Here is a 55,365-nt window from a genome sequence, read left to right as displayed (position 1 = left end):
CCCAACTGGTCGAGCAGCGTTTGCTCACCCAGCGAATAGCCGGCGAAGACGAAGCCGCCGTTGCGACCGGAGGCGCCGAAGCCGACCTGCTCGCGCTCCAGCAGTACCACCTCGCGCACGCCCCGCTCGACCAGCCCCAACGCGGTGTTCAGGCCGGCGAAGCCGCCACCAATCACCGCCACGCGCGCCTGCGTGCTGCCCTGAAGCGGTTGCCAGGCCGGATACGGCGTGGCGGTGGCGCGGTAGTAGGACGTGGCCGAGGGCGACTTCATGCTGCAGCGCTGAGCGACGTCGGTGTCCGTGACGGGGCAAGCATGACCTTCATGTCCGCGCGTTGTGGCCGCCGTAGTTCAAAGCTGGCCAAGGAACTCTCGCACGGTTGGCGCAAGCTTCGGATCCTGCATCGCCATGTGCATGGTGGCGCGCACCAGCCCGGCCTTGTTGCCGCAGTCGAAGCGGATGCCTTCGAAGCGATAGGCCAGCACCTTGCCCTGCTCCTTCAGCAGCGCGTCGATCGCGTCGGTGAGCTGGATCTCGCCACCGGCGCCGGGTGTGGTCTGCTCCAGCAGCTGGAAGATGCGGCCCGGCAGCACGTAGCGACCGACCACGGCGAGGTTCGACGGCGCGTCGGCCGGTTTGGGCTTCTCCACCATGCTGCGGATCTGCGCGCTGCGCCCGTCGACCGGCACGGCATCGACGATGCCGTACTTGTCGGTCTGGTCGCGCGGCACTTCCTCCACCGCGATCACGCCGGCGGCCTGCGCATCGGCGAGCTCCGCCATCTGCCGCAGCGCGCTCTTGCCGGCACCGTTCCAGATCAGGTCGTCCGGCAGGATCACGCCGAACGGCTCGTCGCCAACCACGGGCTTGGCGCACAGCACGGCATGGCCCAGGCCGAGCGCCTCGGGCTGGGTCACGAAGATCGCCCGCACGTGCTGCGGCAAGGTGCCCTGCACCAGCGCCAGCAGCTCGGCCTTGCCCTTCTCGTGCAGTTTCGACTCCAGCTCGTAGGCCTTGTCGAAGTAGTCGGCGATCGCATGCTTGTAGCGGTTGGTGACGAAGATCAGCGTATCGGCGCCTGCATCCACCGCCTCGTCGACGGCGTACTGGATCAGCGGCTTGTCGAGCACCGGCAGCATTTCCTTGGCAACCACCTTGGTCGCCGGCAGAAAACGCGTGCCGAGTCCGGCCACGGGAAACACCACTTTGCGCAGGGGCTTGCTCACTCATTGATCTCCGGGTTGGCGCGGCGGATCGACACCACGTTGTCCGGCTGCACCGTTTCGCTCCAGCGGAACGAAGGCAGCAGGCTGGACACGCAGCGGCGAAGTTCTTCCTCATTGAAAACGTCGGCCGCCTCGGCGGCCTTGCACAGCATGGCCTGCAGCAACTCCCACGACACTTCGCGATGCTGCGCCAGGAAGATCTTGGCGTGCGCGGTGGCGCTGTAGTTCTCCAGCGGATGGAACAATTCCTCGAACAGCTTCTCGCCCGCACGCAGGCCGGTGTACACGATCGGGATCTCGCTGCCGGGCTTCTTGCCGGCGAGGCGGATCATCTGCTCGGCCAGGTCGCGGATCTTCACCGGCTCACCCATGTCGAGCGCGAAGATCTCCCCACCCTTGCCGATGCTCGCGGTCTGCAGGATCAGCTGGCAGGCCTCGGGAATGGTCATGAAGTAGCGCGAGATCTCCGGGTGCGTCACTGTAACCGGGCCGCCCTCGCGGATCTGCCGCCGGAACAGCGGCACCACCGAGCCGGCCGAATCCAGCACATTGCCGAAACGCACCGTCATGAAGCGCGTGGCGGTGTGCGCATCGAGATTCTGGCAATAGATCTCCGCGACGCGCTTGCACGCGCCCATCACGCTGGTCGGGTTGACCGCCTTGTCGGTGGAGATCAGCACGAAGCATTCCACGCCGACCGCGCAGGCCGCATCGGCCACGGTGCGCGTGCCCAGTGCATTGTTGCGGAACGCGGTGCGCAACTGGTCCTGCAGCAGCGGCACGTGCTTGTAGGCGGCGGCGTGGAACACCACCTGCGGTCGGACGTCCGTGAAGGCCTTGCGCATGGCGGCCTCGTCGCCGCAGTTGGCCAGGATGCCGTCGAAGATCAGCTCGGGGAAATCCGCGCGCAGCTCCTGGCTGATCCGGTACAGGTTGTATTCGCTCTGTTCGACCACGGTGAGCGACTGCGCGCCCAGCCTGGCCACCTGGCGGCACAGCTCCGAGCCGATCGAGCCGCCGCCGCCGGTGACCAGCACGCGGCGCCCGCTCAGGGTTTCGCGAATTGCGGTCCAGTCCAGTTCCACCGTGTCGCGGCCGAGCAGGTCCTCGATCGCCACTTCCTTGATCTGGTTGAACTGGGCGCGGCCGGCCACCACGTCCTCCAGCCGCGGCACCGTCCGGTACGGCAGGTCGGTGGCGTCGCACAGCGAGACCACCCGCCGCATCTCGGCGGTCGAGGCGCCGGGCAGCGCGATCAGCAGCATGTCGACCGCCACTTCGCGGGCGACCTCGGGCAACTGGTCGAACCGTCCAAGCACCGGATGGCCGTTGATGCTGGCGCCGCGCAGGCTGGGGTTGTCGTCGACGAAACCGACCACGCCGTAGCGGTTGTCGCGCTGCAGGTCGCGCGAGAGCACTTCGCCGGCCCGATCGGCACCGACGATCAGCACCCGCTTGGCGACCTGGTTCTGCAGCAGATCGTTGCGGCTGTCCTTCCAGTAGCGATAGGCCAGGCGCGGTATCCCCAGCAGCGCGGCAAGCAGCAATGGGTAGAGCACCAGCACCGAGCGCGGCACGCCTTCCAGCCGGTTGTAGAGGAACAGCGACACGCCGATGAACAGCGAGCCGACGACCACGGCACGCGCGATGTTCCACAGATCCGGCAGGCTGGCGAAACGCCAGACGCTGCGGTACAGCCCGGTCCAGCGGAAGATCAGCCCCTGCACCAGCAGCACGATCGGAAACTCGAGCAGCCGGAAACCGAAGATCTCGTCGGGTCTCAGCGCATAGCGCAGCAGCTTGGCGATCCACCAGGCGAGCGCGGCCATGGCCAGGTCGTGCAGCACGACGGCGATACGTGGATGGATGAAGCCGACGAGCCTACGCAGCGACATGGGATGCCCTGGGCAGATGGCGTCGCAGGCAGCGACGTTTCAGCGCCAGCCAGGCGACTGCCGCTGCAAGATAGACGGCCATGGTAATCGGCAGCGCCATGCGCAGATGACTCCAGGCCAACCAGGCCGAAGGTGCCGCGACCAGCAGGTTCCACCCCATATAGACCACGTCCGAGCGTGAGTGAGTTCCCCCGCGGCGCACCAGCCACTGGTAGAGGTGTTCGCGGTGGGCAGTGTACCAGCGCCGCCCGCGCCACATGCGGGTCAGCAGGGTCAGGCTGGCATCCGCCACGAAGGCGGACGACAGGATCAACGCCGGCCACAACCACGCGGGATCGACGCGCCACAGCATGGCACTGAAGGCGAAGATCAGCAGGCCCACGCTGCCGCTGCCCACGTCGCCCATGAAGATCTGCGCCGGCGGCCGGTTGAAGCACCAGAAGCCCAGCGCCGAGGCCGCAAAGACCGCCGCCGCAGCGGCCAGCGCAGATTGCCCTGCCGCGGCGGCCAGCCAGGCCAGGCCCACGCCCACGAACATCGCCTGCTGCGCCAGCAGGCCGTCGATGCCATCCATGAAGTTGTGCAGGTTGATGCTCCAGGCGCCGGCGATCAGCAGCAGCGGCATCCACCACCCCGACAGGCCGGTAGTCAGCAGGCCCAACGAAAACAGGCCCACCGCCAGCAGTTGGGCGCCCAGTCGCGGCAGGATCGGCAGCGAGCGGTGGTCGTCCCACCAGCCGGCCAGCGCCACCAGCACCAGCGCGGCGAGCAGGCTTGCGATCACGCTGGCCGGCCACGCTGCCGGCGGATGCCACAGCACACCGGGCAAGCACACCAGCATGGCCACAACGATGCCGATACCGCCGCCGCGCGGGGTGGGCAGGTGATGCGAGCGGCGCTGCCCGGGTTGATCCAGCATGCCGCGCCGCTGCGCATAGCCGATCGCACCGCGCACCAGCAGCAGGGTGATCGACAAGCTGGCCAGCAACCATCCGATGGCCGTGTACATGCTCACCTCACTCGGCTCACTTCACTCACTGGCAACGCCGTGGATCGGCCGGATCGTGCTCCAGCTCTTGCAACTGGGGCATTGCCAATGATGCGCCTTGGCGCCGAAACCGCAGCGGCTGCAGCGGTACATCGCCTGGCCTTCCAGCAGCTTGCGCGTCAGGTCGCGCAGGATCAGAAAATTCTCGCGCGCCTCGCCTTCGATCTTGTCCATGGTGGCGTCGATCAGGGCCATCAGCCCGCGCACCGATGGTCGCTTGCGCAATTGTGCGGTCAGGAAGTCGATGGCCGCCCGCTCGCCATCACGCTGGCGGTACAGGTGGGTCAGCGCCAGCACCGGCGACACGCCGTGGTAGCGCCCGAGCATGTCGTGCAGGAAATGTTCGGCGCGGTCCATCTGCTGCGAACGGGCGTAGCTGTTGAGCAGCGGCGGCAGGATATCCGGGGTGAAGGCGATATCGGCCTTGATCGCCGCCTCGTAGGCTGCGACCGCCTCGGCATGCTGGCCGTCCTCGGACAGCAGGCGGCCGGTCAGCATGAAGGCGCGCACGCAGCCGGGCTGGCACTCGAACGCCTGGCGCAGGTAGTCGCGCGCCTCGGCGCGGGCGCCGTGCTGACGCGAGCGGTCAGCCAGCTCGCAGTAGAACTGGGCGATCATCGGCGCCTCGTCCTCGCCGGTCATCACCTCCAGCCTGCGCGCGTGCTCGATCGCCTTGTGCCAGTCACGCTCGTGCTGGTAGATCGCGATCAGGTGGCGCAGTGCCGACGGCGCGTGCGCATCCATCGCCACCAGGTCGGAGAACAGCGCCTCGGCACGATCCAGCAGCCCGGCACGCATGTAATCCTCGCCCAGCTCCAGCAGGGCCACCGTCTTCATCGCATCGGTCAGGCCCGGCCGCGAGACCAGGTGCTGGTGCAGCCGGATCGCGCGGTCCACTTCGCCGCGGCGGCGGAACAGGTTGCCCAGCGCCAGGTGGGTCTCGACCGTATCGCGGTTGTATTCGGCCAGCTTGAGGAAGACCTCGATCGCCTTGTCCTGCTCCTCGTTGAGCAGGTAGTTCAGGCCGCGGAAGTAGTCCGAGGACAGCTCGCTGACTTCGGCGCCGGAGCGGCGCGCACCGGCCTGGCGGGAGGCCCACCAGCCCAGCACGAATGCAGCCGGCACCAGCGGAACCAGCACATACAGGAGATTCATGGTTTGGCCGGCGACTGCTTGTCCGCGTGCGGTTGCCGGCGGCGCTGGCGCATGCTCGCACCGAGCCAGGCGGTGAGCCCGCCCAGCAGCCAGCCGATCACCAGCGCCCCCAACAGGGCGGCGCCCTTGGGCAACTGCATCCGGACAAACGCGAAGTCGTAACCGACCAGGTCGGCATTGAGCGCACCCAGCACGACGCCGGCGGCGATGAAGATCACGAGAACGATGATGGCGAGCAGTCGCATGGCCAAGACTTTACCCGATTGGTCGTGACAGGCACAGGCGGCACTGGCCGCTTCATGCGGCAGCGATCCATCGCGGGCCAGCGGTCGCCTGGCGGCAGGCAACAAAAAGGCAGGACCGACTCGCGTCGCCTGCCTTCGATCGGTTTTCCGGTGTGGCGGCCAGGATATCAGGCGGTTTTCTGCTCCAGATCCTGGTTGACGCGCTCGCGCAATTCCTTGCCCGGCTTGAAGTGCGGAACGTGCTTGCCGGGCAGCGCCACGGCCTCGCCCGTCTTGGGGTTACGCCCCATGCGCGGTGGCCGGTAATGCAGCGCGAAGCTGCCGAAGCCGCGCACCTCGATGCGTTCGCCATGAGCGAGGGCATGGCTCATCTGCTCGATGACGCTCTTGACGGCCATCTCGACGTCCGCGAACGCAAGATGGGTCTGGCGCCTGGCGAGCGCCTCGATCAATTCGGATTTAGTCATGGGGCCCCAATGTCCGTGACATGAAACAACGGGGCGACGGCGATGAGCCGCCGCCCCGTATCAGGCTGTTGCAGGCGCTCAGTCGACCTTGTTGAACTGCTCCTTGAGCAGCGCACCAAGCTTGGTCGTACCGCTGGCCGCGGACGAATAATCCGCCGACGTGTCGGGTGCATCTTCCTCGTCCTTGGCGCGGATCGAGAGCGCCAGCTGGCGACCCTTGCGATCCATGCCGGTGAACTTGGCCTCGACCTTGTCGCCCACCTTCAGGTGCTGGGTGGCATCGTCGATGCGCTCCTTGGCGATGTCGTTGGCGCGCAGGTAACCCTCCACGCCCTCGCCCAGGTCGATCACGGCGCCCTTCGCATCGACTTCCTTGACGGTGCCGGTGACGATGCTGCCGCGCGGATTCGCCGCCATGAACTGGCCGAACGGATCCTGCTCCATCTGCTTGATGCCGAGGCTGATGCGCTCGCGCTCCGGATCCACCGCCAGCACCACGGCCTCGATCTCGTCGCCCTTCTTGAAGTTGCGCACGAGGTCTTCGCCGGACATCTGCCAGGAGATGTCGGACAGGTGCACCAGGCCATCGATGCCGCCGTCCAGGCCGATGAATACGCCGAAGTCGGTGATCGACTTGATCTGGCCGGAGACCTTGTCGCCCTTCTTGTGCATGGCCGCGAACGCTTCCCACGGGTTGGAGCGCGTCTGCTTGATGCCCAGCGAGATGCGGCGACGCTCTTCATCCACGTCCAGCACCATCACTTCGGTCTCGTCGCCGACCTGCACCACCTTGGCCGGGTTGACGTTCTTGTTGGTCCAGTCCATCTCGGACACGTGCACCAGGCCTTCCACACCCGGCTCGATCTCGACGAAGCAGCCGTAATCGGTGACGTTGGAGACCTTGCCGAACAGGCGGCTGCCGACCGGGTAGCGGCGGGCAATGGCGACCCACGGGTCGTCGCCCAGCTGCTTCAGGCCCAGCGAAACGCGGTTGCGCTCCTTGTCGTACTTCAGCACGCGCACGTCCAGCTCGTCGCCGACGTTGACCACTTCGGACGGATGACGCACGCGCTTCCACGCCATGTCGGTGATGTGCAGCAGGCCGTCGATGCCGCCCAGGTCCACGAACGCGCCGTAGTCGGTGAGGTTCTTGACCGTGCCCTTGACCACGGCGCCCTCGGTCAGGCGTTCCAGCAGCTTCTCGCGCTCCTCGGAGAACTCGGTCTCGACGACGGCGCGGCGGCTGACCACCACGTTGTTGCGCTTGCGGTCCAGCTTGATGATCTTGAACTCGAGTTCCTTGCCCTCGAGGTAGACCGGGTCGCGCACCGGGCGCACGTCGACCAGCGAGCCCGGCAGGAACGCGCGGACATCCTTGATGTCGACGGTGAAACCGCCCTTGACCTTGCCGGAGATCATGCCGACGATGGTCTCTTCCTTGTCGAACGCCTGCTCCAGGTCGTCCCACACCATCGAGCGCTTGGCTTTCTCGCGCGACAGCTTGGTCTCGCCGAAACCGTCTTCCAGGGCTTCGAGGGCTACCTTCACCTCGTCGCCCACCTGCACTTCCAGTACGCCGCTCTCGCTCTTGAACTGCTCGATCGGGACGATGCCTTCGCTCTTCAGGCCGGCATTGATCACGACGACGTCGTTGCGGATTTCCACCACGATGCCAGTGACGATGGCACCGGGCTTCAGCTTGGAAATGGCCTGCTGGCTCTGTTCAAACAGTTCGGCAAAACTTTCAGTCATGTTGATTCCATAGTGGGAAAAGACCGTCGCCCGTTGCGCCTGGTTGAGTGTTGCGCACGGACTTTCCGGTCCACCGGTTGAGGGTGTTTTCGGGTGGTTCCGCAGAACCGGCCGTCGACACCATGGGCCAAAACCCCCTGCCACGGCAGGGGCACAGAAAGCGCCACGCAATCCGCTCAGGACTGCGCGACGGCAAGTACTTTCGCGACCACCTCGTCGATACCCATGCCGGTGGTATCCACCAGCACGGCATCTTCGGCAGGCTTGAGCGGCGCAACCGCACGTGATGCATCGCGGCTGTCACGCGCCTCAATTTCTCGCTGAAGGCCGCCAAGTGTAACGTTGAGTCCCTTTTCCTTCAACTGCTTATAGCGCCTTTTCGCCCGTTCGGCGGCGCTCGCGGTGAGGAAAACCTTGTGCGCGGCATCCGGGAAGATCACCGTGCCCATGTCGCGCCCGTCGGCGACCAGCCCGGGCGCCCTGCGGAAACCCAGTTGCAGCGCCACCAGGGCCTCGCGCACCGACGGCATCGAGGCGATCGCCGAGGCCGCCGCCCCGGCGGTTTCGGTGCGCAGTTCGTCAGTGGCGTCGTGGCCGTTGACGATCACCCGGGTCTCGCCGCCGCTGGCGGCGCGGAACTGGATCTTCGTGCCCTGCGCGCAGCGGGTCACCGCCTCCACGTCCGACAGGTCCAGCCCTTCCGCGCCGGCGGCGTAGCCCACCGCGCGGTACAGCGCCCCGGAGTCCAGCAGTCGCCAGCCCAGCCGCTCGGCCACCAGCGCGCTGACGGTGCCCTTGCCCGATCCCGACGGCCCGTCAATGGTGAGTACGGGAACGGCGGGAGCATGGCTCATGGCGGAGTCCTGGGCTGGCTGGAGAAGCGGCAGTTTAACGCGTTGACCCTACTGGAAACGCGTGCTATCTAGCCGGTCTCCCCTGTCCGCCAGCCCTGCCCGCACCGCCTTATGACCGACCTTCGCCGCGAGTTCGAGCAGGCTGCCAGAGACATTCGGCGATTGGCCAGGCGCCCCGACAACGACACCTTGCTGAAGCTCTACGCGCTCTACAAGCAGGGCTCGGAGGGCGATCTCAAGCGGGCGCAGCCCGGTTTCTTCGATTTCGTCGGCACCGCCAAGCATGAAGCCTGGGCGCAGCTGAACGGGGTTCCCGAGGAAGAGGCCATGCGGCGCTACATCGCGCTGGTCTACCAACTGCTGGCCTGAGGCCTGCGGCGGCTTGCACACGCGGTGCTTGCTTTCAAACGCCGAATCCCGGCACATTCATACGGTCGTTTGAATTTCAGGGGGTCGCATGAATTACCCGAAGCTGTTCGCTCCGCTCGACCTGGGTCACATCACCCTGCCCAACCGCATCCTGATGGGCTCGATGCACACCGGGTTGGAGGACAAAGCCCGCGACTACGACAAGCTGGCCGCGTATTTCGCCGAACGTGCCCGCGGCGGCGTCGGGCTGATGGTCACCGGTGGCATCTCACCGAGCATCGAGGGCTGGCTGAAGCCATTCGGCGGCCGCCTCACCCTGCCCTGGCACAAGCCGCGGCATCGCAAGCTGGCCCGTGCCGTGCACGCCGAGGGCGGGCGTATCTGCCTGCAGATCCTGCATGCCGGCCGCTATGGCTATCACCCGCTATCGGTGGCGCCATCGAGAATCAAGTCGCCGATCACCCCGTTCACGCCGCGGGCGCTAAGCGCACGCGGGGTGGGCCGCACCATCGGCGATTTCGTGCGCTGCGCGAGGCTGGCGCAGGAGGCCGGCTACGACGGCGTCGAAGTGATGGGTTCGGAAGGCTACCTGATCAACGAATTCATCGCCGCGCGCACCAACCGGCGCAACGATGCCTGGGGCGGCGACGCCGCGCGGCGCATGCGTTTTCCGGTCGAGATCGTGCGCCGTACGCGCGAGGCGGTGGGCCGCGATTTCATCATCATCTACCGCCTGTCGATGCTCGACCTGGTCGAAGGCGGCCAGGACTGGAGTGAGATCGCCACCCTGGCCAGGGCGATCGAGGCGGCCGGCGCCAGCATCATCAACACCGGCATCGGCTGGCACGAGGCGCGGGTACCCACCATCGTCACCAGCGTGCCGCGCGCCGGTTTCGCCTGGGTGACGCAGAAGCTCAAGGGCGAGGTGACGATCCCGCTGGTCGCCACCAACCGCATCAACATGCCGGACGTGGCCGAACGCATCCTGGCCGAGGGTGAGGCCGACATGGTCTCGATGGCGCGCCCGCTGCTGGCCGACCCGGCCTGGGCGAACAAGGCGAAGGCCGGGCGCAGCGAACGTATCAACACCTGCATCGCCTGCAACCAGGCCTGCCTCGACCACGTGTTCCAGAACAAGCGCGCCAGCTGCCTGGTCAACCCGCGCGCCTGCCATGAGACCGAGCTGAAGATCGGAGTCGCTGCTGCGCGCAAGCGCATCGCCGTGGTCGGCGCGGGCCCTGCCGGCATGGCCTGCGCTGCTACCCTGGGCGAACGTGGCCATGCGGTGACCCTGATCGATCAGGCCGGCGAGATCGGCGGCCAGTTCAACTATGCCAAGCAGATCCCGGGCAAGGAAGAATTCCACGAGACGCTGCGCTATTTCCGCCACCAGCTGGACGACACGGGCGTCGAGATCCGCCTTGGCCAGGTTGCGGATGCCGCTTCGCTGCGCGCCGGCGGCTATGACGAGGTGGTGATCGCCACCGGCATCACGCCGCGCCAGGTAAGCTTTCCCGGCAGCGACGACCCGCGCGTGCTGGGCTATCTCGACGTGCTGGCCCGGCACCAGCCGGTAGGCGCCAGGGTGGCGATCATCGGCGCCGGCGGCATCGGTTTCGACGCGGCCGAGTTCCTGGTCGAGCACGCGCCCTCGTCCACCACCGACGTCGCCCGCTGGACCCGCGAATGGGGCGTGGACATGCAGTTGCAGCAGCGCAGCGGCCTGCAACCGTCGCAACCGGAAGCACCGGCGCGGCAGGTCTGGCTGCTCCAGCGCAGCGAGGGGCGCCTCGGTGCACGGCTCAACAAGACGACCGGCTGGGTACACCGGGCTACGCTCAAGGCGAAGCGGGTGACCATGTTGGGCAAGGTCGGTTATGAGCGTTTCGACGACCAAGGTCTGCACATTACCGTCGACGGCAAGCCACAGATCCTGCCGGTCGGGCACGTGGTGATCTGCGCCGGCCAAGAGCCGAACCGCCGGCTGGCCGACGAACTGATCGCCGCAGGCGGCATGAAGGTGCACGTGATCGGCGGCGCCGACGTGGCCGCCGAGCTGGACGCCAAGCGCGCCATCGCCCAGGGTACCCGCGTAGCCAGCGCCATCTAGGTCCAGGCACGCTGGTACACCGACAGCGCCGCCTGTTGGCGGCGCTGTCGGTCATGGAAAGAAAAGCGCCCCGCAGGGAAGACGCATCGACATGGGCTCAGGGGGGGAGTTGAACCAGATGTCGTATTTAGCGTCGCTGCGGGGCGAGGGCCGCCGCCACTAGGGGGGAGGGGAAGTGGCGGGACGGAAGTGATTTTATGATCGACGCAATAAAGTATCTAATATATATTTAGACCGTTATTTATTTCATATCACTATATGTTTGATCTTCGCCAATTGCGCTACTTCGTCGCTGTCGCGGAAGAACTGAGCTTCACCCGCGCCGCGCTGAGACTGCATCTTTCCCAGCCTCCGCTATCGCAACAGATCCAGTCGCTGGAGCAGGATCTGGGCGTGTGCCTGCTGGAACGCACCAAACGCAGCGTGGCGTTGACCGAACCTGGCCGGGTGTTCCTTGAACAGGCCCGGCAGATCCTGGCCAAGGTGGATGAGGCGCGCAACCAGACGGTGGCCGCTGCCGCGGGTTACACCGGCCAGTTGCGGCTGGCCTACACCGTTTCGGTCTCGTTCCACCCAGCCATGCCACGAACCTTGCTGCGTTTTGGCCAGATCGCTCCCGATGTGCGCCTGCAACTGAGCGAGATGTACACCGAACCGCAGTTCGCCGCCCTGCTCGCCGGCAGGATCGACGTCGGCTTTGTCCGCGACGAGCCAGAGCAGCCGCAATACGTCCGCGACCTGCGCTTCAGCGTGATCGACCGCGAACCGCTGCTGCTTGCGCTGCCCGCAGGCCATCCGCTGGCCGGCCGCAGCAGCCTGCGCCTGGCCGAAGTGGCCGGCGACGCGTTCGTGTCGCAACCGCGCGAGCTCGCCGCCACGCTTTACGACCGGCTGGTGAAACTAGCGACGCGGGCCGGCTTCCAGCCGTCAATCACCCAGCACGCCCAGCAGATCAACGGCCTGCTGGCCCTGGTGGCCGCCGGCTTGGGGCTGGCCCTGGTGCCGGCCAGCATGCGTGCCGTGCGCCTGGTCGGGGTTTGCTACGTGCCGCTGGAAGATTCCGATGCCCATCTATTGCTGGCCGTGGCCTCCAGGGCCGACGACCATTCCCCCGCCCTGCAGCAATTCCTGGCCACGGTGGCGCAAACCGCCCTCGCGCCGGACTTGTGACCAGCCGTATCGCTCGCTATACTTGCGTGCTTACATTTTTAGTCTAGTGTCAGGAGCTGGCCGTGAAGGTGCTTAACTCTTTGAAGTCCGCCAAGGCGCGGCATCGCGACTGCAAGGTTGTGCGTCGTCGCGGCAAGGTGTTCGTGATCTGCAAGAGCAACCCCCGTTTCAAGGCTCGCCAGCGCTGACTTCAGCCTGACGACGTCACGAAAAAGGCCGCGCAAGCGGCCTTTTTTGCGGGCGTTCTCCGGCCAGCGGCTGCGCTGGCCGGAGATCATTCGTAGCGGACGTCGATGATCTCGTAGTGCTTGACGCCGTTCGGGGCAGTGAACTCGAAGCTGTCGCCGGCGCTCTTGCCGATCAGCGCGCGGGCGATCGGCGAGGACACCGCGATCAGCCGCTGCTTGATGTCCGCCTCCAGGTCGCCGACGATCTGGTAGGTTACCGTGGCGCCGGAGTCCTCGTCCTCCAGGTCCACCGTGGCGCCGAACACCACCTTGCTGCCTGCGCTGAGTCGCGCCACGTCAATGACCTCGGCAGTCGACAGCAGCGCTTCCAACTGCGCGATGCGCCCTTCGGTGAAGCTTTGCAGCTCACGCGCGGCGTGGTACTCCGCATTCTCCTTGAGGTCGCCGTGGGCCCGGGCTTCGGCGATCGCCGCGATGATGCGCGGGCGTTCGACCGACTTCAGCCGCTCCAGCTCGGCGCGCAGGCGCTCGGAACCGGTCTTGGTAATCGGGGCGCGACTCATGCGCTTAGCTCCTTGTGCAGATCCTGCAGGCTGTGTACTTCACCGTCGCCGTGGAAATCCAGCGAATGCACCAGCGCGCGGGCGCCGGCTACCGTGGTGGAATAGGTGACGCGATGCTGCAGCGCCTCGCGCCGGATCGAGAACGAATCGGCGATCGCCTGCTTGCCCTCGGTAGTGTTGACGATATAGACGATCTCGCCGTTCTTGATCAGGTCGACGATGTGCGGACGGCCTTCGAGCACTTTGTTGACCCGCTCGCAGGCCACGCCGTGCCCGGTCAGGTAGCTGGCGGTACCGGCGGTGGCTACCACGTTGAAGCCGCGCGCAATGATCTCGCGCGCCACCGGCAACAGGCGCTCCTTGTCGGCGTCGCGTACCGAGAGGAATGCCTTGCCAACCGTGGGCGCCTTGATTCCGGCCGCCTCGTGGCCACGCGCGAAGGCCGCGCCGAAGCTGCGTCCCACGCCCATCACCTCGCCGGTCGAGCGCATCTCGGGGCCGAGGATCGGGTCGACATTCTGGAACTTCAGGAACGGGAAGATCGCCTCCTTCACCGAGTAGTACGAGGGAATCACCTCGCGCGTCGCGCCCTGGGCGACCAGCGAGCGGCCAGCCATCACGCGGGCGGCGATCTTGGCCAGCGGCACGCCGGTGGCCTTGGACACGAACGGCACCGTGCGCGAGGCGCGCGGGTTCACTTCCAGGATGTAGACGGTGTCGCCCTGGATCGCGAACTGCGTGTTCATCAGGCCGATGACCTTCAGCTCCTTCGCCATCGCGCTGACCTGGCGGCGCATTTCGTCCTGGATTTCCGCGCTCAGCGAATATGGCGGCAGCGAGCACGAAGAATCGCCCGAGTGCACGCCAGCCTCCTCGATGTGCTCCATGATGCCACCGATCAGCACGGTGCCTTCGGCATCGGCGATCACGTCCACGTCGACCTCGACCGCATGGTCGAGGAAGCGGTCCAGCAGCACCGGCGAATCGTTCGACACCTTCACCGCATCACGAATGTAGCGCGACAGGTCGGCGTCGTCGTGCACCACTTCCATCGCGCGGCCGCCGAGCACGTAGCTCGGGCGCACCACCAGCGGATAGCCGATCTCGCGGGCCAGCGCCAGCGCCTCGTCGGCGTTGCGCGCGGTGCGGTTCGGCGGCTGCTTCAGGCCGATCTTCTCGATCATGTGCTGGAAGCGCTCGCGGTCCTCGGCCAGGTCGATCGAATCGGGGCTGGTGCCGATGATCGGCACGCCGGCTGCCTCCAGCGCGCGCGCCAGCTTCAGCGGGGTCTGCCCGCCGTACTGCACGATCACGCCCTTGGGCTTTTCCACGTGGACGATTTCCAGTACGTCCTCCAGCGTCACCGGTTCGAAGTAAAGCCGGTCGGAGGTGTCGTAGTCGGTCGACACGGTTTCCGGGTTGCAGTTGACCATGATGGTTTCGTAACCATCCTCGCGCAGCGCCAGCGAGGCGTGCACGCAGCAGTAGTCGAACTCGATGCCCTGGCCGATCCGGTTCGGGCCGCCGCCGAGCACGATGATCTTGTCGCGGGTGCTCGGGTTGGCCTCGCATTCTTCCTCGTAGGTCGAATACATGTAGGCGGTACCGGTGGCGAACTCGGCCGCGCAGGAGTCCACCCGCTTGTACACCGGGCGCACGCCCAGGGTCTGGCGCAGGTGGCGCACGGCGGCTTCGTCGCTGCCGATCAGCTCGGCAATGCGCGCGTCGGCGAAACCGAGCCGCTTGAGTTCGCGCAGCCGCGGCGCATCGAGCGCGGTGATGCCCTGCCTGGTGATTTCCGCCTCGGTCTGCACGATGTCCTCGAACGCGGCGAGGAACCACGGATCGATCCGGCTGAGCTCGAACACTTCTTCCAGCGAGAACCCGGCACGGAACGCGTCAGCCAGGTGGAACACGCGATCGGGCCGCGGCTCGCGCAACTCCCGCTTGAGCACGGCCAGCCCGTCGTCGGTGCCCAGGTCCAGGCCGGTCGGGTTGAGGCCGGTCTTGCCGATCTCCAGCCCGCGCAAGGCCTTCTGCAGCGATTCGTGGAAGCTGCGACCGATCGCCATCACTTCGCCGACCGACTTCATCTGCGTGGTCAGGCGTGCATCGGCCGCCGGGAACTTCTCGAAGGCAAAACGCGGAATCTTGGTCACCACGTAGTCGATCGACGGCTCGAACGAGGCCGGCGTGCGACCGCCGGTGATGTCGTTCTTCAGCTCGTCCAGCGTGTAGCCCACCGCCAGCTTGGCGGCGACCTTGGCGATCGGGAAGCCGGTCGCCTTCGACGCCAGCGCGGACGAACGCGACACGCGCGGGTTCATCTCGATGACCACCACGCGGCCGTCGACGGGATTGACGCCGAACTGCACGTTTGAGCCGCCGGTGTCCACGCCGATCTTGCGCAGCACCGCGATGGAGGCATCGCGCAGGCGCTGGTATTCCTTATCGGTGAGGGTCTGCGCCGGCGCCACGGTGATCGAGTCGCCGGTGTGCACGCCCATCGGGTCGAGGTTCTCGATGGCGCAGATGATGATGCAGTTGTCCGCGGTATCGCGGACCACTTCCATTTCGTACTCCTTCCAGCCCAGTACCGATTCGTCGATCAGCACTTCATGGGTGGGCGACATTTCCAGGCCGCGCTTGACGATGGCCTCGAACTCTTCCTTGTTGTAGGCGATGCCACCGCCGGTGCCGCCCAGCGTGAAGCTGGGCCGGATGATCACCGGGAAGCCGAGCCTGGCCTGGATCTCCACCGCGTGCTCGAAATTCCTGGCCACGTCCGACTTCGGGCTCTCCAGCCCGATCTCGGTCATCGCCCGCTTGAACAGCTCGCGGTCCTCGGCCATGCGGATGGCTTCGCGCCGCGCACCGATCAGTTCGACGTTGTACTTCTCCAGCACGCCGTGATCGGCCAGGTCCAGCGCGCAGTTCAGCCCGGTCTGGCCGCCCATGGTCGGCAGTACGGCGTCAGGGCGCTCCTTGGCGATGATGCGCTCCACCGTCTGCCAGTTGATCGGCTCGATGTACACCGCGTCGGCGGTGTCCGGGTCGGTCATGATGGTGGCGGGGTTGGAGTTGACCAGGATGACGCGGAAGCCTTCTTCCTTCAGCGCCTTGCACGCCTGCGCGCCGGAGTAGTCGAACTCGCAGGCCTGGCCGATCACGATCGGGCCGGCGCCGATGATGAGGACACTCTTGATGTCGGTACGCTTAGGCATGCGTGCGGGCCTCCTGCATCAGTGCGGCGAAACGTTGGAACAGATAGCCTATGTCGAGCGGACCGGGGCTTGCCTCGGGGTGACCCTGGAAGCAGAACGCGGGCCGGTCGGTCAGCGCGAAGCCCTGCAGCGAGCCGTCGAACAGCGAGACGTGGGTGACCCGCACGTTCGCCGGCAGCGTGGCCGGATCCACCGCGAAGCCATGGTTCTGGCTGGTGATCAGCACGTGGCCGTCGTCCAGGTCCTTCACCGGGTGGTTGGCGCCGTGGTGGCCGAACTTCATCTTCAGCGTCTTGCCGCCCAGCGCCAGGCCCATCAACTGGTGGCCGAGACAGATGCCGAACAGCGGGATCTTCGCCTCGAGGAACTGGCCGGTTGCCGCGATGGCGTAGTCGCAGGCCGCCGGATCGCCGGGGCCGTTGGACAGGAACACGCCATCGGGTTGCATGGCGAGCACCTCGGCGGCGGGCGTCTGCGCCGGCACCACGGTGACCTCGCAGCCCTGCTCGGCGAGCAGGCGCAGGATGTTGAGCTTGGTGCCGAAGTCGTAGGCGACCACCTTGAAACGCATCGCGGGCTGGTTGAACGCGGTGCGGTCGAGGTCGTACGCGCCCTCCTTCCACACGTACGGCGCGGCAGTGCTGACCACCTTGGCCAGGTCCATGCCGTTCAGGCCGGGAAACGCGCGGGCCTTGGCCAGCGCAGCATCCGCGTCGACCTGCTCACCGGCCACGATGCAGCCGGCGAGTGCACCCTTGTCGCGCAGGATGCGGGTCAGCCGGCGGGTATCGATGCCGGCGATCGCGACCGTGCCGTGGCGCTTCAGGTAGTCGGACAGGCTTTCAGTGCTGCGCCAGCTGCTGGCGCGGCGCGGCAGGTCACGCACGATCAGCCCGGCCGCGTGCACGGTGGTGGATTCGGCATCTTCGGCATTGACGCCGGTGTTGCCGATGTGCGGATAGGTCAGCGTGACGATCTGGCGTGCATAGGAAGGATCGGTGAGGATCTCCTGGTAACCGGTCATGGCCGTGTTGAAAACCACCTCGCCGACGGTTTCGCCGGGGGCACCAACGGCATGGCCGCGAAAGACGCTGCCGTCTTCGAGGGCCAGCAGGGCAGGAATAGGCATCGGGGTAACCGCCTTTTGGATACAGCAAAGTCCGCAAGCCGCACCATCGCTGGCTTGTGGAGTTTGGTGGGGAAAGAAATTCGGGCGGGTAGAAATGATAAGCGGCGGAGCCGTTTCTGTCCACCTCAGGGAACGTGAATCCGTGAATTCTCTGGCTCTTTCGCACCGCGCTGGCGGCGTACACTAAGCCACTTGTCTTGCTTGAGGCCGATGCCCCATGAGTGCCGCCGTACTGCTCGATCCCGCTCGTCTCGATCGCCCGGATACCACGGTGCAGCACCAGCCTTTCCCGTTCATGATGGCGCACGGTCAACTGCCGGACGAGGTGCGCGAGGACCTGGATCGCGACTTTCCCCGCTATGCCAGCGCCGGCTTTTTCCCCTACGACCCGGCCGACTGCGGCCCGAGCGTCAACGTACTGATCGACAACATGACCGCGCCGACGTTTGCCCGCGCCATCGGCGAGCGCCTGGGCGTCGATCACCTCGAGCAGTACCCCACCCTGGTGACGCTGTGCCGCCTGCTCAACAAGCGCCACGGCACCATTCATACCGACAGCAAATCCAAAGTGGTCACCGCGCTGATCTACCTGAACCCGCGATGGCCGGACACCAGCGATGGCTGCCTGCGCTTCCTGCGCAGCATCGACGACATCGACAGCGTCGTGGTGCCGGAGCTGGCTCCGCTCTACGGCGAGTTCGCGGTGTTCAAGCGTTGCGAGAACTCCTTCCATGGCCATCTGCCCTATGAAGGCGAGCGGCGGGTGATCCAGGTAGCCTGGTTGACCAGCGAGGAGGAGAAGCGGCGCAAGACGAAACGCGGCAAATTCTCTCGCGTGTTCAAGAAACTGTTCGGCCGTTTCGACACCCGACTGGGCGCAGGCCGCGATCGCAGCGCTTCGCATCGCGACTGAGCCCAGGTCTGCTTCGCGGGGGCCGCGCTGGCGCGACTGGATCAGCGCGGCGTGGCGATCACGTCTTCCAGCTGCCACGACCCGGCGGCACGACCCGCCAGCCAGTGCGCCGCGTGCAGGGCTCCACGCGCGAAGATCATGCGGTCGGTGGCCCGATGGGCCAGCTCCAGTCGTTCACCCTGCCCGATCAGCATGGCGGTGTGTTCGCCCACGATGTCGCCGCCGCGTACCACGGCAAACCCGATGCTGCCTTCGTTCCGCCTGCCGGTACGACCTTCGCGGCTGTAGACCGCCGCGGCCTCCAGCGTGGTGCCGCGCGTTGCCGCCGCCGCCCGGCCGAGCGCCAAGGCGGTGCCGGATGGTGCGTCCTGCTTGCGGCCGTGATGCGCCTCGACGATTTCCAGGTCCCAGCCCGGCAGGGCCGCCGCCGCTTCGCGCAGCAGGCGCGTCAGCACCGCCACGCCGAGGCTGAAGTTGGCGGCACGCAGGATCGCGATGCGCCGCGCGGCATCGTCCAACCGTGCCTCGAGTACGGCGTCGAGGCCGGTGGTGCCGCTGACCAGCGCCGTGCCTTGCGCCAGGCAATGGTCCAGCACCGGCCCCAGCGCAGCCGGGCTGCTGAAGTCGACGACCACGTCGATGGGCGGCGCCTGCGTCCAGTCATGCGCGTAGCGCAGGGAACCCGCCGCGGCACCGGGTACCGGCTCGCCGTCGTGGACCGAACCCGGCGACACCACGGCGTGCACCAGTTCGACGCCGGCGTCCTCGCCGAGCAGGTCGAGCAGCGCGCGGCCCATGCGACCGGAGGCGCCGCTCAAGGCTAGGCGAAGGGGACGAGTCATCGACGGCACGCTCCAGGGAACAGGGCGTACATGCTAACCGCGCAGCGGGGTCTAGGCGGTAACCCTGGACCAGAATTTCTTCACTCCGTCGACCCAGCCCTTGGCGCGTGGCGTGTGCTTGCCGGCGTCGCTGCCGGCAAAGGTGGCCTCCAGCGATTCCAGCAACTCGCGCTGCTGCCGGGTCAGCCGCACCGGGGTTTCCACCACCACGCGGCAGATCAGGTCGCCGTGGCGGTTGCTGCGCACCGACTTGACGCCGCGGCCACGCAGGCGGAACTGGGTGCCGGTCTGGGTTTCCGGCGGGATGCTGACCGGCACTTCGCCCTCCAGCGTCGGCACCGGCAGTTCGGCCCCCAGCGCTGCCTGCGAAAAGCGGATCGGCAATTCGCAATACAGGTCGTTGCCGTCGCGCTGGAAGATCTCGTGCTCGCGCACGCGCACTTCCACGTACAGGTCACCGGCCGGCGCACCGGCGGGACCGGCCTCGCCCTGCCCGGACAGGCGGATGCGGTCGCCGTTGTCGACGCCCTCGGGGATCTGCACCGACAGCGTGCGGGCTTCTTCCAGACGCCCTTCGCCATGGCACTCCCGGCATGGCTTCTCGATCGCCTGGCCGCTGCCGCCACAATGCGGGCAGGCCTGCTGGATGGAGAAGATGCCGTTCTGCATGCGCACCTGGCCGTGGCCGTTGCAGGTCTTGCATTTGCTGACTTTGCCATCTTCCGAGCCGCTGCCGTTGCAGTGGTGGCAGTTGACCTGGGTCGGCACCTCGATCTGCCGGCTCACACCGAACACGGCCTCCTCCAGGCCCAGCTCGATGATGTAGCGCAAGTCGGCGCCGCGCCGCGGACGGCCACGCCCACCGCCGCCGCGACCGAAGATGTCGCCGAAAATGTCGCCGAAAATGTCGCCCATGTCGCCGAAGCCGGCACCGCCGCGACCGCCCATGCCGTTCTCGAAGGCGGCGTGACCATGCTGGTCGTACATCGCGCGCTTCGAAGTGTCGGACAGGACTTCATAGGCCTCCTTGGCCTCCTTGAACTTGTCCTGCGCGGTGGGATCGTCCGGGCAGCGGTCCGGGTGGTACTTCATCGCCAGCCGGCGGAAGGACTTCTTCAGCTCAGCTTCGCTGACGCTGCGCTCGACGCCCAGCACCTCATAGTAGTCACGCTTGCTCATTCATGCATCCACACTGCTTGTCACACCCTGTCCCAATCAGCAAAACAGCCCGCGCCGGGAGGATGCCTGGCGCGGGCTGGTCAATCGGCCGTGCCGAAGACGGTGCCGATTATTGCTTGTTGTCCTTCACTTCGGTGAACTCGGCGTCGACCACGTCGTCCGGCTGGGCCGAACCGCCCGGTGCGGACTGCGCGCCGGCATCGGCCGGGCCGCCCTGTGCCGCGGCGTGCAGCGCTTGCGCCACCTGCTCCAGCTTGCCGACCTTCGCCTCGATCGCCGCCTTGTCGTCGCCATCCTTGACCTTCTCCAGATCGGACAAGGCGCCCTCGATGCTGCTGAGCTGATCGGGCGGCACCTTGCCGCCGTGCTCCTTCAGCGCGCTGCGGGTGGCGTGCACCAGCTGGTCGGCCTTGTTGCGGGTGGCGACCAGCTCGTGGAACTTCTTGTCCTCTTCCTTGTTCGCCTCGGCGTCGGCGACCATCCGCGCGATCTCTTCCTCGGACAGGCCCGAGCCGGCCTTGATCTCGATCTTCTGCTCCTTGCCGGTCTTCTTGTCCTTGGCCGACACGTGCAGGATGCCGTTCGCGTCGATGTCGAAGGTGACCTCGATCTGCGGCATGCCGCGCGGCGCCGGCTCGATGCCCTGCAGGTCGAACTTGCCCAGCGACTTGTTCGCGCTGGCGCGCTCGCGCTCGCCCTGCAACACGTGCACGGTCACCGCGGTCTGGTTGTCGTCAGCGGTGGAGAAGGTCTGCGACGCCTTGGTCGGCACCGTGGTGTTCTTCTCGATCAGCTTGGTCATCACGCCGCCCATCGTCTCGATGCCCAGCGACAGCGGGGTGACGTCGAGCAGCAGCACGTCCTTGACCGAACCGCCCAGCACGCCGCCCTGGATCGCCGCGCCCACGGCAACGGCTTCGTCCGGGTTGACGTCCTTGCGTGGTTCCTTGCCGAAGAAGTCCTTCACCGCCTCCTGCACCTTCGGCATGCGGGTCTGGCCGCCGACCAGGATCACGTCGTCGATGTCGGCCACGCGCAGGCCGGCGTCGTTCAACGCGGTGCGGCACGGCTCGATGGTGCGCTTGACCAGGTCTTCCACCAGCGCTTCCAGCTTGGCGCGGGTCAGCTTGATGTTGAGGTGCTTCGGGCCGGACGCGTCGGCCGTCACGTACGGCAGGTTAACGTCGGTCTGGTGGTTGGAGGACAGCTCGATCTTGGCGCGCTCGGCGGCGTCCTTCAGGCGCTGCAGCGCGAGCGGGTCCTTGCGCAGGTCGATGCCCTGCTCCTTCTGGAACTCCTCGACCAGGTAGTCGATGACGCGCATGTCGAAGTCCTCGCCACCGAGGAAGGTGTCGCCGTTGGTGGCCAGCACCTCGAACTGCTTCTCGCCGTCGACTTCGGCGATCTCGATGATCGACACGTCGAAGGTGCCGCCGCCCAGGTCGTACACCGCGATCTTGCGGTCGCCGCCTTTCTTGTCCAGGCCATAGGCCAGCGCGGCCGCGGTCGGCTCGTTGATGATGCGCTTCACTTCCAGGCCGGCGATCTTGCCGGCGTCCTTGGTCGCCTGGCGCTGGCTGTCGTTGAAGTAGGCCGGCACCGTGATCACCGCCTCGGTGATCGTCTCGCCGAGATAGTCCTCGGCGGTCTTCTTCATCTTCATCAGCACCTTGGCGGAGATTTCCTGCGGCGCCATCTTCTTGCCGTCGGAGGTCTGCACCCAGGCGTCGCCGTTGTCGTGCGCGATCACGCCATAGGGCACGATGTGCAGGTCCTTTTGCACTTCCTTGTCGGTGAACTTGCGGCCGATCAGGCGCTTCACCGCGTAGAAGGTGTTCTTCGGGTTGGTCACGCTCTGGCGCTTGGCCGAGGCGCCCACCAGCACCTCGCCGTCCTTGGTGAAGGCGACGATGGACGGCGTGGTGCGATCGCCTTCCGAGTTCTCGATGACCTTGGTCGTGCTGCCGTCCATCACGGCCACGCAGGAGTTGGTCGTACCCAGGTCGATGCCGATGATCTTGCCCATGTGATTGCTCTCCGAATTTTGCGTGCGGCCCCCGCGGCCGCGATGGTTTCCAGATGGGGTTCTGCCTGGGTGATTCAATGCCGGCAAGGCCCCGGATGTGATTTGACGATGCCTGCCGCCGCGCCATTCAGGCGGGCGCCGGCAATGGCGCCATTCAGTCCTTCGCCACTGCGACCAGCGCGGGACGCAGCAGGCGATCGTTCAGCACGTAACCCTTCTGCAGCACGCTGACCACGGTGCCCGGCACCTGGCCCGGCGCCTCGACCATGCTCACTGCATGGTGGCGTTCAGGATCGAGCGGCTGGCCCAGTGGATCGATCTGCGACATGCCGTGGTTCTCGGCCACCTTGAGCAGGGCCTTCAGGGTCAGGCCAAGGCCTTCGCGTATCGAGGCGACGTCGCCGCCCTCGATGGCCAGGCCGCTCTCCAGGCCGTCGTAGACCGGCAGCAGTTCGCTCAGCAATTTCTCGTTGGCGAAGCGGCGGGCCTGTTCCAGGTCGCGGTGCAGCCGGCGGCGCTGGTTCTCGAGTTCGGCCTTTTCGCGCAGCACGGTCTCGTGCAACCTGGCATTGCTGGCTTCCAGTTCGGCCACGCGCGCCTGCAGGCTTTCCAGTTCCGTGGCCGACGATTCACCCGGCTGGCCCTGGGCTGGCGCGTCGCCAGGCGACTGCGGATCGTTGTTCTGCATGCTCACTCCAAAAACAATTGTCATGGCCGGCATGCATGCCGGCTGCCCTGGAAAAATTTGCGAGAAACCCGCTCCCGCTGGGGTTATAGGGTCGTGGCGGCGCGATTCAAGGCGTCGCTGAGCAATCCGGCGGTAGCCTGCACCACCGGGATCACCCGTTCGTAGGCCATCCGGGTCGGGCCGATCACGCCGACCGCGCCCAGCACGCGCCCCTGCGCGCCGTAACTGGCGGTCACCACGCTGCAGCCATCGAGCGCAGTGAAGCCGGATTCCTCGCCGATGAACAGGCGCACACCTGGCGCCCGGGCGCAGACTTCCATCAGTTGCAGCAATTCGTTCTTCTGCTGGAAGGCCTCGAACAACTCGCGCAGGCGCTGCAGGTCGGCCAGCTCGGAATAGCCCATCAGGTTGGTCTGGCCGCTAACCAGCACGTCGGGGCCGCCCGGTCCGGTCGCCGGCGGTGCGAATGAAGCGGTGGCCAGCTCGACCGTGCTGGCGAGCAGCTGGTTGAGTTCGCTGCCGGTCTTGCGCACCTCGGCCAGCAGGTGGGCACGGATGTCGTCCACACGCAGGCCGGTGAAATGGCTGTTCAAGTAGTTGGCGGCGTGTTCCAGCTCGCTGCCACCGACTGGCCGGGCCAGTTGCACGATGCGGTTCTGCACCTGATTGTCGCTGAACACCAGGATCACCAGCACCCGCGCATCCGGCAGCGCCACGAAGTCGATGTGCCGCAGCGGGAAATCGGCCTGGCGCGGCACCGTGACCACACCGGCGAAGTGGGTCATCGCCGACAGCAGGGTGGAGACATTGCCGAGCAGGTCGCGGGTGGTGGTCGGCCCCGGCGGCAGCTCGCGCTGCAGCCGTGCCATCTCGGCGCGCGGCAGCGGCTGTAGTTCGATCAGGCTGTCGACGAACAGGCGCAGGCCGCGCGGCGTGGGTACCCGTCCCGCCGAGGTATGCGGCGAGGCGACCAGGCCCGCATCCTCGAGATCGGCCATGATGTTGCGGATCGTGGCCGGGCTCACGTCCAGGCCGGACGAACGCGACAGCGTGCGCGAACCGACCGGCTCGCCGTCGACCAGGTACTGGGCAATCAGCGTGCGCAACAGGCGGCGGGCGCGGGCGTCGAGGTCATGGCCGGGTGGCTTGATCATGCTGTCGTAGCAATCCTTGAGACCCCAAAGAAATAAGGTTTGCACGCGCAGCTTGCAAGTGGAGCGGTGTCTTGCGCCGCCGGGCTGCCGCTACAATCCCGCCACGCCACCAGTAGCCTGCCCATGCTCACTTCGCTCTACGTCCGCCATTTCGCCGTCGTCGAAGCTGCCGAGGTGGCCTTCGGCCCGGGCCTGACCGTGGTCAGCGGCGAGACCGGCGCCGGCAAGTCGCTGCTGGTCGACGCACTGATGCTGCTGGCCGGCGCCCGCGCCGACAGCGGCATGGTACGCGCCGGCAGCGACCGCGCCGAACTGGCCGCCGAGTTCGACCTGGCCGAACTGCCTGCCGCGCGCGACTGGCTGCAGCGCGAGGAACTGGACGAGGACGGCGGCTGCCAGCTGCGCCGGGTGATCCGCACCGAGGGCAGCTCCAAGGCATGGATCAACGGCCGCCCCGCCAACGCCCGTCAGCTCGGCGAACTGGCTGCGCTGCTGGTCGAGATCCACGGCCAGCACGAACATCAGGCACTGCTGTCGCGCCCGCACCAGCTTGCCCTGCTCGACGCCTACGCCGGCCACGACGAGCTGCTGGCACAAGTGCGCGGCAACGCCGTGCGGTGGCGCGAACTCGGCGCGCGCATGCGCAAGCTCAGCGGCGGCGACGATCGCGACCAGCGCATCGAACTGCTGCGCCATGAAATCGGCGAGCTGGAGAAATGGGCGCTGCCTGCCGCCGAACTGGCCGAACTCGAGATGCAGCACAAACGCCTCGCCAACGCAGGCCGGCTGGCCGAGGGCACCGCCGGCGTGGTCGAGTTGCTCGACGGCGACAGCGAATTCGCCTTGCGTCGCGCCCTCGGTCGGGCGCATGCCGAACTGGGCAAGCTGGCCGCGCTCGACGACCGGCTGAACCCGCTGCTGGAACTGCTCGACAATGCCGGTATCCAGCTCGGCGAATCCGCCGACGGCCTGGCGCGCTATGCGCAGGACGTCGACCTCGACCCCGAGCGATTCACCGAGGTCGACAACCACCTGGCCCGCCTGCACGAGCTATCGCGCCGGCACCGCTTGCCCGTGGCCGAGCTGCACGACCGGCTCGCCGTCTTGCAGGCCGAACTGGCCGAGCTCGAGGGCGCCGGTGACGTGCTGGAACAACTGATGGCGCAACGCGAGCGCCTGCTGGGCGACTACACCCACACGGCGGCCAGGCTCGGTGAGGCTCGCGCCGCGGCGGCGGCTCGGCTCGGCGAGGAGGTCAGCGTGCTGATGGGCGAGCTGGGCATGGCGGGCGGCCTGTTGCGCGTCGAGCTGGAACCCTCCAGCGGCGACGAACCGGATCCGCAAGGCGGGGAACGCTGCGAGCTGCTGGTGAGTGCCAACCCCGGCCAGCCGCCGCGACCGCTGCGCAAGGTCGCCTCCGGCGGCGAGCTGGCGCGCATCAGCCTGGCAATCGAAGTGGTCACCCTGGGCAAGGACACTATCGGCAGCATGATCTTCGACGAGGTCGACAGCGGCATCGGCGGCGCCGTCGCCGAGGTAGTTGGGCAGAAGTTGCGCGCGCTGGGCAGCCAGCGTCAGGTGCTGTGCGTCACCCACCTGCCGCAGGTGGCCGCCCAGGGCCACGCGCACCTCAGGGTCAGCAAGCACAGCGACGGCGACTCCACCCACACGCAGATCGAGGTGCTCGACGCCGCCGGCCGGCGCGACGAGCTGGCGCGCATGCTGGGCGGTCTCGAGATCACCCGCGAGACGCGGGCCCATGCCAGGCAGATGCTGGAGCGGGCGCAGAGCGCCTGATTCCCGCCAGCCGCTCAGCTCGCCAGCGGCAACATGCCGCGCTCGGAGGCCATCCGGTACAGGTCCAGTTCCGAGCCGGCACCCAGCTTGCCCATCAGGCTGGCCCGATGGATGTAGACCGTCTTCTGGCCGATCCCCAGTTCCGCCGCCACCTGCTTCGGCGCGCGGCCACCGGCCAGCAGCAGGAATACCTCGCGCTCGCGCGCGGTCAGCCGGCTGATCGGGTCCAGCGCTGCATCCGGCCGATCGGCCCGGCGCTGGCGCAGGTCGGAGCTGAGGAAACATTCCCCCTGCATCACCGCGCGCAAGCCCGCCACCAGTTCCTCCGGCGCCACCCCCTTGGTGACGTAGCCGCTGGCGCCGCGGCGCAGCGCCTCGGACACGTAAGGTTCGCCGTCGTGCATGCTCAGCACCACGATATGCGTCTGCGCATGCACGCTGAGCAGGTGTTCGATCAAGGGCAGCCCGCTGCCGTCCGGCAGCGAAAGATCGAGCGCGACCAGGTCGGGGTGCCAGTGGCCCACCGCCTCGACCGCGTCGTCGGCGCTGCGGCACTCGGCCACCACGTCGAGATCGGGCTCCATCTCGATCAGCCGCTTGAAGCCCTCACGAACGATGGCATGGTCATCGACCAGAACGATGCTGTACATCCCGCTACTTTACACAGGGACTCCCCGCTCATGCACATCCGGCCCGTTGCGGGGCTGGCCACCGCGCCGCGGCGCACATGTAACATCCGCGCATGCGCCTGAAGCCCCTACGCCTGCCCGACTCCGGCCCGCTGCTTGGCGCCGGCTACCTGCTGCTGTGGCTGCTGCTGTGGCTGACCGTGCAGCCGTACTGGATGCTGCCGTATGGCCTGCGTTTCGGTGCGCTGCTGCTGGTGCCAGTGCGTTACTGGGGCTGGCTGCTGGGTGGCGAGCTGGTCGCCACCGCCGGCATCGGCCTGGTCCATGGCTTGACCCGGGGCTGGCTTGGCTTCGCCGTCGACGAACTGCCCGAACCACTGGTGATGGCCTCCAGCCTGTGGCTGCTGCGACGGTTCAATCTGCACGCCAGCCTGCACAGTCCACAGGAAGTGACCCGCCTGCTGCTCTCGGTGGTGCTGGTGGTGACCGCCACCACCGCGGTAGACGCTGCCCTGCTGGCGCTGGTCAGTACGCCGGGCTCGCCGGAACTGATCATCGGCGTACTCGGCGAGGAACTGCTCAGCCTCTACCTGGGCATCCTGCTGATCGTGCCGTTGATGATCATGCTGCTGCGAACCCGGATCGAGCGGCGTGCCCTGGCCAGCCTGTTCATGGACGGCCTGCTGGTGATGCTGCCGTCCATGACGATCCTGCTGGTGCTGTCCGAACAGGCCGCTCCCCAGCCGCAATTTGCCCGCGTGCTGTCGCTGGCGCCGGTGCTGTTCTTCGCCTTCCGCCACGGCTGGCGCGGCGCCAGCCTGGCGATGCTGGTCACCAGCCTCGGCATGACCCTGGTCGACCAGCACCTGGGGCACGCCCCCTCGACCGCCGCGGCCTACCTGTTTCTGGCCGTGGCTGGAACCGGCGCGCTGATGCTGGGCTCGGCCACCGACGCCCTGCGCCGGAGCAGCGAGCGGGTGGCCGAGCAGAACGTCTACCTGGGCGCGGTCAACCGCCGACTGGATCAGCTGGCCCATCAATTGCGTGACGCCGCACGCGGCAACCTGCAGACGGACGAGAACCAGCGCCGGCATCTGGCCGCCGAGCTGCACGATGAGCTGGGGCAGAACATCACCGCGATCCAGACCCACGTGAAGCTCGCGCAGGCGCGGCTGCTGCAGGCCGGCATGGAGGACATCAGCACCTCGATCAACACCATCCTGGCGCATATGCGGCGCGCCCTGCACCGCCTGCTGGACGACCTGCGCCCCGCCGTACTGGATGAATTCGGCTTGCTGCGCGCACTCGACGAGGGCCCGATCCGTGACCTGCTGAGCGCCGCCGGGATGGTTTACCGCACCGAGCTGCACGGCGATCCGCGGCTGCTCGACGACGACACCCGCACCGCGATCTACCGGCTGGTGCAGGAAAGCGCGACCAACGCCGTCAAGCACGCCAAGGCCAGCGAGTTCCGGCTGCGCCTGCGCATCGGAGAGCGCCAGGGCATCGCAGTGGCCGTGCTTGACCTGCGCGACGACGGCACCGGCCTGCCCAGCCGCCTGCCCCGCGGCGGGCGCGGCCTGCAAGGGATGCGCGACCGGGTCACTTCGCTCGGCGGACAGTTCCGCCTGCGCCCCGCCCCGGCCGGTGTCCATCTGCGGATCCTGCTGCGGGGCAGCAATCATCTCCCCGAGAGCAGTCAGGGAACCTAGGAATTTTTCCGATACCGGAAACGTGAAGTCCTCGTTAGCATCCTTCCCATCGATGTGGGGGAGCCGCCGTCGCAAGATGGCGGATCAAGGTCACCGTGGGGACGGGGGCCTTGAAACAACGGCAGGATGCCGTTTCGCCGCTACCTGGCGAGAGTCAAAGGCGACAGCGAGCCATTCGCGCCGCCGACCGACAGGTAGGGGAGCAGCCGCGGGTGGACAGGAGTCCTCCCCGCGGCTTTTTTATGTCCGCCTGCGCCCCGCTGTTCGCCCGGGGCTGACGGCTGGCGCTCGGGACACTCAGCCTTTGTGTGCACGCTGCTTCGGCCTCACATACAGCACCAGACTGTGATCCTCGATCACGTAGCCGTGCTTCGCGGCAATCTCGTGCTGCAGCCGTTCGATCTCTTCGCTGATGAACTCGATCACTTTGCCGCTGTCCACATCGATCATGTGGTCGTGGTGCTTGCCGCGATCAAGTTCGTAGACTGCCTGACCGCCTTCGAAGTTGTGCTTGACGATGATGCCCGCTGCCTCGAACTGGGTCAGCACGCGATATACCGTCGCCAGGCCGATGTCTTCCTGGTGGGCCAGCAGTTTCTTGTAGACATCCTCGGCAGTGAGATGCTGCGTGCCCTCTTCGTCGAAGACCTGCAGGATACGCATGCGTGGATGGGTCACCTTGAGGCCGACCCGTCGCAGCTCTTTGGTTTCCTGTTCCATGACTCACCCCGCACACGGCGTTTTCGAGCCGGTAGTGTATCATCCGACACCTTCATGATCCGGACGCGACACGCATGCAAAAGCTGATCTCCCTGCTGGTTTTCGCCATGCTGGCGCTCTCCGTCGCCGGCTGCCATATCGTCTACAAGCCGGACGTGCAGCAAGGCAACCTGCTGGACAAGAAAACCGTGGATCAGCTCAAGCCCGGCATGACCAAGCACCAGGTGCTGGTGCTGATGGGCACGCCCTCGGTGAATACGCCGTTCGACCAGGGTCGCTGGGATTACGTATCGACCCTGTCGCACCGCGGCGGCGCAATGAAGGTGCGCACGCTCACGCTGACCTTCAACAACGATACGCTGGTGCGTACGGAAGGCGATTTCTTCGCGCAGGATGCCCAGCAGCTGATCAAGGACAGCAAGAAATACAACGCCGGCTACCCGGTCAACGAGACCCAGGGCGACAAGAGCACGTCTCCGAACGACAAGAAGAATGACGGCGGCTTCGGCCAGGGTGGCAACCCGGACGGCAACAACGGGCACTGACCCGGCCGCCTGGTCCCTCAGCGGGCGCGCCGGCGGCGCGCTTCCATCGGGTCGAGCAGCAACGGCCGGTAGATCTCGATACGGTCTCCTTCACGCAGTTGCCGCTCCGGCGCCACCTTTCGCGCGAAGAGGCCGAGGCGAGCCGGATCGACCGCATCTGCCGGAAGCGCGGCGGCGATCCCCGAGGCGCCGATCGCCTGCATCACCGTGCTGCCTTCCGCCAGCTCGACCCGACGCCGGATCGGCCCTGCCGTCCCTGCGTAAACCACCTCGACGCGGATCATGCGCTCAGCCATGGATCCGCTCCGCCTCGCGGCAAAAGTCATCCACCATGCGTCCGGCCAGCCCCTGGAAGCCCAGTTTCAGGGCGCCGCCACCGAGCCGGCCGGCGTAATCGAAATCCAGCGCGAACGCGACCTTGCATCCCGCATCGCCCAGCGCAATGAAATCCCAGACGCCCTCCAGGCTGCGGAACGGGCCATCGACCAGATCCATCTGCAGGCGCCGCGGCGGGTCAACCGTGTTGCGCGTGGTGAAGCTTTGATGAAACCCGGCAAACTTGAGCTCCAGCCGCGCCACCAGCACGTTGCCGTTGCGCTCGAGGATCTCGGCCCCGGCACACCAGGAGAAGCGCTTTGGGTATGCTTCAACCTCGTTGACCAGGTCGAACATCTGCGCCGGCGAGTACTTCACCAGCGCACTACGACGAATTTCGATCACGGCAACCTCATGGGCTTGTGCATTCATCCATGAATGCGAAGATCAGGCAAGCGTCCTTCCATGGACGCACTCTGTGGTTTTGCATTCGTCCATGAATGCGAAGATCAAACGGGCATCCATCCATGGATGCACTCTCAAAAGAAGCGCTGCCCCTGAAAGGCGCGCAGGCAGTGCGGCCGCCAGAGGCCCGAAGTTTAGCGGACATGGCCAAGAGCAAGGACAAGGACGACAAGGGCAGCGGCACCATTGCGCTCAACAAGCGCGCACGTTTCGAGTATCACATCGACCAGCGCTTCGAAGCCGGCATCGCTCTGCAAGGCTGGGAACTGAAGGCCCTGCGCGCGGGCCGGATCAATTTTGGCGACGCCTACGCGGTCGTGCTGAAGAACGAGATTTTCCTGGTTGGTGCCTCGATCCCGCCGTTGATCAGTGCGTCCACCCACGTCATCGCCGAGGACCGGCGCACCCGCAAGCTGCTGCTGCATCGCAAGGAGATCGACCAGCTGGTCGGCGCAGTCGAGCGCAAGGGCTACACCCTGGTGCCCACGGCGCTGTACTGGAAAGGCAACAAGGTGAAGGTCGAGATCGGGCTTGCCCGCGGCAAGCAGGAGCACGACAAGCGCGATACGGAAAAGCAGCGCGACTGGCAGATCGAGAAACAGCGCACCATGCGCTCGCACAACCGCGCGGCCTGAAGGTCACTGCAGGAAATACAAAAGAAAACCCCCGGCAAGCCGGGGGTTTTGTGTTGGTGGAGGTGGCGGGAGTCGAACCCGCGTCCGAAGGCGTTCAACGCCTGGATCTACATGCGTAGCCCACCGTTCGATCTCGTTCCGCGACAAGCACGATGGGCAAGGCGCACCGCGGAACCAGCCTGATTGATTTAGCCTAGAACCGCCAGGCGGCAGCGTTCGGCGATCTCATGATAATGACCCTACACCGACGAGCATGAGCACAAGTGGGTTCGGGGCTAGGCCTTAAGCGGCCAGAGCGTAGTTGTCGTCGTTGGCAACTATGAGTTTGCTGCTGGATTAACGAGGAAAGCTGCCCCCTCGGCATGCACCAAGTCATCTCACTGCCCCCGTCGAAGCCAGGACACCCCCGGGGAAAACGATCCGACCGCAACAGTATATGGGGGCGCCACTCGCGACAGCAATGCCCCGTGATCAAGCCAGCCCTATCGGATGTGTGCTGCGCAAACATTGACCAACGTCAAGCCGAGTGTTGTTAGGTCGTTAACGCAACGTCTATACTCGGTGGCTTGCGTACTTCCTTATCCGTCGTACTCGTGGAAATGATCTCGATGACTCGATTGCCCTTGTTTGGCCTGGCCCTGGCCACAGCCCTCTTCGCCGCCACCAGTGTTCACGCCGAGGGCGACAAGGCCGCCGGACGCGCACTGGTCTATACCTGTGCCGGTTGCCATGGCGTACCCGGTTACACCAATGCCTACCCGCAGTACCCGGTGCCGAAGATCGCCGGCCAGAACGAGCAATACATCATCAATGCCCTACAGGGTTACCAGAGTGGCGGGCGCAAGCATCCGACCATGGATGCGCAGGCGCAGAGCCTGTCGGCCACGGACATCCAGAACATTGCCGCCTATCTTTCCAGCCTCGCCAAGTAAGTTGCCAAGGATTCCCGCATGAAACGTGCAATCACCCTGCTTTCATTCGGCGCCATCCTGGCGTTCGCTTCCTCCCAGTTGCTTGCCGCAGGCAACGCCGAAAACGGCAAGCAGAAAGCCGCCACCTGCTTCGCCTGTCACGGCACCGACGGCAACGCCGTGGATCCGCAGTACCCGCGCCTGGCTGGCCAGTACAATCTCTACCTGCAGCGCGTATTGCACGAGTACAAGGAAGGCCAGCGCGACAACCCGATCATGAAGGGCATGGTGGCCACGTTGTCCGACCAGGACATCGAAGACGTTTCGACGTACTTCTCCAGCCTGCCAAGCAAGCTCGATACCCTCAAGAACCACATCAGCGGCAGCAAGTAGGCGCCGCCTCTTCACGCGAAGAGCAAAGGGCCCGCACTCGGCGGGCCCTTTGCTTTTGCACCGACCGACCGCGACGCCATTCAGGCGAGCGCCGATTTGCCCCCCGCCTTGCTGTAGTAAGGCTTTTCGCCGGAGGTGTGATCAGTGGCGTCGCGCACCGCGGTAACTTCAGGCACCCGCTCGCGCAGGGTCTTTTCCACGCCCTGTTTCAGCGTCACGTCGACCATGCCGCAACCATGGCAGCCCCCGCCGAACTGCAGCAGCACCGCGCCGTCGGCTTCGATCTCCAGCAGGGTGACCCGGCCGCCATGCGAAGCCAGCTTCGGATTGATTTCCGCCTCCAGCACGTAACGCACGCGCTCGATCAGGCCCGCTTCCACGCCCGGCACGTGGCCCTTGATCTTCGGCGCGCGGATATTGAGCTGGCCACCGGTGGCGTTCGGCTCGAAGTCGATGCTGGCCTGGTCCAGCCAGCTGGCGCTGTCGCCGTCGATGTGGAAGTCGAAGCCGGCGCATTCGATAGTCCACTCTCCGCCGACAAGGTCCACCGGCTCGCAGAACTCCAGCTCACAGTTCGCCGCCGGCGTACCCGGCGAGGTCACCCGCAAACGGATGCCCAGCCCATCGATGCCCTGCTGCGAAAGAAGGCGCAGAAAATGCTGCTGCGCGCGTTCCGAGATCTCGATCATGCCTGCTCCGGGGTCTTCAAATCGGTGCCGGCAGCGGCGCCGGCGAAACAGCACCATTTTAGTCCAGTTTCGGACGCCACGCCTGCTTTGACTTTTGTGCACGCAACTTCGACGCTTCGCATCCCAAGAATCTCGACTCCGATGGAGACCATCATGAATGCCAACGACCTGGCCAGCCGGCATTGCCAACCGCGCAAGGGCACGGAACACGCGCTGGATACCGCCCAAGTGGCCGAACTGTTGCAGCAAGTACCCGGCTGGCAGCTGCGCCACGACGGCAAGGCCATCGTCAAGGATTTCCGCTTCGCCGATTTCCACCACACCCTGGGTTTCATCAACGCGGTGGGTTTCATGGCCAATCAGGAAGACCATCACCCGGACCTCGAAGCCGGCTACGGCCACTGTCAGCTGCTGTGGTCGACCCACGACGTGGGCGGCCTGTCACTGAACGACTTCATCTGCGCAGCGCGGGTCGACGCCCTGCTGGCGCGCTGATCAGAAATCGGTGCGCGACTTTTCCTGCATCCACACCAGCCGCTTGCCCTTCACCGCCAGCACGTCGAGGAAATCCTTGAGGTCGTCCGGCAGCGGCGCAGAAAAACTGTAGGCACGCCCGTCCAGGTCGAAGCTCATGTGCGAGGCGTGCAGGAACATCCGGTTCAGGCCCATCTCGCGGTAGCGCTTGTTCATCTCCCGATCGCCGTACTTCGGGTCGCCGGCCAGCGGATGGCCGATGTGCGCCGCATGCACCCGGATCTGGTGGGTGCGGCCGGTACCCAGCGTGGCCTGCATCAGCCGGGCGCTGGGGTACTGTTCCATTTCGCGGAAGAAGGTCAGCGACGGCTTGCCGTTGTCGGCGACCCGCACCATCCGTTCGCCGCCCTGCAGCACGGACTTCAACAGCGGCGCATTCACGTCGAACTTCGCCTTGGCCGGATGACCAAGCATCAGGCACAGGTACTGCTTGGTGACCTCGCCGGCACGGATCGCCGCCTGCAGGCCGGTCAGCCCCGCCCGGGTCCGGGCAAACACCAGCACGCCGCTGGTGTCGCGGTCCAGCCGGTGTGCCAGCTCCAGGTGTTCCTGCGGACGGGCGGCGCGCAGGAGTTCGATCGCCCCGTGACTGACCCCGCTGCCGCCATGGCTGGCCACGCCGGCCGGCTTGTCGATCACCAGGAAGTGCTTGTCCTCGAAAATGATCGCATCGGCTACCGACGCCACCAGGCCGCTGGCCGGTGCCCGCTCCTCCAGCCGCTCCGCCACCCGCACAGGCGGGATACGCAGCGTATCGCCATCAACGAGACGCGTATCCGGTTTGGCCCGCTTGCCGTTCACCCGCACCTGACCGGTACGCAAAAGCCGGTAAATCATACTCTTGGGGACGCCCTTGAGCAGGGTCACCAGCGCGTTGTCGATGCGTTGCCCGTCGCGCTCGGGGCCAATCTCGACTTGACGTACCCTGTGAGGTGCGTCATGGGAAGTTGCCGTCTGCATTGAAAAAAACCTGCGTAAATAGGATACTCGGCGGGCGCTACATTCAGCCCACCGAAGTCCGGTCCGGGCCGGGTGCCTGCCCGTAACGTCGGCGAGGATTGCTCCAGTTGCTTTCGGGCGGCCGGTCGCGACTCCCTTTCATCGTAACGGTTTGGGCCGTCGTTTGTCCGATGCCATTGCGGTATCGGGACGGCAGGCGCAGCTGACCGAATCATCCCGACGCCGGAAACGGTGCCGTTTTTTTGCCGCTTAACCGCAGCGGCGCGATCCCCGGGCAGGCCGCCATTGTGGCGCCACCGTGGCACGCGACGCGCGGCCAAGCCGAGGATTACCACCATGAAACGCATGTTGATCAACGCGACTCAGCGTGAAGAGTTGCGCGTGGCCATTGTCGATGGCCAGAACCTCTACGACCTGGACATCGAAATCCCTTCGCGGGAGCAGAAAAAGTCCAATATTTACAAGGGTCGAATCACCAGGGTTGAGGCTTCACTTGAAGCCTGCTTCATCGAGTACGGTGCCGAGCGCCACGGTTTCCTGCCGCTGAAGGAAATTTCCCGCGAGTACTTCACCCCGGGCCTGGACCCGCACAAGGCGAACATCCGCGAGCTGATCAAGGAAGGTCAGGAAGTTGTCGTGCAGGTGGAGAAAGAGGAACGCGGCAACAAGGGCGCCGCCCTGACCACGTTCATCAGCCTGGCCGGCCGCTACATGGTGCTGATGCCGAACAACCCGAAGGCCGGCGGTGTCTCGCGCCGCATCGAGGGCGAGGACCGGCAGGCGCTGAAGGAGGCGCTGGATCACGTCACGGTGCCCGACGATGTCGGCCTGATCGTGCGCACCGCCGGCCTCGGCCGCGACGCCGAAGAGCTGCAGTGGGATCTGGACTACCTGCTGACCTTGTGGAAGTCGATCTCCGAAGCGGCCAGCAAGCAGAAGGCGCCGTTCCTGATCTACCAGGAATCGAAGCTGTTCATCCGCGCCCTGCGCGACTACCTACGCAGCGACATCGGCGAGATCCTGATCGACGACGAGCCGCTGTACAACGACGCCCGCGACTTCATGCAGCAGGTGATGCCCAACGCCCTGCGCAAGCTCAAGCTGTACCGCGACGACACCCCGCTGTTCACCCGCTACCAGATCGAGACGCAGATCGAGAGCGCGTTCGACCGCCAGGTACGCCTGCCGTCGGGCGGTTCGATCGTGATCGACCAGACCGAGGCGCTGACCGCGATCGACGTCAACTCGTCCAAGGCGACCAAGGGCAGCGACATCGAGGAAACGGCGTTCAACACCAATTGCGAGGCCGCGGTGGAAATCGCCCGCCAGGCGCGCATCCGCGACGCCGGCGGCCTGCTGGTGATCGACTTCATCGACATGGACAGTCCTAAGCACCAGCGTGAGGTGGAGGATCGCCTGAAAGATGCGCTGAAACTGGACCGCGCCCGCGTGCAGATCGGTCGCATCTCGCGCTTCGGCCTGCTCGAGATGTCGCGTCAGCGGTTGCGTCCGAGCCTGGGCGAAGCCACCCAGATCACCTGCCCGCGCTGCGAAGGCCACGGTCATATCCGCGGCGTGGAGTCGCTGTCGCTGTCCACCCTGCGGCTGATCGAAGAACACGCGATGAAAGACAACACCGGCCAAGTGCTGGTGCAGGCGCCCACCAGCGTCGCCAACTTCCTGCTCAACGAAAAGCGCGCCAGCGTGGTCGAGATCGAGCTGCGCCACAAGGCGCACGTGGTGATCGTCGCCGACGAAAAGCTGGAGACGCCGCACATCGAGATCCAGCGCATCCGCGAGGCGGACATGGGCGAGCACAGCAAGCCCAGCTACGAGCGCCTCACCGCGGTGGACGCCGTCGAACTGCCGAAGATGGGCCAGACCCTGGGCAGCGGCGAGCAGCCCGCCGTGAGCGGTATCGTGCCCGCCAGCCCGGCGCCGGTGCGCGAGGAAGTCGCTGCGCCAGTCGCCACGGCAGCGCCGGTTGTCCGCCGCCAGCCGGCGGCAGCTCCCGCCCCTGCCCCTGCCGCTGCACCGAGCGGCGGCATCATCTCGCGTCTGTTCGGCTGGTTCCGCAGCACGGAGGTGGCGGCACCCGCACCGGCACCGAAACGCACCGACAACGCCAGCGATGGCAGCAGCCGCAACCGTCGTGACGAGCGCGGCAACCGCCCCGGCACCAGTTCGAGTGCGTCGTCGCCGCGCCAGCCGCGACGCGAAGCCGCCCAGCCGGGCTCGACGAAGCCCGCTTCCGCGCAACAGGCTCGCAGCAACCGCCAGCGCAGCAACGAGGTCCAGCCGCGCCCTGCGCCGCAACCCCCGAGCCAGACCGCCAAGGCAGACCGCCAGCCCAGGCCGACCACAGCAGCCGAGAGCAACCCGGCGCGCGCGGAGCGCAAGCCGAATCCGGCGCAGCCGTCCAAGGTCGAGCGCCAGCCGCGCGTCGCCACGGACGAGCGTCCCGCCGTCGCACCACCAGCTGACGCAGCGAACGAAGCCGAACTGCTGCTGACGCCGCCGACGGCGTCATCCATACCCGAAGCCACCGACAACACCGCGGATGGCGAGGGCAACCAGTCGCGTCGCCGCCGCGGTCGCCGTGGCGGCCGCCGGCGCCGGCGTCACGACGAGGCCGCCGCGGACGGCACGGGTGCCGACAGCACGCAGGCCGAGGCGCTCGACGACGAGGATCGCGACGAAACCACTGCGACCGCGGACGTCCCGGCCGCGCGCAGCGAACCGTCGTCGCATGAATCGTCGCCGGTGGCCGCCGCTGGCGAGGCAGTACCGGCCATTCCGCCGGTTCGCCAACCGACACCTGCCCAGCCGAACGAAACGCACGCCGTAACGCCTGTCGCGACGGCAGCCAGTACCGCGACGCCCGTCACCACGGCATTCAACCTGCCGCCGCTGCCGCCGATTCCGGAGTCGGTGAAGTCCGCCGCGGCAACGGCCGCCGCTGACGAACACGAGCTTGTCATGGTCGCCCCGGCTAGCACTCCTGCGCCAACGCCGACAACCACCACCGTCGCGGTGAGCAGCGTGGATACCCAGGCCGCCAAGGCCGATCCCGCTTCGGCGGCTGTCGTCACCGCCGTGGCAACACCGACGACGCTCAGTCGAGCGGCCTCCGACACCGCGTCATCGGCGGTCGTCGCAGTGTCGGGTGCAGAACCCGTTCCGACAGCGGTGACCCCGGCAAGCTCGACGGTCGCCGCGCCGTCCGCAGCGGCGACGGCTCCGGCACCGATCGCTTCACTTGCCCATGAGGCTAGCCCGTCGACGAGCGTGGCGTTCCCCGCTGCCGCTGCCGGCATGCCCGAAACACCGGTTGCAGTCCAGCCCGCGGTTTCGCTGCCGCACCCCAAGCAGGGCGATCTGCTGGCGCAAGCGGGGCCTCAGGACGGGCTGCTTCCATCCACCGATGACAGCGAAGCTGCATCGCCACAGTCGCGCGGCGAGTCCGACGCCCACAAGGGCGACTCGAACGGCTGATCCGCCACGCCGTGGAGCACAACAAAAAAAACCGGACATGGGTCCGGTTTTTTTTCGCTTCAGGCCACCGGCTGCGCGACATCACGTACCAACATGATGATTCGGCGCATCGATCAGCCCATGCACCGTCATCAGGTGGGCAAGGCTGAGCACATGGTCCACGTGCAGCTTCTCCATCAGGCGCTGCTTGTAGGTAGACACCGTCTTCGGACTCAGGTTGAGCTGTTCACCGATGATCGTCAGCGGCTTGCCGCGCACCAGCATCATAGCGACCTCGAGTTCGCGGCTGGACAATACGTCGAACGGCGAGGCACTGCCGTCGAGAGTGGCCAGTGCCAGCTGCTGCGCTACAGCCGGGGCAAGATAGCGGCGGCCATTGGCCACCTGGCGCACGGCGGACACCAGTTCGTCGGCGCTGCAACCCTTGGTCAGGTAACCGGGCGCACCGGCGTCGAGCAGGCGTTTGGGGAAACGCGCGTCATCGACCACGGTCACGATGACGACGTGGGTGGACATCTTCGAGCGGCAGACGCGCTCGGTGAGCTCGATCCCGCTCATGCCGGGCATGTGCACATCGACCAGGGCGATGTCGGGTCTCAGGCTCCGGATCAGCTGCAGGCCCTCCTCGGCGCTGCCCGCCTCGCCGCCAACACGGATATCCGGTTGTTGCTGCAGGATCATTCGGAAGCCGGTGCGAACCAGCTCGTGATCGTCCACCAGGACCACATTGATCACTTGACGCCCTCCTTGGTTGGGCTGCATGAAATTAGGCTGCGCGAGGCACCTTTGCAAGTGGCTCGTCGCTCGACACGCACGGTAATGGAATGCCCTCCGGAGACGGCTGCGCCGGTGGGTTTCAACATCAGCGGAGGCTCAGGTCGCCAGCGCCGCGACGGCACCACTGGTGCCGCCCCAGCCGTATTGCGCCAGCACGATCGCGCCGGTCGGTCCCGGCATTTCCACGCGAACCGGATACCCGTGGCGCCCGTACTCATCGCGAGCCATCTCGCGGGCAAGCTTGATTGCCGCCGCGAGCTGCAGGTTGCTGAACAATGTGACCTGGCCGCGACGAACATTCCAGTCGCCCGCAGCCACCTGTCCAAGCGAAATCGTCACCATGGACCCCATTCCCTTGCCGCGAGAAGCCTGCAGCGGCGTGACAGCCGGCCTGCCCTCGTGGTCGGCGCAATGTGTCATGGCGATGGCGGCAGATATGTCGGTCGGCGCCTACGCTTCCTGTACGGGAAGCGTGCTGCGATATCCGCCTCGATCTGCAGCATGCATTCGTCGTGCCGGCCTGCGCCGTCGGCCGGGGCGTTTTCCCCTCCCGCTCGTCGCAAACAAAAAAACCGCCAAAGGCGGTTTTTTTAAGCTCCTGCGATGTTCAGCGAAGCCATCTAATGTGGTGCCCAAGAGGGGAACCCGAAAACGGCGTTACATATGGCTCGCGAGACGGCAGTGGGGAGAAAATGCGTAGCGCACTGCCTGCCGCACTGCGAGTCCCCGAAAGGGACTCAAACCTGCACGGCCAGTCTACTGGATCACTTGCCTTCGGGGCGCTTGTCCAGGCTCTTTTCGGCCAGCAGCGCCGCCACGTCATCGACGTGCAGGCAGTCACACATGCAGGCGTACTCGGTCGCCGATTGCACGACGGCAATGTTGCCGTTGCAGTAATCGTTGCCCGGCACTGCGCTATGCAACACGCCAAAGGCGACCACCTTGCCGCCTTCCAACCTCACGATCTTATCGCCGTTCTTCGCCTCACGCCCGTTTCGGTAATGCATTTCAGTATCCTCGCAGTTGCGCCGCTCTCGCTGTGGCGACTAACAGTTCATCGAAGCTTTCACCGAATGACGCCCTTCTGGCGCAACTCGCGCATGCAGCCGTGCTCGGCGTGGCGGGTGGTGGTTTCGGTCTCGTAGAGTCCCATCATCTTCACGGCCCACGCATCCATCGCCGCAAGCATCTGTGCCGGCGGGGTCGCGGCGGATGGCAGCGGCGGAATCAGCGCCGCCGGCTGAGTCTGGTCACAGCTGACTACGGGCGGCGGTGTTGGCTCGATCACGGGCCGCGTCGAGTGCTGTTTGCACGCCGAGAGGGCGCACGCACACAGCAGCAGGGCCAGCAGGCGCGGCCAGGTAGATGGTGTGGATCTTGTCGACGGTGTCATGGGTGGTGACCTCGATGCGCGGGAGCGCGATGTCGAGCGTGGTGTGCATCGCCACGCCAGCGGCGGCGGCGGCGGCGGCATGCTGGTCGGCGTCGAGTCTGGATTGCGCGGCGGCGATGGCATCCTCGGCGATGACGGCGTTGCGGCCGGCCTGGTACTGGCGCTGGCCGTAGGCGTGGATTTTGCCGATCGCCACGACCGCGAAGTACAGCACGACGAGGCCGGCGAGGATCGGCTCCCAGTGGTTTCGCAGGAACCGCAGCCACAGCAAGACCTTGCTCATATCGGTTTTCCGTCTCGCGCGGCAAAGGCCAGCCCGATCAGCAGCAACAGCAGCCCGATGATCAGCAACGCGCCGCCACCCCACAACGGCGCGGTCACCCACCACCATGACCAGCGGATGATGTGCAAGAGTTTCAGCACGCAAAGCACGATGCTAAGCAGGCAAAGCGCGAGACACAGAATCCGATGGCGGTTGTTCATATGACTCTCCGACGTTCGATACGCGCAGCGCCCTGCCCCTTGAACACGTAGTGCCACCATGGGCACGGCGACTGCATGACCAGGATGCCGGTGAGGCAGCAGCGCAACGCGACTTCATACAGCGACGCGTGACGCATGGCAGGTGACATCAGCACGACGACGGCGGATGCGGTGATGCCGATGAGCAGGCATAGCCGCATGATGTGCCGGCACCAGCCGTGCGGGCTGGTGTCTGCGGGGGTGCGGTTGGCGTCTTGCAGCATCGCCAGGCCGGTGAGCGTCGCGACCAGCGCGACGAGCCAGCCGATGGTGTCGAGGATCATGATGCGCCTCCACTCGAGCCGTTGGATCCCCTGTCGCTGATTTCGCGTTGCAGCCTGCCGCGCGCGGCGGGCACCGCCGCTTGGGCGAAGAAGCCGAGCAAACCGGCGATGGCCGGGCCGGCAGCTCGCGTCCATTCCAGGTGCGGGATGCTGCCCAGCAGCACCGCGGCGACCGCAGCGAAAAACGCGTACGCGAGCGTGAGCATGAACATCACGATCCGCGACGCTTTCGGCGGCTGCAGGATGAGACCGAACGCCACGCCGGCCAGTGCCATGAACACGATCGGCGCGGGCAGGCCCACGAATTCCAGCGGGCTTTTCCACGTCGCGGCGGCGGCCGCGGCGGAGTAGATCAAGCCGACGAAGGCGCCGGCGCGGGTCTCCAGCATCATCATGTCGCGCCCTCGTACGTTGCGAATACACCCGGCTGCAGGCCGCGCTTGAGCATGTCGGCCACGCGTGCGGTGGCTTCGGCCTTGGTGATCTTGCCGTCGTGGTTCGCATCCAGCCCGGCGTTCTGGCGGTAGGCCACGCCACCGGAAAACAGCACGGCGTCTTCCGGCTGGCCGATGTACTTCGGCAGCAGGATGGCCATGTACATGTCGCTCAGTGAGCGGATGCGCTTCGCGTAGGGCTCGAAATAGGCGGCGACGTAGTCGAGCTGCGATTCCGCCGAGAGCAGCGCGAGGTTTTCGACCGTGGTGCCCAGGCCGCGCGCCGTCGACGGCATGAACTGGATCAGCCCCACCGCACCGCTGCCGGCCGCGTTGCGGATCGACGGGCTGAACGTGGTGGCGCTTTCGAACGCCATGCACGCCATCAGCCAGCTGGCGTGCGCCGGCCCCCAACCGAAGCCCCTGCAGAGGCCGAGCACGCCCCGCGCAAAGCCCGTGCTGACACGCATGCCCCAGGCCAGCTGGATGGGCTTGGCGCGATCGACGGTGGGCGTCACGGTTGACGCACCAGCAGAAAATGAAGGCGGCGATGACTGGGCATGTACCCAGCATCGCCGCCTTGTTGTGCCACGTTTACCGGACGGGTGGCACTGCTGTCAGTACAGCTCCGCGATGGCTTCTACACGGCCCTGCGAGATGTAGATCTGCACGGTCTTGCGGCCCTGTTCATAGTCGAGGCGATAGCCCACCGCGCCGCCAAACTTGTTCTCCAGTTGCACGCGGCGGACCGGCTCGCCGGCAATCTCGGCCACCTTGCTTTCTGAATCGCCCACAGTGATGACGCGGCTGCCGAAACGCACGCTGTCGGATGCCTGCACGGCGAAGGCCAGCATCAGCCCGGCAACAAGGAATAACCATCGTTTCATCGCATGCTTCCTATTTCTTGAGATGAGCCCGGACCGCCACGACCGAGACCCCAACGGCCTTGACCGCAGCGCGAAGCTGCGTCTCGGTGCAGCCGAATTCCTTGCACCAGTATCGCACTTCCCACGACTCGTTGACGTTGACCCGGGAGCGGTCGGCGGGACCGCGGTTGTGCAGATCGTCAGACATGGTGGTTCCCCTGTGGCAATGCGCGACAGTGCGCCCGCCGATGATGCTCCGCCCGGCGTGGCGCAGCAGTAGGCGTCCGCCGTATTCGGCTATCGGCATGCGCCTACACGGTCAGGTTGTACGTGGGCAGGGTCGGCGCCGGCCCGAGGATGCGGCCGAGCTGCACGTAGACGTTGGCGCCCACGCCGACGCTGGTGCCGATGGCGCGCAGGGTGCCGCCTTCGGGCGTGGTGAGTGAGCTGGTGCCGTCGGTGTTGATCGCCGCCACCGTGGCGATGGTGACGGTTTGCGACGGCAGCAGGCCTTCGAAGCGTTTCCAGACGTCAATTAGCATCGGTGAGGTGCCTCTCGAGGGATACGGTCTGCCAGATTTCCAGCGCCTTGTTGTCGGTACCGCCACGGCGGGCGGTGATGGATACGCCCACGCTCTGGCCTTGCCAGGGGTCGGTCGGATCCTGCACGTCGACCAGCAGCAGCGGCGTGTACAGGCCCGACATGCCGGCGGTGACGGTGCCGGGCGCGAACAGCGGGATATCCATGTTCACCTGTTCCTGCATGCCGCGATCGCTGAGCACGTTGCGGCCGCGCTCGGCGGCGACGTCGGCGGTGACGATGAGCTGGTCGACCACCTGCGACGCGAACGTCGCGCCCGCGCTGGCCAGGCGGGTCACCTTGGCCAGCACGCCCTGCTGCTGGCCGGCGATGATCACCGCGTCGTACAGCGGCTTGCTTTGCTGCTGCGCGGTGACGCCGGTGATCCAGTCCGATGGCAGCGCTACATCGGCCACGCCGGCCGACCAGTTCCACGGGCTCACCGGGTAGCGGCTCTGCACGATCAGCTTCGGGTCGCTGGGGTGCGACTGCAGCACCGCGCCGCGCGTCGCAGCGATCTGCGCAATGACCTCGATGGGCGCCATGTCCTGGTAGTACCAGACGCCACCGGGCACCACCCAGTCCAGTCCCTGCCAGTCGATGGTGAACGGCAGTGCGCGGTCAGTGATTTCCTTGTTGGCCAGCTGCTGCGCGCTGAACACATCCGTCACCGCCAGCGAGCGCCGCGCCGTGTAGTCATCGGCCAGCAGCGCCGTCTGGCTGCGGCCTGTGACGGTGATCGCGGCGTTGGCATGCTCGCGGCTGCGCTCGCGCCCCTCGATCACCGCAGTCCACACGTAGGTGTTCATGGTGATCTCGACCAGCTTCGGCCCATTGCCGTCCGGCTTCAGCAGCGCGACCTGCGAGGGGTCGGCCAGCTCCATCCGCACGCCCCAACACCAGCTGTCGACAGTGGCCTGCAGGTCGACGGACAACACTTCGATCGGCGTGCGCTCGGGCAGCCGTACTACGCTCACATCATTCATGACGATGTAGACCCTGCGGGCAATGGGGATGGGCGGCGGCTCGTTCGGGCTGCCGGTCCAGCCGGAGCCGATGGGTGGTGGGTCGGGGCGGCGGTATTGAGGGCCGTGGCCCCAGCGCAGTTTCCAGCGCGCGTCAGATGCATTGGTCACTCCCCATGGATGCGCGCGCGGCGGCTGGTCGGCCTGCATGACAATCACGGGGGGCGCCTGCGCGAACCCCGTCATCGTTACGTTGATCGCGGTTTGCAACGGCGGCGAATAGTCAGCCGTCAGAACGAAGGCGATGGCATCGCCGCGGGGTGGTACATACGCGGCCGATGGTGGCGCCTGGTAAAGCAGGGACAGCTGATGCGCTCTCGTCCACTCATTCCACGATGCATGTTCTCGCGGATATACGGGCGCCCACGCAGCGCACATTTGGCGCTGGGGCCATCGGGCAGCGGCCTCCCAAGGCGACGCGCAGGTATTGTCCACTGTGCCGACCCTGAGCCATACGGCACGGATGTCAAGAACGGCCGACGTCGAGAAAGCCCATCCAAGCTGTCGGGTTATATCGGCATGGTTTACCTGCCCCCAGGAGTGGACCGATTCCAGCCCACTCGGCGCGGGGGAATCCCACGACAGCGATTTGGCCAAGACCCGCTCTCGAGTCGGACGCCAAATGGAATCCACCGGCCGCGTCGACCGCGCCGATGCGCCACGATAACGCGATAGCACCGATCTGTATGTCTGGCGCGGATTCGGCGAAGATCCGCTGCACGGGTCGAGGATTACATTGACAAGTTGCCCGTTCGGCGGCGTGTAACCGGCGGCCAAAACCACCGCGATAACCTGCCCATTGGGAGGCACGTATGGAGGGCACGACATATCAGAAATCCAACGCAGTCACCGGACCGTGGCAAATGGGCTGATACCCACTTGGCCCGATCGTGGTCACCTCATAATCCCCCGGATCGACAAGAGACGTCCATTTTCCAGTGCCATCTGGAGTAACGGCATCCACATGCTCATGCGTGTCCCAACGTCTAACCAATACCTTGCTCGCAGCCGAACCAGTATCGAGATTTGCCGACCCGCCGAGCTGCTGTCGTGCCATGGCTCGCGCGGCGTGAATCTTGATCCGATCGCTGGACGGCATGCTCGTATAATAAGCAGCTTCGTCGACACCGCCAGGTACAGATTGACTACCATCTCTAAATTGCATCAGCGACATAGCCGGATTGGATGTCGGCTTATAAACTGCGACGTTTGTGGCCAAGCCTGTCAGGTCGCCGTTTACCCATGCCTCTAGATTGGGGCCGCGCCTGCCTAAAAATAGATGCCTGAATTTCCCGTCTATCAGTCCACCCAACGAAACGGTGCTGCCCGCTCCTGTACTATCTCGCAATAGCACTGAGCCGACCGCACCATTGTTCACATATACCGCAGGTCCGCCATTCGGAGCAGCACTGTCAAAAAATCCGAATACCTGACCAAGTGCTGTCCCTGTGAATTTGGCGACAAGCTCGATAGCCCAATTATTGGAATACATAAATGCCGAGTTGAACGGCAAGAATATCCGACCAGCAGTAAACGCTATGCTTTTTCCAAGACCTGCAGTCATCGGCGGCTGATTAAGCGCGTAAGTGCCACTGATCGTTCCAGGATGAGCATTACCAGTCGCATCAGCGATCGACGTCCCAGTCGTCTCATTGCAAGTAAATGCGAATACCGGAGAATCAGCCAATACCTCTTGCAGGTAAGTTTTGGAGGCGGCCATTATGTCGCGTCCCCACGCAGCTGCAACCGGAACGCATCGTCGATGACAGCCTGCGCACCCGGCAACACCGTTCGCGCGATCCAGATCGGCGCATTCGGCCCGATGGTGTTGAACCGGATAACATTGCTAACCCCCCACCCTGCACCGAACCCAGCGGATTTCAACGTGAAGTACGGCGCACCAGTAATCGGATTGATCGGCGCAATGTCGATCGATGTCGTAAAAGTGCCGATCTGACCCAACGTCTCACCGACAATGTTTCCGCTGGCCGAACTCGTGAAAATGAGCGACCAACGCTCGGTGACCGTATCGGCGTTGACGAATTGCAGCGGATACACCGTGCGGTTGTATTGCGCCGTCGTGCCCGCGCCAATGAGCGAATCACTCCACGCCCCCGTCCACGTCTGCTGCGAAAAGAACACCGGGTTCTGCCCCTGCAGATCGCCGAACAGCAGGACGCTACTCACCTTCGCGCCGGCCGGGTACGCACGGCTGAGCGGTGCCACCAGCGACACCTGGCCGCCCAGCTCCACGCTGCTGGCCAGCAGCATGTCGTCGACGGTGTAGGCGCAGCTGATGGGGGCGGTGAAGCCGCTGACGTCGTAGCCGGTGGCGCCGGTGACGGTGGCGGTGGTCATGTCGACGGTGTAGTTGCTTATGGGCACGACGGCGCCGGTGGCGTCGACCAGGGCGAACTGCGAGATGGGCGCGTCGGGCAGCGTGAAGGTGCTGCCGGCGGTGAAGCCGCCCGAAAGGTTGACGACGCGGTCGTCGTGGATCACCACCACGTCGCCGTCGCGGAAGATGGGCACGCGGCCAGTGAGCGGCAGGCGCACCGGGTCGATGCCGAGCAGGTCGGCATTCAGCGGCAGCGTGGTCTGCACCACGCAGTTGAATTTGATCGTAGTGGGGTCGACGAAGATCGGCCTCCAGACGTTGCTGCCGACCACGTTGGCGGCGTTGTACCACGGCTGGGTTTCGTTGCCGGCGGCCGGCACGAAGCTGCCGAAGTTGATTTCGGCCCAGCCCATGTCGTTTTGCACTGTGCCGCCAATGAAGGTGCCGGTGATCACGCCGCCGTTGTTGCTGGTGGCGGTGATGGTCTCGCCGGTGTCGGTACGGATGGCCTGCACGTAGAACGACGACGGCCGCAGCGGTGCGCCAGGCGTGCGGAACACCGCATAGCTGGTCGGCATGATGCCGAACTGGGTCACCAGCGATTTCAGCGCCACGCTGCCGCCGGTGCTGGTGCCGTAGTCGGTGAGCGTGACCTCGCCGGTCTGGTAGTTGATGGTGCCGGCCTGGGTGGCGCTGCCGGTGGCCGGATCCATGTCGCGGAAGATCTTGCCCTGGCGGTCGATGTAGGTCTTGCCGCCCCACGTGAACCACACGCTGCCGGGCAGGATGGGATCGACCACGGTGCGGCTGAGCACGAAGCTGATGCCGGGGTAGTCGATCGCTTCGTTCTGCGCGGTTTCAGTGGCGGTGGTGCGGACGGCGTTGAACTGCACCAACGGGGACGGCACGAAGTTGCCCTGTCCATCGGTCACCTGCCACGTGCCGCTGAGGTAGGTGTACGTGTACGCCTGGCTGCTGTTCGGCAGCTGGCGCACGCCGGTCACGGTGTATTCGCGGCTCCACACGCTGCCCGGCTGAATGATGACGTGCCCGGTGCTGTAGTCCACCGTGCCGGCGTTGACGCTGATGATGGGCAGCTGGCCGGTGCTGCCATTCGTGCGCCGGTACTTCGGCGCCAGCTCGGCGGCGGTGACGATGCCGCCGGCGCCGTCATCTTTCCAGTACATGCTGTAGCTGGTGGCGCCGAAGAAACCGGCCACCACGCCGGAGAGCCCGCCGGGCTTCACCGGCAGCGCGCCGGCCGGCAGATCGAAGGTGAGCGTGCCGCCGGCGTACGCGCCGACGACCGAGGATTTCAGGCCATCGGCTTGTGTGTAGACCGTGGTGATTTTCGCGTTGCTGTCGGGAAAGGCGCCCGCGGCGGGAGCCATGACAATGGTTCCGTCGAGGTAGATCACGTTGCCGATGGCATTGCCGCTGATGGTGCCGCCGCTGTCGGCCGTAGCCGTCTTGGTGACACCGCCGCTGAGCCACGACAGCGTGAGCGTGCCCGGCTTGATCGGCCAGTGGGCGACTTGGAACATCAGCACGGGGTCGGTGACGGTGAGGTCGCCGGCGTGCTGCTGGAAACTGGTCGGGTCGCCCCACGCATAGACCAGCTTGCTGCCCACATCGGGGATGGCGCCGAGCGTCATGGTGACGTCGCCGCTGGTGTAGTCCACCGTACCGCCGCCGGCCGCGATCGAAGATCCGGCAATGGTGCCATCGCGCTTGGCGTCGGTGAGCGTGTACCACTTTCCCAAGTAGCGGAACGACACGCTGAGCGTGCCAGGAGCTGGAATGCTGGGCAGCGTGACCACGTACACCGTGCCCTGCGAGCTGAGCGTGATGCCGACCGCGAACGTCTTGGATGCCGCGCTGATCGTGGCCGCCGGGATGTAGGTGCCGCCGTTGATAGTCGGGCCGGACAGCCGGCCCGATTCGTAATCCACCGCGCCGACGCTGCTGGTACCGACCTGCATATTGCCGGCGCCATCATCCTTGGCGGTGCCGCTGCTGGTGGTGGCCTGCAGGCTACCGGGCAACACGCCCCGCATCTGGTAGCGCGGCGACGCGCCGGTATTCAGCGCTTGCGCCACGGCCGCCGCGATGTAGCTGAGCGACAGGCCCGGGGTGGCGCCAGCCACCGCTACCTCGCGCGTGGTGCTGGGCACCAGCTGGGCGGTGATGCTCTCCACCGTCACCTGCAGGTCGTTCGCCGCGGCTGGCGCGGCGAGCTTGCTGACGCCGTAATACGTGCTGGCGTCGGCCACGGTGACGCTGCGGATGCGCGTGGGGGGCACCACGCTGCTGAGCCGGCTGGCCTCGGCGCCAAGGTAGGTCTGTCGCAATGCGCTGGTCAGCGTAAGCGTGAGCACCTTGCGGGTGTAGTCGCCTTGCGAATCGGTGAAATTGCGGATCTCCGCTTTCACGTCGCCGATGCGCACGTACTGCTGCGCGGTGACCACGTTGCCACTCTCCACGCTGATCACCAGCACGTCGCCCACTTCCGGCAGCGCATCCTCCACCCGGCCGAACAGGGTGATGGCCTTCGCGCCCTGGGGCTGGTTGCCGAACACGTAGTAGGCGTTGAGCGGGCCGACGGTGAGATAGCTCTCGATGCGATCCTGCGCGTTGCTGCGCACGTCGGTGGGGCTGCCGGTGGTGAACATGGTCACCGCGACCTTGTCGTCGCTGGGCGGGTCGGTGACGATCACGTGGGCGCCAAGGTACGTGTCGGTGTTCTGCGAGCGCACCGACATGAACGCCTTGCGCAGGCTCAGGCGACCGTATGTGCGGTCCAGGCGCGAGATGTCCGGGAACAGGTTGTTGATGGCGCCGGACTCGATCACGGTGCCGGTCATCTTGCCGCCGCCGTCGTCGGTGTCGGTGAGGCGCTCGCTGGCCAGCAGCTGGATGTCGGTGACTTGGATGGGCATGGGTTACACCGTCTTGAGGCGAATGATGGGGACGTACTGCAGGGCGTCGCGCTTGCCGGTGTCCGGGGTCACGCGGTGCGCTACCGGCGCGCCCTCGACCGGCGTGTCTTCGCAGCGGAACCGCACGTTGAACGCGCGGTCGTCGGCGAGCGTGAGCGTGTAAGTGGCGCCAGCCGCGCTGGCCAGCGTGCGCAGCGCCTCGACCGTGGCGTAATCCACCCACGCGAAGTCCGTGCCGCCTTGCAGGGTGACCGGCCGGCCAGCCTGCAGCGCGCCGCTCTGCACGATTTCCGCGCCGGTCAGCGTGGTCTTGGCGGTCATGCCGAGCGCCACCCAGGCGAACTCATCCGACCACTGCAGGTCGGGCGGCAAGGTGACGGTACCGAGGGTGATGTTGGGCATCAGCGGTTGCTCATGGTGCGGGCGATGCCGATCTGGCGAACCACTTCGTTCGCCACCTTCTGCACGTCGGTGGGGGAAAGCTGCGCCGGCACGGCGCCGGCCTGCTGGCTGGCGCTGACGCTCAGGTCGATGGCAATGCGCTGCGGCTCGGTGCCGGCGCCTGGCTTGGCCACGCTGGCGTTGGGGTCGACGCCCAGTTCTTTGTTCCAGCGCTCGGTATCCGCGGCGTTCTGCGCGGCGTTTTTCTCGCGCTGGTCCTGGGCTTTCTGCTTGGCTTCATCCTCGACGCGCTTCTGGTTTTGCTCCAGCGTCTGCTGCGCCTGGGCGAGCGCGCGGAGCTGGTCGTCGTTGAGGTAGTTGTAAGTTTTGCGCAACGTCTCGACGCGCTGGGTCAGTTCGTCGAACGCGGCGTTCTGGCGGTTGAGACTCTCGATCTGTTTGTCGACTTCCACGCCCTGCCGGCGCCACTCGGCCACGGTGGCGTTCCACGCGTTGCGCCAGATGTTCTGGCTGCCGATGTACTTGTTGAGGTTGGACAACGCCTGCAGGAAGGTATCGGACAGGCCCGTCAACGCAACGCTGCTGCGCTTGCCGCTGGCCACCCATGCGTTTGCACTGCTATCCGCCGCACGCCGGGATTTGTCCCCATAGGCTTCGGCGCTGTCGCCTGCCCGGTCGGTGGCTGCGGCAACGTCACCGGCGGCGCTGGCCGTGGTGTGCAAGGCGTCGGTCGCTGTGCGCGCGCCATGGGCAACCTTGTCGCCGGCATCAATGCCAGACAAGCCAAGTTTGGCCATCTCATCGGAGACACTAAGCGTGGCCGCCTGGACTTCCAGCGCGTTGCGCACCGAGGACTGTTTCCAGTCGTCGGAATTCGCCGCGGCGTCCAGTTGGGTCTTGGCGTAGGCGCCGAACGCCGCGCGCACATCCTCGATCGCCGCACCGCCACCGCGGTAGGCGCGCACGATCTGGTCAAACGACGTACGCGCGGCAGCGGCGGCATCGTCGAGCGAACGCTTCGAGGTAATGCCCAGCTGGGCGAAGGCGGCATTCAGTGGGTCGAGCGCGGTCTGCAGTGACCGGATGCGGTTCTGCACCGCGGCGGCGGATCGTTCGGTGGCGTCGAACCCAACCTTGCCCTGGTCACCGGCCACCTGCATGGCGGTGCCCAGATCCTTCACCGCCTCGATCGTGGTGGCGTTCGCCAGTGCCTTGTTGAACGCGGCCTCGATCGTGCCGGCGGTGGCCGCTGCATTTTCGGCGACGGTCTGGAATGCCGCCACGTTCTGCCGTGCCGCATCGGTGCTGGCCAGTCCCCACTGGTCGGCCGCGACGCCGAGACGCTCGAGCGCGACCTGCAGCACGGACTCGGTGACGGCAGCGGATGCCTTCGCGCCGGTCTTGTATTGCTCGAATGCCGCGGTGGAGGCGGACTGGAATTTCAACAGGTCGGTGCTGCTGAGCTGGCCGAGCGTGCCGACCAGGCCGAGGCGCACCGCCTGGTCGGCTGCCTGCGATTGATCGGCCACATTGGCCAGGGCGAGACCGATGTCGCCGATGTGCGTGATCGAGTCGCTCTGGAACGACTGGAACAGCGTTTCGACGCGCGTCTGCGCCGTGGTGGCGTCGGCGCCGATTCCCTTCAAGCCTTCACGCACGGCAGCGGCGCCGGTGCTCAGCTTTTCCTTGAGCGCGGTGGCGGCCAGCTCGGCGCCTTGCTGCAGCGCCGTCATGCCATCCTTGGCGGCGCGCTGGGCGGTCAGGGTCTTGTCCAGCTCATCCTGCGAAAGCTCGCCGAGCTGCACCAGGCGGCGCTGTTCCGACGTCTTGGCCGAGAGGTAGGCCTGCAGGCCGTCCAGCCGCGAAGCGTAGCTCGCCCGTTCTGCCGTGGTCAGCTTCGCGGTTTCCTGCGCACCGAGCACCTGCGTGTCGAAATAGCGCGAATACTGACGCTCCACCTCCATGTACGCTTCGGCCTGCTGGCGGATCTGCGCGTTCACACGCTGCTGCGTGGCTTCCAGATTCTTGGCGGCGGCACTGTGCTTGCCGGCCAGCTCGCCGATGTAGTTGCCGGCCTTGACCAGCAGGTCGAAACCTACGACTGCGATAGCTACCTTGACGCCGCCCGGGATGCGGCTCAGTGCCTTGCTGAAAAACCCGGCTTTCTTGGTGGCGCCGTCGAGCGCACCGCCGGTCAGGTTGATCGCGTTCGTGGTGGCCACGAACTGGTTGGCGGCGATTGCCAACTCCGCGACGATGCGCGCCACCTTGAACGTCGCGTAGATCTTGATGACGCTGCCGAAGGCGGACGCATGCTCGATCAGGAACGTGGTGCCGGTCTTGACCGCCTCGGCGGTCTTGATGATGCCGTCGGAAATCTTCTGGGCGTATTCGTCGAGCCGACCGTCCACAGCCATCTTGCCGATCAGGTCGTTCAGGCCTTTCAGCTGGTCGCGGAAAAAGTTGAGCACGCCCTTCTGAGCGACGCGATCCTCGAACTGTTCCAGGTTGTCTTGCAGGTTGGAAAACTGGCCGCTCAGCAGCTGCATCTGGTCGAGCGCGGCACCGGCGGAATCCTTGCCCATCTGGACAAAGAACTTCTGCATGATGTCGGTGGTGAGCTTGCCCGCCTCGGACATCTTCTGCAGCTCGGCGGTGCTCTTGCCGGTGACCTCGCTGAGCAGTTGCCAGACCGGCACGCCGGCCTCGATCATCTGCTTGATGTCGTCGCCCTGCAGCTTGCCCTTGGCGAAGGCCTGGCCCATGGCCAGGGTGATGCGCTCCAGCCGCTCCGACTCGCCGCCGAGCTTGGCGTTCTGATCCACCGCGGCCTGCAGCGCGCCGTTCATCGGGTCGATGCCGAAGTTCTTCAGCTGGATGAAAGACTTCATCACCTGGCCGAGCGTCAGCGGCGTATCCTTCGCGAATTGCTTCGCCCACGCGAACGCTTCCTTGCCCTTCGACGCGCTGTTGTAGACGCTGCTGAGCTGCTTTTCGAACTTGCTGAATTCGTCGCCGGTGCTCAGGATCGACTTGATGCCGCCGATGACTCCCTGCGCGGAGAAGAATGCGCCAAGGCCAGCCAGCGCACCCTTGAGCTTGTTGACGATGCCGGTGGTGGCTTCCAAGCTCGCCGTGGTTTCCCGGGCACCCTGCTTGGCGGCGTTCTTGTTCGCGTCCAGCTGCACGCGCACTTTCTCCAGCGCGGCGTCGTACTGCTGGGTTTCCGTGCGCGCTTTGGTGGCCGCGGTGGCCAGCTCGGCCTGCAGGTGTGCATCGGCGTCGCGGGTGGCCTTGAGCGACGTGACCATCTCCCGCAGGTTGGCGCTGGCTGTCGCGGTGCGGGCGGCCAGGTCTTTCTGCGCGCTAGCCGCGTTGCGCGTGCTGATGCCCTGCCCGTCCAGGCTGGTCTTGAGCGTGCGCAAGGTGCCCAGCTCGCGCTGCTGCTCGCCCACCAGATCGCTGAGCGTGCTGCGCGCCTTGGCCAGCTCGCGCTGCTGCGCCTTGGTCGGCTCGTCGGCGGCCTTGACCGCGGCCGACAGCTCCAGCACCTTGCCACGCGCGGCGCTGATCTGGCGCTGGTATTCCAGCACCTGCTTGCCGACCTGCTCGTACTGCCGCGCAGCGGCTCCCGCTTTTTCCACGTTGCCGATATCATCGAGCAGCCCGGCCGCTTTCTGCCTGGCTTCTTCCGACACGTCGCCCATGCTGGCGATCGCGCCGGCCGCCTGCTTGATGCCTTCGGTGCCGGCGGTCTCGAACGCGAGGCGGATAACCTCTTCGAACTTGGCATCAGCCACGGCGCAGCTCCAGGGCGATCTGCCGGCTGAGTTCGGTCACGTAGAAATCCTGCAGCTGCGGCAGCATGGCGGCGCGCACGGTATCGGCCGAATGGGCCTTCGGGCTGGTGCCGATCATCTCGAACACGCTGGGGCCATACAGGCGTTTGAGCGGACCGCGGCCGAAGCGCTTGCCGTCTGGCCCGCGCTGGCGCACGTAGATGGCGCGGCTGACCGTGTCGGCTTTCACCGCTTGCCCGCTGCCGCCACGCCAGCCGACGTTGGCGATGAACGCGCTGTCGTAGGTCTTGCTGGTGCCGAGCAGGATGGAGGCGGTGGCGCCCGGCGTTTTCACGCCCCGCCAGCGGCCGCCGAACTCGAGCAGCGACACCTTGCGTGTGCTAGCCCACAGGCTGAGAAAATCGCCCTTGCCGCGTGTGCCGGTTTCCAGCTTCATCCGGCCGTTGAGGATGCCGGCCTTGACGCCGTAGACGTTGCGGATCTCGCGCTTCGCCACCGGCTGCACCTTGCGCGCCAGCGAGGCCTGCGCGCGCTGCGACGCCATCGACATGCGCGATACCTGCTGGCCGACGCGTTTGGCAAGGCCATACAGGTCGTTGGCAGTGCTGCCGTTGACGTAGATCTTGACGGCGGAGTTGCGACGGTTGAAGGCCATGCCGCCCAGCATCGCCGCCGGGCTGTGCCACGTTTACCGGACGGGTGGCACAAAAGGGCCGGCGCATTGCACGCCGGCCCGAAGTTGCCCTGGCCGATCAGTCGAGGAAATCGACGGTGTACGGGGGCTGGCCGACAGCGGTGCGGATGGGCCCGGTCATCTTGTTGACGGCGTAGTTGCCGCTCAGGAAGTCCACGTTCTCACCCGGCGACACGCTCGCGTCGGGCACGTTGACGATGAGGAACTTGCCGGTGGCGAGGTTCTTCATGCGCCCGCGCACAGCCACGCGCAGGGCCGACTTGGTGGCCGGCGAGATACGCTTGCCGGTGACAGCGGCGGCAGTCACGGTGAGGCTGAGATTCCCCGCGACGATGGTGCCGGTCGGGACGATGTACATCATCGCGCCATCGGGATCGAGGGTGTAGTCGGTGCCCAAGTCGAAGGTAACCACATCGGCCGCATCCTTCACGACCAGCGCGGTGATCTTATAGCCAGCAGGCGCTACCGGGAACCACATGCCGGGCACCACGGCGAGCGTGGATGCGGCGGCAGTGAGCACTGGCAGGTTGAGGGTGGCGACGTCACCGCGGAAGGCCATGCCCACGGTGTCGGCATCGACATCGTCGACGCTGAGCGCGATCGTGGGGCCACCCGGAATGTTGACGGTGTCGAGGTTCTGGCCGAAGTCGGCGATCATCTTCGAGACGCGAACCTGCGAGTTGACGGCGCCGGGGTTGAGGGCGAGTTCGACGGTGTTCTTCAGGCCAAGATAGCCCTTGAAGGTGCCGTCGTCGTTGAGCAGGGCGATGTTGACGTTGCCCGAGCAAAGCAGACCAGACATGGTGAATCCTCCGAATTACGCGGGCTGGGAAATGAATTCGTAGCAAGTGCCCCGCACGGTCACACTCACCACGATGTAGGGGACGCCGTCGGGCTGGCGGTTGATGTCGGTACCGCTGATTTCCAGCGTGGCCAGGTTGTCGTTGGCAGTGGCTTTCTTGGTCGGGATGCACTTGACCATGTCTTCGATCACCGCCAGCGTTTGGGCTTCGGCGGTCTTGAACGACACGGGCACGCGGGCCTCGATGGCGATATCGAATTGCCAGTCGCGGCGCTGCGGCGTGGTCTTGAGCGGGGTGAGGTCGGAGAGAAACACGCCCACCAGCACGACGTTGTCGTCGCCGTTGCCGCCCACGCGCTCGGTGACCACGCTGGCACCGATGTCGGTGAGGTAGCCGCCGGCCTTGCGAATGGCTCGCGCCCAGTCGGCCACCATGGCGATCTTGGGCTGCAGGTCGATCATGCCGGCGCTACCCACAGCTGGACGACCATGTCGTCGGCGCTGGCCGGGCG

General features: G+C 66.0%; 56 protein-coding genes and 1 other RNA gene (2 of these 57 running past the window's edge). 13 read left to right on the top strand and 44 right to left on the bottom strand.

Features of this window, described 5'->3' with window-relative positions:
* The 9 genes from UUA_RS09330 to cmk form a co-directional block, all read right to left on the bottom strand.
* A protein-coding gene (locus UUA_RS09330; protein ID WP_008436231.1) for an NAD(P)/FAD-dependent oxidoreductase crosses the window boundary here: on the bottom strand, positions 1 to 272 show its start. Its footprint begins 1,018 nt before the window's first position; only the first 272 of its 1,290 coding nucleotides appear in the window; the start codon lies at positions 270 to 272; its stop codon lies beyond the left edge, outside the window.
* Positions 273 to 350: 78 nt separating this feature from the next.
* Complete coding sequence (gene galU, locus UUA_RS09325) at positions 351 to 1,226, bottom strand: UTP--glucose-1-phosphate uridylyltransferase GalU (RefSeq protein WP_008436229.1); 876 nt, start codon at positions 1,224 to 1,226, stop codon at positions 351 to 353.
* The gene (locus tag UUA_RS09320; protein ID WP_008436228.1) at positions 1,223 to 3,121 is read right to left on the bottom strand and encodes a polysaccharide biosynthesis protein; all 1,899 of its coding nucleotides are present in this window, start codon (positions 3,119 to 3,121) and stop codon (positions 1,223 to 1,225) included. Before UUA_RS09320 ends, galU begins: the two co-directional genes overlap by 4 nt.
* Positions 3,108 to 4,130, bottom strand: coding sequence for an MraY family glycosyltransferase (locus tag UUA_RS09315; RefSeq protein WP_008436227.1), 1,023 nt, complete (start codon positions 4,128 to 4,130; stop codon positions 3,108 to 3,110). The genes UUA_RS09320 and UUA_RS09315 overlap by 14 nt, the downstream gene beginning before the upstream one ends.
* Positions 4,131 to 4,151: 21 nt before the next feature.
* Positions 4,152 to 5,324 (bottom strand): lipopolysaccharide assembly protein LapB, encoded by a 1,173-nt coding sequence (lapB, locus tag UUA_RS09310; RefSeq protein ID WP_008436226.1) that lies wholly within the window; start codon positions 5,322 to 5,324, stop codon positions 4,152 to 4,154.
* Positions 5,321 to 5,569, bottom strand: coding sequence for a LapA family protein (locus UUA_RS09305; RefSeq protein ID WP_008436225.1), 249 nt, complete (start codon positions 5,567 to 5,569; stop codon positions 5,321 to 5,323). Before UUA_RS09305 ends, lapB begins: the two co-directional genes overlap by 4 nt.
* 167 nt (positions 5,570 to 5,736) lie before the next feature.
* Positions 5,737 to 6,036 (bottom strand): integration host factor subunit beta, encoded by a 300-nt coding sequence (locus UUA_RS09300; protein WP_008436224.1) that lies wholly within the window; start codon positions 6,034 to 6,036, stop codon positions 5,737 to 5,739.
* A 78-nt stretch (positions 6,037 to 6,114) separates the two neighbouring features.
* Complete coding sequence (rpsA, locus tag UUA_RS09295; protein ID WP_008436223.1) at positions 6,115 to 7,788, bottom strand: 30S ribosomal protein S1; 1,674 nt, start codon at positions 7,786 to 7,788, stop codon at positions 6,115 to 6,117.
* Between the two features lie 176 nt (positions 7,789 to 7,964).
* Positions 7,965 to 8,642 (bottom strand): (d)CMP kinase, encoded by a 678-nt coding sequence (gene cmk, locus UUA_RS09290; protein WP_008436216.1) that lies wholly within the window; start codon positions 8,640 to 8,642, stop codon positions 7,965 to 7,967.
* Positions 8,643 to 8,753: 111 nt separating this feature from the next.
* Here cmk and UUA_RS09285 point away from each other — a divergent pair, with 111 nt between their 5' ends.
* The 4 genes from UUA_RS09285 to ykgO all read left to right on the top strand — a co-directional run bounded on the left by UUA_RS09285 (position 8,754) and on the right by ykgO (position 12,479).
* Positions 8,754 to 9,011 (top strand): acyl-CoA-binding protein, encoded by a 258-nt coding sequence (locus UUA_RS09285; RefSeq protein WP_039953753.1) that lies wholly within the window; start codon positions 8,754 to 8,756, stop codon positions 9,009 to 9,011.
* An 88-nt stretch (positions 9,012 to 9,099) separates the two neighbouring features.
* On the top strand, positions 9,100 to 11,121 hold the full coding sequence (locus UUA_RS09280) for an NADPH-dependent 2,4-dienoyl-CoA reductase (protein WP_008436214.1): 2,022 nt from the start codon (positions 9,100 to 9,102) through the stop codon (positions 11,119 to 11,121).
* 258 nt (positions 11,122 to 11,379) lie between these two features.
* A complete protein-coding gene (locus UUA_RS09275) occupies positions 11,380 to 12,291 on the top strand; it encodes a LysR family transcriptional regulator (protein WP_039953752.1) in 912 nt (303 codons plus the stop codon).
* A gap of 62 nt (positions 12,292 to 12,353) precedes the next feature.
* Complete coding sequence (gene ykgO / locus UUA_RS18840; RefSeq protein ID WP_007508267.1) at positions 12,354 to 12,479, top strand: type B 50S ribosomal protein L36; 126 nt, start codon at positions 12,354 to 12,356, stop codon at positions 12,477 to 12,479.
* An 86-nt stretch (positions 12,480 to 12,565) separates the two neighbouring features.
* On the opposite strand, the gene greA is transcribed toward ykgO, so the two are convergent.
* Genes greA through carA form a run of 3 tightly spaced genes read right to left on the bottom strand, consistent with a single transcriptional unit; the run spans position 12,566 to position 17,395 of the window.
* A complete protein-coding gene (gene greA, locus UUA_RS09265; protein WP_008436212.1) occupies positions 12,566 to 13,042 on the bottom strand; it encodes a transcription elongation factor GreA in 477 nt (158 codons plus the stop codon).
* Positions 13,039 to 16,266, bottom strand: a complete 3,228-nt coding sequence (carB, locus tag UUA_RS09260; RefSeq protein ID WP_008436211.1) for a carbamoyl-phosphate synthase large subunit — start codon at positions 16,264 to 16,266, stop codon at positions 13,039 to 13,041. The genes greA and carB overlap by 4 nt, the downstream gene beginning before the upstream one ends.
* Positions 16,259 to 17,395 carry a glutamine-hydrolyzing carbamoyl-phosphate synthase small subunit gene (carA, locus tag UUA_RS09255; protein ID WP_008436210.1) on the bottom strand — a complete coding sequence of 379 codons (1,137 nt, stop codon included), beginning with the start codon at positions 17,393 to 17,395 and terminating at the stop codon, positions 16,259 to 16,261. Before carA ends, carB begins: the two co-directional genes overlap by 8 nt.
* Before the next feature lie 217 nt (positions 17,396 to 17,612).
* Here carA and UUA_RS09250 point away from each other — a divergent pair, with 217 nt between their 5' ends.
* Positions 17,613 to 18,308, top strand: coding sequence for a 2OG-Fe(II) oxygenase (locus UUA_RS09250; RefSeq protein WP_008436206.1), 696 nt, complete (start codon positions 17,613 to 17,615; stop codon positions 18,306 to 18,308).
* Between the two features lie 41 nt (positions 18,309 to 18,349).
* Here UUA_RS09250 and dapB read toward each other — a convergent pair whose 3' ends face one another.
* From dapB to hrcA, 5 genes are all read right to left on the bottom strand, one after another.
* Complete coding sequence (dapB, locus tag UUA_RS09245) at positions 18,350 to 19,150, bottom strand: 4-hydroxy-tetrahydrodipicolinate reductase (RefSeq protein ID WP_039953750.1); 801 nt, start codon at positions 19,148 to 19,150, stop codon at positions 18,350 to 18,352.
* A gap of 51 nt (positions 19,151 to 19,201) precedes the next feature.
* A complete protein-coding gene (gene dnaJ, locus UUA_RS09240) occupies positions 19,202 to 20,329 on the bottom strand; it encodes a molecular chaperone DnaJ (protein WP_008436203.1) in 1,128 nt (375 codons plus the stop codon).
* Between the two features lie 109 nt (positions 20,330 to 20,438).
* Complete coding sequence (gene dnaK / locus UUA_RS09235) at positions 20,439 to 22,355, bottom strand: molecular chaperone DnaK (RefSeq protein WP_008436202.1); 1,917 nt, start codon at positions 22,353 to 22,355, stop codon at positions 20,439 to 20,441.
* A 154-nt stretch (positions 22,356 to 22,509) separates the two neighbouring features.
* Positions 22,510 to 23,043, bottom strand: coding sequence for a nucleotide exchange factor GrpE (grpE, locus tag UUA_RS09230; protein WP_008436200.1), 534 nt, complete (start codon positions 23,041 to 23,043; stop codon positions 22,510 to 22,512).
* 83 nt (positions 23,044 to 23,126) lie between these two features.
* A complete protein-coding gene (gene hrcA, locus UUA_RS09225) occupies positions 23,127 to 24,197 on the bottom strand; it encodes a heat-inducible transcriptional repressor HrcA (protein WP_008436199.1) in 1,071 nt (356 codons plus the stop codon).
* Positions 24,198 to 24,320: 123 nt separating this feature from the next.
* Between hrcA and recN the strand changes: the two genes are divergently transcribed.
* Positions 24,321 to 25,994, top strand: a complete 1,674-nt coding sequence (gene recN, locus UUA_RS09220; protein ID WP_008436198.1) for a DNA repair protein RecN — start codon at positions 24,321 to 24,323, stop codon at positions 25,992 to 25,994.
* 14 nt (positions 25,995 to 26,008) lie between these two features.
* On the opposite strand, the gene UUA_RS09215 is transcribed toward recN, so the two are convergent.
* Positions 26,009 to 26,644 (bottom strand): response regulator transcription factor, encoded by a 636-nt coding sequence (locus UUA_RS09215; protein ID WP_008436197.1) that lies wholly within the window; start codon positions 26,642 to 26,644, stop codon positions 26,009 to 26,011.
* A 92-nt stretch (positions 26,645 to 26,736) separates the two neighbouring features.
* Here UUA_RS09215 and UUA_RS09210 point away from each other — a divergent pair, with 92 nt between their 5' ends.
* A complete protein-coding gene (locus UUA_RS09210) occupies positions 26,737 to 28,335 on the top strand; it encodes an MASE1 domain-containing sensor histidine kinase (RefSeq protein ID WP_008436196.1) in 1,599 nt (532 codons plus the stop codon).
* 297 nt (positions 28,336 to 28,632) lie between these two features.
* On the opposite strand, the gene fur is transcribed toward UUA_RS09210, so the two are convergent.
* Entirely contained in the window at positions 28,633 to 29,055 is a 423-nt protein-coding gene (fur, locus tag UUA_RS09205; RefSeq protein ID WP_008436195.1) for a ferric iron uptake transcriptional regulator, read from the bottom strand.
* A gap of 74 nt (positions 29,056 to 29,129) precedes the next feature.
* On the opposite strand from fur, the gene UUA_RS09200 reads away from it, so the two are divergent.
* Positions 29,130 to 29,600, top strand: a complete 471-nt coding sequence (locus UUA_RS09200) for an outer membrane protein assembly factor BamE (RefSeq protein ID WP_008436194.1) — start codon at positions 29,130 to 29,132, stop codon at positions 29,598 to 29,600.
* A 17-nt stretch (positions 29,601 to 29,617) separates the two neighbouring features.
* On the opposite strand, the gene UUA_RS09195 is transcribed toward UUA_RS09200, so the two are convergent.
* Together UUA_RS09195 and UUA_RS09190 are read right to left on the bottom strand one after the other, a co-directional pair.
* Positions 29,618 to 29,896 (bottom strand): RnfH family protein, encoded by a 279-nt coding sequence (locus UUA_RS09195; protein ID WP_008436187.1) that lies wholly within the window; start codon positions 29,894 to 29,896, stop codon positions 29,618 to 29,620.
* Positions 29,889 to 30,320, bottom strand: coding sequence for a type II toxin-antitoxin system RatA family toxin (locus UUA_RS09190; RefSeq protein ID WP_008436186.1), 432 nt, complete (start codon positions 30,318 to 30,320; stop codon positions 29,889 to 29,891). Before UUA_RS09190 ends, UUA_RS09195 begins: the two co-directional genes overlap by 8 nt.
* A 203-nt stretch (positions 30,321 to 30,523) precedes the next feature.
* Here UUA_RS09190 and smpB point away from each other — a divergent pair, with 203 nt between their 5' ends.
* Positions 30,524 to 31,015, top strand: a complete 492-nt coding sequence (gene smpB / locus UUA_RS09185) for an SsrA-binding protein SmpB (RefSeq protein ID WP_008436185.1) — start codon at positions 30,524 to 30,526, stop codon at positions 31,013 to 31,015.
* 54 nt (positions 31,016 to 31,069) lie between these two features.
* Here the strand turns inward: smpB and ssrA are convergent.
* Positions 31,070 to 31,423: a transfer-messenger RNA gene (ssrA, locus tag UUA_RS18835) on the bottom strand.
* Positions 31,424 to 31,623: 200 nt separating this feature from the next.
* Here ssrA and UUA_RS09180 point away from each other — a divergent pair.
* Both UUA_RS09180 and UUA_RS09175 read left to right on the top strand, forming a co-directional pair.
* Entirely contained in the window at positions 31,624 to 31,947 is a 324-nt protein-coding gene (locus UUA_RS09180) for a c-type cytochrome (RefSeq protein ID WP_039953798.1), read from the top strand.
* Between the two features lie 18 nt (positions 31,948 to 31,965).
* Positions 31,966 to 32,319, top strand: a complete 354-nt coding sequence (locus UUA_RS09175; protein ID WP_008436183.1) for a c-type cytochrome — start codon at positions 31,966 to 31,968, stop codon at positions 32,317 to 32,319.
* Positions 32,320 to 32,399: 80 nt separating this feature from the next.
* Here the strand turns inward: UUA_RS09175 and UUA_RS09170 are convergent, their stop codons facing one another.
* Positions 32,400 to 33,008, bottom strand: a complete 609-nt coding sequence (locus UUA_RS09170) for an NfuA family Fe-S biogenesis protein (RefSeq protein ID WP_008436182.1) — start codon at positions 33,006 to 33,008, stop codon at positions 32,400 to 32,402.
* Positions 33,009 to 33,161: 153 nt separating this feature from the next.
* Between UUA_RS09170 and UUA_RS09165 the strand changes: the two genes are divergently transcribed.
* Positions 33,162 to 33,503: a 4a-hydroxytetrahydrobiopterin dehydratase gene (locus tag UUA_RS09165; protein ID WP_039953797.1), complete on the top strand. Its 342-nt coding sequence runs from the start codon at positions 33,162 to 33,164 to the stop codon at positions 33,501 to 33,503.
* On the opposite strand, the gene UUA_RS09160 is transcribed toward UUA_RS09165, so the two are convergent.
* A complete protein-coding gene (locus UUA_RS09160; protein WP_167316980.1) occupies positions 33,504 to 34,502 on the bottom strand; it encodes an RluA family pseudouridine synthase in 999 nt (332 codons plus the stop codon). It lies immediately after the preceding gene.
* Positions 34,503 to 34,838: 336 nt separating this feature from the next.
* On the opposite strand from UUA_RS09160, the gene UUA_RS09155 reads away from it, so the two are divergent.
* The gene (locus UUA_RS09155) at positions 34,839 to 37,997 is read left to right on the top strand and encodes an Rne/Rng family ribonuclease (protein WP_008436178.1); all 3,159 of its coding nucleotides are present in this window, start codon (positions 34,839 to 34,841) and stop codon (positions 37,995 to 37,997) included.
* 81 nt (positions 37,998 to 38,078) lie between these two features.
* Here UUA_RS09155 and UUA_RS09150 read toward each other — a convergent pair whose 3' ends face one another.
* The 20 genes from UUA_RS09150 to UUA_RS09060 all read right to left on the bottom strand — a co-directional run.
* The gene (locus tag UUA_RS09150; protein ID WP_008436171.1) at positions 38,079 to 38,732 is read right to left on the bottom strand and encodes a response regulator; all 654 of its coding nucleotides are present in this window, start codon (positions 38,730 to 38,732) and stop codon (positions 38,079 to 38,081) included.
* 138 nt (positions 38,733 to 38,870) lie between these two features.
* Positions 38,871 to 39,116, bottom strand: coding sequence for a hypothetical protein (locus UUA_RS09145; RefSeq protein ID WP_008436170.1), 246 nt, complete (start codon positions 39,114 to 39,116; stop codon positions 38,871 to 38,873).
* A gap of 422 nt (positions 39,117 to 39,538) precedes the next feature.
* Entirely contained in the window at positions 39,539 to 39,781 is a 243-nt protein-coding gene (locus UUA_RS09140; protein ID WP_008436169.1) for a hypothetical protein, read from the bottom strand.
* Positions 39,782 to 40,024: 243 nt separating this feature from the next.
* Positions 40,025 to 40,450 (bottom strand): hypothetical protein, encoded by a 426-nt coding sequence (locus UUA_RS09135; protein WP_008436168.1) that lies wholly within the window; start codon positions 40,448 to 40,450, stop codon positions 40,025 to 40,027.
* A complete protein-coding gene (locus tag UUA_RS09130; RefSeq protein ID WP_008436167.1) occupies positions 40,447 to 40,650 on the bottom strand; it encodes a hypothetical protein in 204 nt (67 codons plus the stop codon). Before UUA_RS09130 ends, UUA_RS09135 begins: the two co-directional genes overlap by 4 nt.
* Complete coding sequence (locus tag UUA_RS09125; protein ID WP_008436166.1) at positions 40,647 to 40,973, bottom strand: hypothetical protein; 327 nt, start codon at positions 40,971 to 40,973, stop codon at positions 40,647 to 40,649. The genes UUA_RS09130 and UUA_RS09125 overlap by 4 nt, the downstream gene beginning before the upstream one ends.
* On the bottom strand, positions 40,970 to 41,368 hold the full coding sequence (locus UUA_RS09120) for a hypothetical protein (protein ID WP_039953746.1): 399 nt from the start codon (positions 41,366 to 41,368) through the stop codon (positions 40,970 to 40,972). Before UUA_RS09120 ends, UUA_RS09125 begins: the two co-directional genes overlap by 4 nt.
* Complete coding sequence (locus UUA_RS09115; protein ID WP_008436164.1) at positions 41,365 to 41,925, bottom strand: transglycosylase SLT domain-containing protein; 561 nt, start codon at positions 41,923 to 41,925, stop codon at positions 41,365 to 41,367. The genes UUA_RS09120 and UUA_RS09115 overlap by 4 nt, the downstream gene beginning before the upstream one ends.
* Positions 41,926 to 42,024: 99 nt before the next feature.
* On the bottom strand, positions 42,025 to 42,294 hold the full coding sequence (locus UUA_RS09110) for a DUF2845 domain-containing protein (protein WP_155943260.1): 270 nt from the start codon (positions 42,292 to 42,294) through the stop codon (positions 42,025 to 42,027).
* A gap of 10 nt (positions 42,295 to 42,304) precedes the next feature.
* Complete coding sequence (locus tag UUA_RS18830; protein WP_081491532.1) at positions 42,305 to 42,481, bottom strand: DUF3606 domain-containing protein; 177 nt, start codon at positions 42,479 to 42,481, stop codon at positions 42,305 to 42,307.
* Positions 42,482 to 42,584: 103 nt separating this feature from the next.
* Positions 42,585 to 42,815 carry a hypothetical protein gene (locus tag UUA_RS09100; protein WP_050981855.1) on the bottom strand — a complete coding sequence of 77 codons (231 nt, stop codon included), beginning with the start codon at positions 42,813 to 42,815 and terminating at the stop codon, positions 42,585 to 42,587.
* On the bottom strand, positions 42,805 to 44,037 hold the full coding sequence (locus UUA_RS09095) for a hypothetical protein (protein WP_155943259.1): 1,233 nt from the start codon (positions 44,035 to 44,037) through the stop codon (positions 42,805 to 42,807). Before UUA_RS09095 ends, UUA_RS09100 begins: the two co-directional genes overlap by 11 nt.
* A 670-nt stretch (positions 44,038 to 44,707) precedes the next feature.
* A complete protein-coding gene (locus tag UUA_RS19330; RefSeq protein ID WP_155943258.1) occupies positions 44,708 to 45,598 on the bottom strand; it encodes a hypothetical protein in 891 nt (296 codons plus the stop codon).
* Positions 45,598 to 49,155 carry a hypothetical protein gene (locus tag UUA_RS09090; protein WP_008436153.1) on the bottom strand — a complete coding sequence of 1,186 codons (3,558 nt, stop codon included), beginning with the start codon at positions 49,153 to 49,155 and terminating at the stop codon, positions 45,598 to 45,600. Before UUA_RS09090 ends, UUA_RS19330 begins: the two co-directional genes overlap by 1 nt.
* A 3-nt stretch (positions 49,156 to 49,158) precedes the next feature.
* A complete protein-coding gene (locus UUA_RS09085) occupies positions 49,159 to 49,557 on the bottom strand; it encodes a hypothetical protein (protein WP_008436152.1) in 399 nt (132 codons plus the stop codon).
* Positions 49,557 to 53,357 carry a tape measure protein gene (locus tag UUA_RS09080; RefSeq protein ID WP_008436150.1) on the bottom strand — a complete coding sequence of 1,267 codons (3,801 nt, stop codon included), beginning with the start codon at positions 53,355 to 53,357 and terminating at the stop codon, positions 49,557 to 49,559. The genes UUA_RS09085 and UUA_RS09080 overlap by 1 nt, the downstream gene beginning before the upstream one ends.
* Positions 53,350 to 54,012, bottom strand: coding sequence for a hypothetical protein (locus UUA_RS09075; RefSeq protein WP_039953791.1), 663 nt, complete (start codon positions 54,010 to 54,012; stop codon positions 53,350 to 53,352). The genes UUA_RS09080 and UUA_RS09075 overlap by 8 nt, the downstream gene beginning before the upstream one ends.
* Before the next feature lie 97 nt (positions 54,013 to 54,109).
* Positions 54,110 to 54,853: a phage tail tube protein gene (locus tag UUA_RS09070; protein ID WP_008436147.1), complete on the bottom strand. Its 744-nt coding sequence runs from the start codon at positions 54,851 to 54,853 to the stop codon at positions 54,110 to 54,112.
* Between the two features lie 15 nt (positions 54,854 to 54,868).
* Positions 54,869 to 55,315, bottom strand: coding sequence for a hypothetical protein (locus UUA_RS09065; RefSeq protein ID WP_008436146.1), 447 nt, complete (start codon positions 55,313 to 55,315; stop codon positions 54,869 to 54,871).
* Positions 55,312 to 55,365 carry the end of a head-tail joining protein gene (locus UUA_RS09060; RefSeq protein WP_008436144.1) on the bottom strand. It continues 267 nt past the right edge of the window, so only the last 54 of its 321 coding nucleotides appear in the window; its start codon lies off the right edge, out of view — the gene reads right to left on this strand; it ends in the stop codon at positions 55,312 to 55,314. The genes UUA_RS09065 and UUA_RS09060 overlap by 4 nt, the downstream gene beginning before the upstream one ends.

This window comes from Rhodanobacter thiooxydans LCS2, from assembly GCF_000264375.1.
GTDB classification, from domain to species: Bacteria; Pseudomonadota; Gammaproteobacteria; order Xanthomonadales; family Rhodanobacteraceae; genus Rhodanobacter; species Rhodanobacter thiooxydans.
This window is presented reverse-complemented; position numbering and strand designations above follow the sequence as displayed.

What these genes read in the sequence shown, in the direction of transcription:
- UUA_RS09320 (WP_008436228.1), bottom strand. Translation starts at nt 3,121, where the DNA reads ATGTCGCTGCGTAGGCTCGTCGGCTTCATCCATCCACGTATCGCCGTC.
- UUA_RS09315 (WP_008436227.1), bottom strand. Translation starts at nt 4,130, where the DNA reads ATGTACACGGCCATCGGATGGTTGCTGGCCAGCTTGTCGATCACCCTG.
- lapB (WP_008436226.1), bottom strand. Translation starts at nt 5,324, where the DNA reads ATGAATCTCCTGTATGTGCTGGTTCCGCTGGTGCCGGCTGCATTCGTG.
- UUA_RS09305 (WP_008436225.1), bottom strand. Translation starts at nt 5,569, where the DNA reads ATGCGACTGCTCGCCATCATCGTTCTCGTGATCTTCATCGCCGCCGGC.
- UUA_RS09300 (WP_008436224.1), bottom strand. Translation starts at nt 6,036, where the DNA reads ATGACTAAATCCGAATTGATCGAGGCGCTCGCCAGGCGCCAGACCCAT.
- rpsA (WP_008436223.1), bottom strand. Translation starts at nt 7,788, where the DNA reads ATGACTGAAAGTTTTGCCGAACTGTTTGAACAGAGCCAGCAGGCCATT.
- cmk (WP_008436216.1), bottom strand. Translation starts at nt 8,642, where the DNA reads ATGAGCCATGCTCCCGCCGTTCCCGTACTCACCATTGACGGGCCGTCG.
- UUA_RS09285 (WP_039953753.1), top strand. Translation starts at nt 8,754, where the DNA reads ATGACCGACCTTCGCCGCGAGTTCGAGCAGGCTGCCAGAGACATTCGG.
- UUA_RS09280 (WP_008436214.1), top strand. Translation starts at nt 9,100, where the DNA reads ATGAATTACCCGAAGCTGTTCGCTCCGCTCGACCTGGGTCACATCACC.
- UUA_RS09275 (WP_039953752.1), top strand. Translation starts at nt 11,380, where the DNA reads ATGTTTGATCTTCGCCAATTGCGCTACTTCGTCGCTGTCGCGGAAGAA.
- greA (WP_008436212.1), bottom strand. Translation starts at nt 13,042, where the DNA reads ATGAGTCGCGCCCCGATTACCAAGACCGGTTCCGAGCGCCTGCGCGCC.
- carB (WP_008436211.1), bottom strand. Translation starts at nt 16,266, where the DNA reads ATGCCTAAGCGTACCGACATCAAGAGTGTCCTCATCATCGGCGCCGGC.
- carA (WP_008436210.1), bottom strand. Translation starts at nt 17,395, where the DNA reads ATGCCTATTCCTGCCCTGCTGGCCCTCGAAGACGGCAGCGTCTTTCGC.
- UUA_RS09250 (WP_008436206.1), top strand. Translation starts at nt 17,613, where the DNA reads ATGAGTGCCGCCGTACTGCTCGATCCCGCTCGTCTCGATCGCCCGGAT.
- dapB (WP_039953750.1), bottom strand. Translation starts at nt 19,150, where the DNA reads ATGACTCGTCCCCTTCGCCTAGCCTTGAGCGGCGCCTCCGGTCGCATG.
- dnaJ (WP_008436203.1), bottom strand. Translation starts at nt 20,329, where the DNA reads ATGAGCAAGCGTGACTACTATGAGGTGCTGGGCGTCGAGCGCAGCGTC.
- dnaK (WP_008436202.1), bottom strand. Translation starts at nt 22,355, where the DNA reads ATGGGCAAGATCATCGGCATCGACCTGGGTACGACCAACTCCTGCGTG.
- grpE (WP_008436200.1), bottom strand. Translation starts at nt 23,043, where the DNA reads ATGCAGAACAACGATCCGCAGTCGCCTGGCGACGCGCCAGCCCAGGGC.
- hrcA (WP_008436199.1), bottom strand. Translation starts at nt 24,197, where the DNA reads ATGATCAAGCCACCCGGCCATGACCTCGACGCCCGCGCCCGCCGCCTG.
- recN (WP_008436198.1), top strand. Translation starts at nt 24,321, where the DNA reads ATGCTCACTTCGCTCTACGTCCGCCATTTCGCCGTCGTCGAAGCTGCC.
- UUA_RS09215 (WP_008436197.1), bottom strand. Translation starts at nt 26,644, where the DNA reads ATGTACAGCATCGTTCTGGTCGATGACCATGCCATCGTTCGTGAGGGC.
- UUA_RS09210 (WP_008436196.1), top strand. Translation starts at nt 26,737, where the DNA reads ATGCGCCTGAAGCCCCTACGCCTGCCCGACTCCGGCCCGCTGCTTGGC.
- fur (WP_008436195.1), bottom strand. Translation starts at nt 29,055, where the DNA reads ATGGAACAGGAAACCAAAGAGCTGCGACGGGTCGGCCTCAAGGTGACC.
- UUA_RS09200 (WP_008436194.1), top strand. Translation starts at nt 29,130, where the DNA reads ATGCAAAAGCTGATCTCCCTGCTGGTTTTCGCCATGCTGGCGCTCTCC.
- UUA_RS09195 (WP_008436187.1), bottom strand. Translation starts at nt 29,896, where the DNA reads ATGGCTGAGCGCATGATCCGCGTCGAGGTGGTTTACGCAGGGACGGCA.
- smpB (WP_008436185.1), top strand. Translation starts at nt 30,524, where the DNA reads ATGGCCAAGAGCAAGGACAAGGACGACAAGGGCAGCGGCACCATTGCG.
- UUA_RS09180 (WP_039953798.1), top strand. Translation starts at nt 31,624, where the DNA reads ATGACTCGATTGCCCTTGTTTGGCCTGGCCCTGGCCACAGCCCTCTTC.
- UUA_RS09175 (WP_008436183.1), top strand. Translation starts at nt 31,966, where the DNA reads ATGAAACGTGCAATCACCCTGCTTTCATTCGGCGCCATCCTGGCGTTC.
- UUA_RS09170 (WP_008436182.1), bottom strand. Translation starts at nt 33,008, where the DNA reads ATGATCGAGATCTCGGAACGCGCGCAGCAGCATTTTCTGCGCCTTCTT.
- UUA_RS09165 (WP_039953797.1), top strand. Translation starts at nt 33,162, where the DNA reads ATGAATGCCAACGACCTGGCCAGCCGGCATTGCCAACCGCGCAAGGGC.
- UUA_RS09160 (WP_167316980.1), bottom strand. Translation starts at nt 34,502, where the DNA reads ATGCAGACGGCAACTTCCCATGACGCACCTCACAGGGTACGTCAAGTC.
- UUA_RS09155 (WP_008436178.1), top strand. Translation starts at nt 34,839, where the DNA reads ATGAAACGCATGTTGATCAACGCGACTCAGCGTGAAGAGTTGCGCGTG.
- UUA_RS09145 (WP_008436170.1), bottom strand. Translation starts at nt 39,116, where the DNA reads ATGGTGACGATTTCGCTTGGACAGGTGGCTGCGGGCGACTGGAATGTT.
- UUA_RS09140 (WP_008436169.1), bottom strand. Translation starts at nt 39,781, where the DNA reads ATGCATTACCGAAACGGGCGTGAGGCGAAGAACGGCGATAAGATCGTG.
- UUA_RS09135 (WP_008436168.1), bottom strand. Translation starts at nt 40,450, where the DNA reads ATGAGCAAGGTCTTGCTGTGGCTGCGGTTCCTGCGAAACCACTGGGAG.
- UUA_RS09130 (WP_008436167.1), bottom strand. Translation starts at nt 40,650, where the DNA reads ATGAACAACCGCCATCGGATTCTGTGTCTCGCGCTTTGCCTGCTTAGC.
- UUA_RS09125 (WP_008436166.1), bottom strand. Translation starts at nt 40,973, where the DNA reads ATGATCCTCGACACCATCGGCTGGCTCGTCGCGCTGGTCGCGACGCTC.
- UUA_RS09120 (WP_039953746.1), bottom strand. Translation starts at nt 41,368, where the DNA reads ATGATGATGCTGGAGACCCGCGCCGGCGCCTTCGTCGGCTTGATCTAC.
- UUA_RS09110 (WP_155943260.1), bottom strand. Translation starts at nt 42,294, where the DNA reads ATGAAACGATGGTTATTCCTTGTTGCCGGGCTGATGCTGGCCTTCGCC.
- UUA_RS18830 (WP_081491532.1), bottom strand. Translation starts at nt 42,481, where the DNA reads ATGTCTGACGATCTGCACAACCGCGGTCCCGCCGACCGCTCCCGGGTC.
- UUA_RS09100 (WP_050981855.1), bottom strand. Translation starts at nt 42,815, where the DNA reads ATGCTAATTGACGTCTGGAAACGCTTCGAAGGCCTGCTGCCGTCGCAA.
- UUA_RS19330 (WP_155943258.1), bottom strand. Translation starts at nt 45,598, where the DNA reads ATGGCCGCCTCCAAAACTTACCTGCAAGAGGTATTGGCTGATTCTCCG.
- UUA_RS09090 (WP_008436153.1), bottom strand. Translation starts at nt 49,155, where the DNA reads ATGCCCATCCAAGTCACCGACATCCAGCTGCTGGCCAGCGAGCGCCTC.
- UUA_RS09085 (WP_008436152.1), bottom strand. Translation starts at nt 49,557, where the DNA reads ATGCCCAACATCACCCTCGGTACCGTCACCTTGCCGCCCGACCTGCAG.
- UUA_RS09075 (WP_039953791.1), bottom strand. Translation starts at nt 54,012, where the DNA reads ATGGCCTTCAACCGTCGCAACTCCGCCGTCAAGATCTACGTCAACGGC.
- UUA_RS09070 (WP_008436147.1), bottom strand. Translation starts at nt 54,853, where the DNA reads ATGTCTGGTCTGCTTTGCTCGGGCAACGTCAACATCGCCCTGCTCAAC.
- UUA_RS09065 (WP_008436146.1), bottom strand. Translation starts at nt 55,315, where the DNA reads ATGATCGACCTGCAGCCCAAGATCGCCATGGTGGCCGACTGGGCGCGA.